Here is a 55650-nt window from a genome sequence, read left to right as displayed (position 1 = left end):
CGCAGGAAGTGAGACGTATTCTGGTCGGCCGTTATGAGATACGTTACCAGGTGCAGCCGGCAACGATTTATGTTCTGCGTATTTGGCATACCCGCGAAGAGCGATAGGCCGAATTCCCCTACCCGATAAATCTGACGGCGGCCCGGCTGACGTCGGGCGTTTGGGCGGCGAGAAACGCCTGTAAGCGTTCGATCAGCGGCCGTTTCGCCGACTCCGCCGGCCAAACCAGATAGTAGCCGTCGCCGGTGCGCACGGCGGCGTCACAAGGCAGCGCCAATAACCCCTCCTCAATGGTTCGCAGGCTCAGCGCCAGATCCCCGATCGAGATGCCGTGCCCGGCGATGGCCGCCGCATTGCCCTGTTCCAGCGAATCAAATACCTGGCCGCGTGCAAGATCGGGCGGGGCCGCGATGCCGCTTTTTTGCAGCCAGCGCCGCCAGTCGCGCCGATCGGGCGAAGGGTGGATCAGCGGGCAGGCGGCGAGATCGCGCTGCCCGTCGGCGAGCAGCGCGGGGGCGCAAATCGGGATTAGCCATTCGTCGAACAGCTTGGCGGCGGCGGTATTGGCGCCGAAATGGCCGTTGCCGAGCAGGATGGCGCAGTCGTAGGGTTCGCTGAAAAAATCCACGCTGTCGATGTCCATCCAGACGCTGGCTGCCTGCACGTCGAACGCCTGCGCCGTTTGCCTGAACCGGCTCAGGCAGTCCAGCAGCCAGCGCAGGGTCAGGGTGGAGGGCGCCTTCAGCCGCAGCAGATCGCGGTGGCTTCTGAACAGCTCGCAGGCTTGCTCGATGCGGCCAAATCCTTGTTGCAGCTCGGCGGCGAAGATTTTCCCCTGCGGTGTGACCTCGATACGCGGGCCGTTGCGCTGGAACAGCCGGCAGCCGAAGTGCTGCTCCAGCGTTTTGATGTGCTTGCTGACCGCGCTCGGGGTGAGATGCAGCTCCTCGGCGGCCAGCGTGAACGAGCCGGTACGGGCGGCGCTTTCGAAGGCGCGCAGGGCGTAAAGCGGCGGAAGGGAACTGGCCATCGCGGCGTCTCTAATAATGAGTCTGATTCACAGTAAACGACAGGATTACTCCTTTTTCAAGGCGGGGGCGACGGCATGATAATGGCGCGACGCCAACTGACTGAATGTGAGTGAAATAAAGATGAACCTGTCGTTACTGGCGGCGTATTTCGCCGCCATTTTGTTGCTGATCGCCACGCCGGGGCCGGTGGTGGCGATGGTGGCCAACACCGCAGCGCGCTTTGGCGCCCGGCGTGCGCTGTTGACCGCGCTGGGCAGCAACGGGGCCTCCTTGTTGCTGATCGGCATCGCCGCGCTGATTATCACCGGGCTGTTCGCCGTGGATATGCGCATGCTGCAGTGGGTAGGCCTGCTGGGTTGCCTGTTTATCGGCCGTATGGCGATCGTCTCGCTGTATGAGGATTTATCCGCGCGAACCCCCGATGCGCAGCCCGTTGCGCCGCTGCAAAAACGCTCGGCGATCCTGAACGGTTTTCTGGTGGGCATCGCCAACCCCAAAGACATTGTCTTCTTCGTCGCCTTTTTCCCGCAGTTCATCGCCGTCACCCCCTCGATCGGCGCCAGCCTGACGCTGCTGACCGCGCTGTGGGTGCTGGCGGACTTCGCCATCTTGCTGGTCTATATCACCCTGCTGTCGGGAATGGCGCTGCAGCACGCGCGGCGGGCGATCTCTGTCCTGTCGGCGTCGCTGCTGTTGGGGGGGGCGGTAGTGGGAGCGGGGTATGCGCTGTGGGGGCTGCTCGGCTGAAGCCGCATAAAAAACGCCGGTCGGGAAACCGGACCGGCGTTTTATCGTGGCATTTAAGCCGCGCCGGTCGGCTGCGGCGTGGGGTCGCCGTTGCGGCGTTTGCCGAGGAACAGCGCCACCAGCGTCAGCCAGCACAGGCCGCTGATGAGGTTGAACAGGTTGAACAGCCCGCTGCCGCCCCAGACGTAGGCGACCTTGGCCAGCTCGATGCCGACGGTGAACACCATCATGCTCAGCATGCCCATGGTGGCTGACACCGTGCCCTTGCTGACGTTGCTGGAGAACAGCGTCAGGCGATACAGCCCGGCGTTGGCGAGGCCAATGCCGAAGGCGTACAGGCTCAGGCCGGCGGTCATCCACAGGTAGGCGTGGCTGGAGAACTGGGTTGCCAGCGCGGCGATCAGCAACCCCAGCAGCATCGGGCCTGCGCCCAGCTTGATCAGGCGCTCCACGCTGTTTTTGCCGGTCAGGCGCGCCAGCGTCAGGTTGCCGAGGATCAGCGCGCCGAACACCGGGATTTGCAGCAGGCCGTAGTCCAGCGTCGACAGCGACTCTCCGCTGATCAGGATCACCGGCGACTGGGCGATCCAGGCCAGCAGCGGCAGGCTGGCGAAACCGATCGCCAGCGCGCCGCACAGGAAGCGGCGGTTGCCCAGCACCTGGCGGTAGTCGCGCCACAGGTTGGCGGCGGAGAACGCCTCGCCCTGCAGCGTGGCGGTTTCCGGCATCGCTTTCCACAGGCCGTAGAAGGCGATGGCCGCCAGCGCGGCGAACAGCACGAACATGCTCTGCCACGGCGCGACGTGGATCAGCGCCGCGCCGGCCAGCGGCCCGAGCAGCGGGGCGATCAGCGCCACGTTGGCCATCAGTGCGGTGATCTTGATGCACACCGATTCTTCAAACGACTCCTGAATGGTGGCGTAGCCGACGGCGCCGATAAAGCACAGGCCGATGCCCTGCAGGAAACGCATGGCGATGAACTGTTCGATGGTGGTGACCAGCAGGATCGCCAGGCAGGCGACGATAAAGAACGCTACCCCGGCCAGCATCACCGGGCGACGGCCGCGGCGATCCGACAGCGGCCCGAGCAGCCACTGCAGGAAGATGCCGCCGGCCAGATAGGCGGTCATCGAGGTGGGCACCCACTCTTCGCCGGCGTTGAAATCCGCCACGACGGCCAGCATGCCCGGCTGAATCATATCGTTGCCGATATAGGTGGCGAACTCGAACAGCACCAGACAAAGAGGGAATAAAAGCGCCTGTCGGCCCAAACGTGCCGCAGGTGGTAATGTCGTTTTCATATTATTGTACTGATAGTAAAAGAGAAAAAGGAACTGCCAGGGCGGGAAGCGCAAACTGAGCGAGTTGTGGCGGCTATTTTGCCGCCAATTGTTCACCTTCGCAATAATAAGGTGCTGTTTAAGTGCATTCTGATATTTCGCTTTTGGGTTGTCGCCGAACGCCGTGCCCGATAACCTCTTCTTAACCTATCAATATGACACAAGATCGGGCGAGCGTTTGAGCGAGAAAATCGGCTGGATAGACAACCTGCGGGCGATGGCGTGCATGATGGTGGTGATGATCCACGCCACCACCTATTACGTCACCAACGGCGCGGCGATAGGGCTGCACAATTGGGATATCGCCAACGTGCTGAACTCGCTGTCGCGCGTGTCGGTGCCGCTGTTTTTCATGATTTCCGGCTACCTGTTTTTCGGCGACAAGAGCGCCGGCCGGCGGCATTTCACCCGTATCGCCTGCTGCATTCTGTTCTACAGCGCCATCGCGCTGATCTATATCGCGGCCTTTACCAAGATCGGCTTCTGGCCGTCGCTGCGCGCCATCCTGCAAAAGCCGGTGTTCTATCATCTGTGGTTTTTCTATGCCATTGCGGTGATTTATCTGCTGTCGCCGCTGATCAGCGTCAAGCCGGTGTCGCGCCGTTACCTGGCCGCCGCGCTGGTGGTGTTGGCGGCGATCGCCAACCCGAATACCGACAAGCTGGCCTTCGGCAACGTGCACCTGCTGCCGGTTAACCTGTATATCTACGGCGACACCTTCTACTACCTGCTGTATGCGCTGGCCGGGCGGGCGATTGGCATGATGGAGGCGCGCGGGCGCGCCGTGGGCTGGCTGGCGGCGCTGGGATTTGCGCTGTGCGTGGCGCTGATCGCGCGCGGCACCAAGCACCAGCTGTTCATCAACGGCAACTTCGCCGATACTTACTACATCTACAGCGGCCCGCTGGTGTTTATGGCGGCGGTGGCGCTGCTGGTGTGGGTGAAACACTGTTTGCCGCAGCCGATCGGCTGGTTGAGCGCGTTCTCCCGCCACTCGCTGGCGATCTACGGTTTTCACGCCCTGATCGTCAACGTGATGCGCAGCCGGCACCTGGATTTCACCGGCCACCCGCTGCTGGATATCTTCTGGGTATTCGGCGTGGCGCTGGGGCTCAGCCTGCTGCTGTCTGTCGGCCTGCAGCGGCTGGATACCCGCCGGCTGGTGTCATAGCGGCGAACGCTGGCGCTGCTGGGCGCGGCGCAGCTGTCGCCCGGAAGAAAAGCCGGCCGCCAGCGCGGCCTTCTCCAACCCATATCCTTGCTGCAGGCGCTGTTGCGCCACCGCCAACCGCAGCTGCTCATGATATTCCCGCACGCTGATGCCGACGTGGCTGCGAAACAGCCGCGCCAGGTGGCGGCTGCTGACGTGCGCTTTTTCCGCCACCTGCGGCACCGACCAGTCGGCCTCCGGCTCGGCGGCCATCACGTCCTGCGCGCGGTGCACCGCCGGGTGCAGGTGGTTGCGGTAGCGCAGCCAGGGCGACAGCTGCGGATCGTCCCCGGCGCGGCGGAAATAGACCACCATATCGCGGGCGACGTCGCGCGCCCGGCCGGCGCCGCAGTGGCGATGGACCAGGTGCAGCGCCAAATCGATGCCGGTGGTGATGCCCGCGCTGGTGTAGACGCCGCGATCTTCGACGAAGATACGGTTCTCTTTCACCTGCGCCGCCGGCGCCTGCCGGCGGATACGCTCGATAACGTCGTGGTGGGTGGTGCACTGATAGCCGTCGAGCAGCCCGGCCTGCGCCGCCAGCAGCGCGCCGGAGCAGATGCACACCAGGGTGATGCGCTGCTGCTGCAGATCGGGCCGCAGCGTCGCCAGCCAGCGACGTGCCTGCTCGGCCTCTTCCCCGGCGAAATAGCGCTGCGAATCGCCGACGCCCGGCAGCACCAGGATGGCGCCGTCTTCCAGGCGTTCGGGCAACGGCTGCAGGCCGCTCAGCGTCATGCCGATGGAGCAGACGATCTGTGGCACCGGGCTGAGATAACGCAGGCTGAACTGCCCCGCGAGGCGCAGGGTTTCCGCCGGGCCGCTGACGTCCAGCGACAGCACATTGGGCAACAGCAGAAAATAGACGGCCTGCGACATGGTTACTCCTGTGCGAGTTGCGCCAGCGTCTCATCCACGCTGGCGATGCGGGCGAAACGATCGACCAGTACGGTTTCAGTATGCCGCTTCAGCTGCGCGGGGGTAAAGACTTCACCGTCGGGATGGCGCATCGGGAAGGTCAGCGTCGCCTCGGTGACGAAAGTCACCCGATAACCGAGATCGGACGCCACCCGGGTGGTGGTTTCGCAGCACTGCTCGGTACGGATGCCGGAGACGATCAGGTGGTTGATATCCCGCTCGCGCAGCCAGGCGTCGAGGCCGGATTCGGTCAGCGCATTGTGCACATGCTTATGCACGGTGATATCCGCCTGGTGGGTGAGGAACGGCAGGCGCTGCACGTGGCCTGATGCCAGCGAGAACGGCCCCTGCGGCGAAACGTGCAGCACATCGACCAGCGCCGCGCCGCGTTGTTGGCAGCCCGCGATCAGGCGGGTCAGCGCCTGCTGAAACGCCGGCAGATCGTCCTCCTGCCAGAATGGACGGTGCTGGAATGATTGCTGGACATCGATGATCAATAACGCGCTCTGTGACATTTTCGGCCCTCCGCCAGTGTGTGTAGCGACTATCTTGCGCCGCGCCTTACTCTGGCAGAAGGCCAAAAACGGCCATCATGATGACAACAGCGGACCGACCTTAGGCTTTGCTCACCTGGCCGGCCACCAGACGCCCCTGATGGAAGGTGGCGCTGCGCGCCGGCAGGCGGGCGACCGCCTCGGCGGAACAGCTGGCGTTGACCAGCACGAACTCGGCGGCGTCGCCGGCTTTCGGCCAGGCGCGCTGGCCCTTATCGTCCAGCGGCAGCACGCCGCCGGTGGAGATGGCCATGGCGCGCGACAGGTGATACTCGTCGGCGCCGCGGTACAGCTGGGCATACAGGTTAGCCTTCTCCAGAATGTCGCCGGTGCCGAACGGCGACCAGTGGTCGATCACGCTGTCGGTGCCGGTCATCACGAACACCCCTTTCTCGCTGAGCTGCGGCAGCGGCATCATCAGGCCGCCGATCGGCACCGTAGAGGCGATGGTGATCTGCTGCGCCGCCAGCCGGGTGGCGGTTTCCGCCAGTTCGCCCGGCGTCAGCGTGGTCAGGGCGAAAGCGTGGCTGATGGTGACCTTGCCGCGCAGCGCCGGGTTTTGCTCCACGGTGGCGATCATGTAGTTAATGGCGGCGACCCCGGCCGGGCTGGTCTCATGCAGGTGGATATCCACGCCTTTGCCGGTATCGAGGGCGATCTGGAACATGGCGTCCAGCGATTTCTCCATCGCGCCGTCGACGTTGGTCGGATCGAGCCCGCCGACGTACTGCACGCCCATCTGCATCGCTTCGCGCATCAGCGCATCGACCCTGGAGTGCAGCAGGCCGTGCTGCGGGAAGGCGACGATTTCACAGCTGAAATCCGCCCGGTGGTTTTCCAGCGCGCGCTGCAGGTGCTCCAGGCTTTTCAGGCCGCTGACCGGATCGATATTGCAGTGGCTGCGCGCCACAGTGCTGCCTTTGGACTGCAGCAGGGCGATCAGGTTTTCCGCCCGCTGCTGCGAGGTGGGCAGCAGTTTCGGGATCAGCGTCTGCTCCAGCGCGATCATGTCCATGATGGTCTTGCCCTGGCGCGGGCGCGGCGCCTGCCATGGGCCGCTGTAGAAGGTTTTGTCCAGGTGGATGTGCATGTCGCGGAACGCCGGCAGCAGCAGCTGGCCCTGCGCCTGATAGCGGGGCACGCCGGCGGGCAGGGAGGCGTTGGCGGCGTGAATGGCGGCGATCTTGCCGTCTTTGATCTCCAGTGTGTACAGCGCGGTGCGGGTGCCGATCACCGTTTCGCCGTCGTTTTCAAAGCCGTCTTCCAGCCGCACCTCACTCAGGCAGTAGTGGCGATCGGTCAGGGTCATCGGTGCCGGTGCGCACTGCCCGTCGCCCGGTGACGCGGCCTGCGCCATGCCGCCCGTCAGGCCGATCACCGCGCAGGCGGTGGTGAGTTTGCCGGTTTGGCTGAGGAAGGCTCTGCGGCCCGGTTGTTGAGGGTTTTCCACGTTCGGTTCCTTAATCCAGAGGTGAGGGGTGAAACATCCCCCAATTTAGGAGAGGAACCGACCGGTTGGCAGCGACATTTGCCACTGGTGACTATTCGATTTGGTAATGATCGGCGTCTGCCTGCGTTTATTTCAACCCGCAAAACGCCGCCAGCCGCTGGGCCAGCGCCAGCGTGGCGGCGGGGGCGCCGTCGCGGTAGTAGAGCGCCAGTTCGAAGCTGTCTATCGGCGGTAATCCTTCGGCCTCGCCCAGCAACCGGTGCGTGGGCAGACGGCAGCCGGCCGGCAGCAGGGTGACGCCCAGCCCGGCGGCGGAAGCGGCGGTCAGCGCCGCCAGGTTGGCGCTGCTGTAGCCGATGCGCCAGCGTTTGCCGAGGTTGTCCAGCGCCTGGCACAGCTCGTCGCGGTACAGGCCGCTGAGCGGAAATACCGCCAGCGGCACCGGCGATTGCTCGATGGCCGGGAAGGCCAGGCTGTCCAGCCATAGCAGCGGTTCCGGCCGCGCGGCGCGCGGCGGTTGCCGGCGGCGCTGCTTCACCAGGATCAGATCCAGCTCTTCGCGCGCGTAGGCGCTGTGCAGATCGGCGCTCAGGCCGCTGGCGACGTCCAGCCGCAGGTGCGGGTGTTCGCGGCTGAAGTCGGCCAGCAGCTCGGTGGTGGGTACGGCGAAATCCTCCGGCATGCCGATCCGCAGCACGCCGTCGCGCCAGATGCCGGTCAGCGCGTCGTGGGCTTCTTCATTCAGCGCGATGATGCGGCGTGCGTAGCTCAACAGCTTCACGCCTTCTTCGGTCAGCAGCACCTGATGCGAGGAGCGCTCAAACAGCGGCTTGCCCAGCATCTCTTCCAGCCGGCGCACCTGCTGGCTAACGGTGGACTGCGACAAAAACACCCGCTCTGCGGCGCGGGTGAAGCTGTTGCTGTCGCATACGGCGACGAAGCTGAGCAGCAGCTGCGGATTGAACATCGGGTAGCGATTCATTTTCCCACTGTTGGCTATTTTATTATTTAATTTCCCAATACTAGCGGCGTTGCCTACAGTAACGCAACGCTGCGGCGATCGCGCTGTGACACCGCACTCTTCATTTTGCAGTACCAGGAATATACCGTGTTAAATCATTCTGTTAATTCATCCTCTTCGCGCCGCTGGTTCAATCCCCTGCTGCTGGCGCTGGTGTTGATCGGCCTGAACATGCGGCCGCTGTTGACCTCGATCGGTCCATTGCTGCCGACGCTGCGCCAGGCCACCGGGCTGAGCTTTGGCGGCGCGGCGCTGCTGACCACGCTGCCGGTGCTGATGATGGGCCTGATGGCGTTGGCGGGTGGCGCCATCAACCGGCTGTTCAGCGAACGCAGCGCCGTGGCGTTAAGTTTATTGGCGATCGGGCTGGGCGCGCTTTGGCGCGAACTGGCCCCCGGCAGCGTGCAGCTGCTGATGAGCGCGGTGCTGGGCGGGCTCGGCATCGGGGTGATCCAGGCGGTCATGCCCGGCATCATCAAGCATCATTTCCTCAAAAGCATGGCGCTGGTGGCCGGGCTGTGGTCGGCGGCGCTGATGGGCGGCGGCGGGCTGGGCGCGGCGATCACCCCGTGGTTGATGAGCGCGGGGCACGACTGGCACAGCGCGCTGGCCTGGTGGGCATTGCCGGCGCTGGTGGCGCTGCTGGCCTGGTGGCCGGTCAGCCGCGGGTTGTCTCGCCTGAGCGCGGCGGGTGAAAACCGCGGGCCAAGCCTGCTGCGCAACCGGCGCGCCTGGCTGCTCGGCGCCTATTTCGGCCTGATCAACGGCGGCTATACCAGCCTGATTGCGTGGCTGCCGCCGTATTACATGCAGCTTGGCTGGCAGCCGCAGGCCAGCGGTTCGCTGCTGGCGCTGATGACCTTCGGCCAGGTCATGGGCGCGCTGCTGTTGCCGGCGCTGGCGCGCAATCATGACCGGCGGCCGCTGCTGCTGCTGGCGCTGATGATGCAACTGATCGGCTTTATCGGCCTGATTTACCTGCCGCAGACGCTGCCGTGGCTGTGGGTGCTGCTTTCCGGGCTGGGGCTGGGCGGCGCATTCCCGCTGTGCCTGGTGCTGGCGCTCGATCACCTGCACCAGCCGGCGGCGGCCGGGCGACTGGTGGCCTTTATGCAGGGCGTCGGCTTCCTGTTGGCGGGGGTGACGCCCTACCTTTCCGGCCTGCTGCGCGACTACAGCGGCGGCTTCGTGCTGGACTGGCAGATCCACGCGCTGCTGGTGGTGGTGCTGATCGCCATCACCTGGCGCTTCCATCCGCACAGCTACCGGCGGGCGTTCGCCGAATAATATTTCTGTCATTGCCGCTCCCTATAGTGACGTTGCTTTTACTTCTGGGCGATAACAACGAAAAGGGACAATGACATGCACAACACCAAAACCCGGCTGGCGCTGCTGGTCGGCTGCATGGCGCTGAGCGCCAACCTGTGGGCCGAGGCGCAGCCGGTGCAGGCGACGCTGGCCGGGCATGCGCTGCTGCCGGTGAAATCCGCCGTTTCCACACCGAAAGACGCGCCGAGCGATCTGCAGCAGAGCGGTAAGTACACCAGCGGCAAACGCGTCACCGAACTGGGCAGCGTGGCGGGCAAATCCGCCGATCGCCTGACCGGCCTCGGCTTGCCGATCGACGGCCAGCCGCTGCAGGGCCACTCCGGCATCAAACACATGCCCGACGGCACCTACTGGGTGCTGACCGACAACGGCTTCGGCAGCAAGGCCAACTCGCCGGACGCCATGCTGTATCTCAATCATTACAAGATCGATTTCAAAGACGGCACGGTCGCGCCGCTGAAGACGATTTTCCTGCACGATCCGGATAAAAAGGTGCCGTTCCACATCATCAACGAGAGCACCGAGCAGCGTTATCTAACCGGCAGCGATTTCGATCCGGAAAGCTTCCAGTTTGCCGACGATGCCTTATGGATCGGTGAAGAATTTGGGCCTTACCTGATCAAGGCCGACCTGAACGGCAAAGTGCTGGCGGTGTTCGACACCCTGGTGGACGGCAAAGTAGTGAAATCGCCGGACAACCCGACGCTGACCCTGCCGGGGGCGCCGGACGGCAAGCAGAACTTCCAGGTGGCGCGCTCCAAAGGCTTTGAAGGCATGGCCGCCTCGCCGGACGGCAGCAAGCTGTACCCGCTGCTGGAAGGGGCGCTGTGGGACGGCGAGCAGTTCGAGAACGTCGGCGGCAAACGCTACCTGCGGGTGCTGGAGTTCGACGTGAAACAGCAGGCCTGGACCGGCCGCAGCTGGCAGTACGTGCTAGAAGACAACCAGAACGCCATCGGCGACTTCAACATGATCGACGCCACCCACGGGCTGGTGATCGAGCGCGACAACGGCGAAGGCACGCCGGATAAAGCCTGCGCCGCCGGTGCGCCGACCGACAACTGCTTCAGCCAGGTAGCCAAGTTCAAACGGGTGTATAAAATCGCCTTCTCGGACGCCAACGTCGGCAAACCGGTCGAGAAACTGGGCTATATCGACCTGATGAACATTCAGGATCCGAACAAGCTGGCGCGCAAGCCGCTGAACGACGGCGTGCTGACCTTCCCGTTCTTCACCATCGAGAACGTGGACGTGGTGGACGCTAACCACATCATCGTCGGCAACGACAACAACTTCCCGTTCTCCTCCAGCCGCCAGCCCAATATGGCGGATGACAACGAGTTCATCCTGCTGGACGTGAAGGATTTCCTGAAGTAGCGCTCCCCGGCCGCCGAATCGCCGGCGGCCGCCATTTCCCGCTTAGCGCAGCGAACAAACTGCGCTATAATCAGCGCCTTGCTTCTTCTCTTCTCCAAGGAAGATCCTCGTCCCCGGTGGGGCGGCCGGACTTCAAATCCGGTTGGGGCCGCCAGCGGTCCTGGGCAGGTTCGACTCCTGTGATCTTCCGCCAATTAGCCTCTACTGAACTCCACTGTCTCAAGTAAATCCCCTATAATACCCGCAATTACTGCTGATTATGTTCTCCCGAGGTCAACTGTCTCTACCGGAATCAAGTGCGTTCTGGGGGCATAATGGGGGGCATGATTTATAGCCCCATTTTGAGATGCCCCCAATGAAGCTAACAGTCAGACAAATCGACACAGCCAAGCCCAAAGAGAAGCCGTACAAGCTATCTGATGGTGGAGGCCTCTACCTTGAAGTAACCACCAACGGCTCACGCTACTGGCGTTTAAAGTATCGTTATGCGGGTAAAGAAAAGCGCCTTGCTTTCGGCGTTTATCCTGAGGTTTCTCTCGCTCAAGCCCGTGAAAAGCGTGATGCTGCGAAAAAGCTGCTGTCTGCTGGAAGCGATCCCGGTGAAGTAAAGAAAGCAGAGAAAATTGCCCAAAAGCTTAACTATGAAAATACCTTCGAAGCTATTGCCCGTGAATGGCATCAGCTGAGAGCGGATCGTTGGTCATTACGTTATCGCGATGAAATTATTGATACCTTTGAAAAGGATATTTTTCCCTACATCGGTAAGCGTCCCATAGCTGAAATTAAGCCCATGGAATTGCTGGAAACCCTTCGTCGTATGGAAAAGCGTGGTGCATTAGAAAAGATGCGCAAAGTCAGACAGCGCTGCGGTGAAGTATTCCGTCATGCAATCGTGACCGGACGCGCTGAATACAACCCTGCACCCGATCTCGCTACAGCCCTCGCTACACCAAAGAAAACGCATTTTCCTTTCCTGACTGCTGAAGAACTCCCCCACTTTCTTAGAGATCTTGCAGGCTATACCGGGAGTGTTATTACCAAGACTGCAACTCAAATCATCATGCTTACAGGAGTTCGAACTCAGGAATTACGTTTTGCTCGTTGGGAGGATATTAATTTTGAAAAGCGGCTCTGGGAGATCCCTGCTGAAGTGATGAAGATGAAACGACCACACATTGTTCCGATGTCGGATCAGGTTGTCGAGCTCTTTGAGTCACTTAAGCCTATTACCGGGCTATACCCCCTAGTATTCGTCGGACGGAATGATCGAACGAAGCCCATCTCAAAGGAAAGTGTCAATCAAGTGATTGAGTTGTTGGGATATAAAGGAAGGCTGACGGGGCACGGTTTCCGCCACACCATGAGTACCATCCTGCATGAAGAAGGTTTTAACTCGGCGTGGATTGAAACGCAGCTTGCGCATGTGGATAAGAATGCGATACGTGGGACTTACAACCATGCTCAGTATTTGGAGGGACGTAGGGAGATGATGCAGTGGTATGCCGACAACATTAGCTCTCTGGCAGAAGTTTCATTTTTACATATTAAAACAGCGGGTTAGACCATAAGGCTGAGCGTTATTGCTCAGCCCTAAATGATTAATTTACCAACCGTAGATGTTGGTTTTGAGCTCCCAAAGCATACAGACGCATAACCTCGGGAAGGAATAAATTGAAGATAGATGCAAGTTCGCTTTGGTCATACCCTAGCTCGTCTTTCGTATGATCAATTATTGCGTTCAGTAATGTTGGTGTTTCCCCGTTTACATCGAGTTTGACAGGCTCATCTATTTTGTAACGTTTAATGGACATTTGCCGCCAAATCCAATCGCTTTGACCTGCCGTAATCGCTTTTAGCGTTTTTGCTCTATAGAACAACGCAGCCATTGAAGTCCGCCAAAATGGTTTAAGGGCAGCGGCTTTTTCGATACTGATATTTCGTAAATCGTTATAAATATCAGAGGCGGGCATAAGCAATTCTGCAGCAAAAGCGTTGGCTTCATCCTCCATCGTTGGAGTGGGAGCCCGATGCATCACTAAATGACCCAGCTCATGGGCTAGAGTAAATCTGTACCTATCAACTGGCTGATTTTTATTTATAAAGATTAATGGTGGCAATCCCGCCACTTTGTAACTTAGCCCTGAAAGTCCAGTATCTTCCATATCGCAATCAATGATAATGATGCCTGCTCTTTCCAGTACCTCAACAAGGTTTTTTATCGGCCCACGTGGGATATGCCACGCAGTACGGACATTACGAGCAATTTGTTCGATATTTTCTTCGTAGTCTTCAGGATCGTAGTAAGGGAGCTCATATTCGGGCTCGAACTCAACGAACTGCAACAGCTTTCTGAGATGAGCAATACGTACATTCACTTCAGCAACAAGTTTATCCAGCACTTTCATGCTGACAGATGCTTTTTTACGGTACATCGGGTTTGCACTGATTGGTCCACCATAAAGCCTTTCTGACATCATGAAAAACTCGACGGGACAGTTAAGCGCTTCCGCAATACTGCGGATTTGGTCTTCAGTTGCAGATTTAAGCCCTTGTTCAATTTTGGACAACGTACCTTGAGACAGGGCTACACGATGAGCCAAATCCTTTTGGCTCATACCCAACATTTTCCGACGCAACTCAATCATCTCTGGGCGTACGGTGGCTGCTGACTTAATCTCCACGACCATTTTCTACCTTCGGTTCTGTCTTTCTAACCCGTTTCGGTTTCACAACACTTTTCGCAGGTGAAACACTTTTTGTAACAGGCTGAGGTTGGGGTATGTTCACTTCAAGCTCGTGTACAGGCAAGTCGTACAGATTTTCATCTGTTATATCAATTGCCCATGCAACAAATTTCCCGTTGCGCTGAGTAAGGACGATTTTATCAATTCCTACACAGTCGTCACTAAGTATGTAAAGTAACTCTAATCGAATCAGACCACCAAACATGTCAACTTCAGGGTTGTGGAAATCCAATGCTCTTTGCGTCGGATAGTTAGAAGAGCGAAGGCTCTTGTCCCCTTTTTTGATTCTCACAAAATAGCGATCTTGAATCAAAAATCCCACTTGATGAGGCATCTTTACGTACTTAATACCTTCAATTTCTGCAGCTTCAATCTGATCCTTCAAAAAAAATAAGGCATCGTTTCGGAGCACTGCCGAGCGCACTCGTTTGTCGACCAGGCGACGGGCAATATCGTTTTGAATCCAGTTTTTCCAAGCATTATCGAAAACAGAAGTTAAGGTGTTGTAGTAAGGACGGCATACTAAATGGGCTTCTTCTTTATTGATTAAAGACATAGAGGATCTCTAAAAATTTGTTGTGAAATGTCACCATGAAGGATAGAACGCAACCACATTTTTTACAACAAATTATTCCAACTTATATTCCAAACAACGACAAGTTATTGTTATTTAATAAAATTTATATTAATACCTAGTATGTGAAAATTTTTATTGCTGGTTTTTTAAACAGGGCTGCCACAGGTACAAGCAGAGATGCGTATGCGAGCTTCATATGGTGGCAAAAGCATCATAGTTTGTGATTAATCACTATCAGACAATATTCCGGAAGAGTGCTTTACTGCTAAGGGAAAGGACAGCGTACTAGTGCAATACACAGCCAAAACGTGTAATGAGCTTAAAGCTGACATGGACTCTTTGCATGAGTGTAAAGGCATGAATACTTAAGAAGACTCAACCTGAACCTCAATGTTCAGGTCGAATTACAACGTATTGTGAATATCGGCGCTTCAAAAAATTATTGCATAATGCCTGTCATGCCGTGATAGCCCATATATATCCCCACAAGAGCTATCAGCACGCTTGAGAAGTACGGAGCACGACGCGCCAGCGTATCAAATCCGCTCCAGCGTTTGGTTGCCTGACGAACGCTAAACGCCGCAGCCGCACCTACCGAAACCAGCGTAATGGCTAAGCCAATACTGAAGCACAGCACCAGGGCAGCACCAAGCGTAAACTCTTTCACCTGAATGCAGAGCAGCAAAACGGTAATGGCTGCCGGGCAAGGGATTAACCCGCCGGTCAGGCCAAACAGGACTATCTGCCCGGTTGTGACCTTACGATTGGCAAAACGCTTTTTGATATCGTTCGCATGCGCCTTTTCGTGCGCATCCTGATATTCCTGAGAATTCACGTCCAGACCTTCCAGAGCCGAGTGGTCATGCTCGTGATCGTGGTCGTGCTCATGAAACGCTACGTCGTAGTCATGCACATGGCCGCGATGACCCAGGGTTAAGCGGACATCGAAGCTGTGCGGTTCGGGGATCGGCTGGGTGGATTCCATAAAACCGTCTTTTTCAACGAAGTCGAATACCTGTGAAAAAGTATCCGGCCCACGGTTGGTCACCAGCGAAATATCCCGCGCTTCCCATTTTTTGCCGCTAAGCATGCGTAAACGCCAGTGAGGCGGCTGGCCTTCCTCAAAGATAGAGAGTTCAACGCTGCCGTGACCGGTGTCGATGACGCGTGTTTCATCGTGATGGTGGCCGTGAGAATGCTCCTGTTCCTGCTCCATCTTCCATAGCTTTTCGCCGCGCCAGGTGCGCCAGAACATCCATGCGGCAGTAGCGAGAATAATGATCGCAGAAATCAACTGGAACCAGGGCTCTGCAGATTCAGCGGTAAACTTGCGGCTGATATACATTCCACCCAGAGCAATTAACCAGACAACTGAAGTGTGGGAAAGGGTGGCAGCGAGCCCCAGCAGAACAGCCTGCTTAACGGTTCCCCGGACAGCCACGATAAAAGCGGCCATCATCGTTTTGGAATGGCCCGGTTCGAGCCCGTGGAGCGCACCCAGCAAAATAGCGCTGGGAATAAACAGCCAGGCGTTAGCCACGCCTTGCTGTAACAGAGCGGAAAAATCAGTCATGTTTCTCTTGCCTTAAAGATATTTGGTGATCTCTTTAAATTCGTTAAGCGTTGTGTCAGACCCGGCATGATCGGCGTGAAGGGCATCCTCCAGACAGTGATCGAGATGGTCATGAATGAGCGTACGCTTGGCGTTTGTTATCGCCTTTTCCACAGCATAAAGTTGCTGGGCGATATCCAGACAGGCTTTTTCATCTTCAAGCATCTGGATGGTGCTTTTCAGGTGCCCGGCGGCACGTTTAAGTCTTTTTATAATGTCGGGGTGTGAAGCGTGAACAGTCATTTTTATCCTCTCCGGGTGGAGGGGATAAGATAATGTGTATCAACGTAAGGGTCACACTGTTTATCGGTTTATCCTCTCCTGATAGTACGAACGTTGGGTAATTATTTTTTTCTCTTCGGCCATGAGGGATGTTCGTCATCAATAACGAAATCATGCTCATGGGTTATTTCCGTTTTCGCGTCAGCATCCTGATGGCTGTGCAACTGCGAATAAACCTCGTGTTCCGGACGCCAGATCAGCACGGCGGTTAACAGAGAGAACGCCGCCACAATGGTAAGCGCAATAAAAGAGGCCTGAGTTCCCCAGGTTGCCCCTACCCATCCGGCCAGCGGATAGGTAAGCAGCCAGCAGGAATGTGACAGGGCAAACTGAGCGGCAAACAGTGCAGGCCGGTCTTCCGGTGTTGATGAGCGGCGTAATAAACGCCCGGATGGCGTCTGGGAAAGCGAGTAGCCAACGCCCAGCAAAGCCCAGAGCACGACCAGCGTAAAATAATCCTTAAGGAAAATACCCAGCCCAAGGCCAACAACCAGTAAACCGGTTCCGACCATCATTGGCATCCGGTCACTTATTTTGTCGAGAAGACGCGGAAGTATCAGCGCCGATATCATCGACCCCACGCCAAAGAACGCCAGCGCAATCGCGGTGGAGCGCTGTGAGAAACCAAAGTCGGCCTGCACCAGAACCACGGTGTTGACGATCACCATCGCGCTGGCCGCTGCAACGGCCATATTCAGCGCCAGCAACCCCCGCAGCCTTGGCGTTTTCAGGAAGATGCGCATCCCGCGCGTGGTTTTATCGTAAATGGTGCGATGAACAGTCAGCGCCTGCATTCTGGGCAAGGTGACTGAGACAACCAGAATGGCGGAAGCGAGAAAACCGACGGCGGTGCCTGCAAAAAGATTGTGGAAACTCATCACCGTCAGCAGTGCGGCTGCCAGCATGGGGCTGATGACGCTTTCAAGATCGTAGGCCAGCCGGGAGAGCGAGAGCGCCCGGGTGTAGTCACGCTCGTCCGGGAGGATATCAGGAATCGTGGCCTGGAACGTTGGCGTAAACGCGGCTGACGCCGATTGCAGAATGAAAATAAGGATATAAATTTCCCAGATTTGGGTCACGAAAGGCAGTGCAAAAGCCACCATAGCCCGCACCAGATCCAACGTAACCAGCATCGTGCGGCGGGGAAATTTATCAGCGAAGGCGGCGGCAACCGGGGCGACCAGAATATAAGCACTCATTTTAATCGCCAGCGCCGTTCCCAGAACGGCCCCGGCCCTGTCGCCCGCCAGATCGTAGGCCAGAAGGCCCAGCGCAACGGTCGCCAGACCGGTACCGATAAGGGCAATTATTTGCGCCATAAACAGGTGGCGGTATGAACGATCAGAAAGAATGCTTAGCATCAGAAACTCTCCTGGCTTTCCATATCCCCCCCGGGGGGATGTGGAAAGAGTAGAGAATAGCGGTGTGCCTGGCAAGCGGTATTACATTTTAGTGGCTCTCTTTTTGGATGGCCCCCCATTGTTATATGCATATAAAAAATTATGCGTAGCAAATTCTACATGATGTATTAATCTCTACATCATGAAACTACATATTCTTATCCTGACGCTGCCCACTCAGCAGGCCACGTTGCGTATGCGTGTCTGGCGGGCATTAAAAAACACCGGTGCCGCCATGCTGCGCGACGGCGTTTATCTGTTGCCTGAAGCGCAACAGGGCCAAGAGATCTTTAACGATATAAGTCGTGAAATCCGCGATGAGGGGGGTGCGGCTTTTGTTTTTAACGCTACAACGCCCGAAGAAGAGGAAATCCGCCCGTTATTTGATCGCTCTCAGCAGTACATGGCCCTGCTGGAAAGGCTACAGGTGTGTAAAAACGACCTGGATGAGGAAACCGCCGTCAGCCAGCTGAAGGTGGTGAGAAAACTTCGGCGCGAGCTGGATCGGATTGTGGCGATTGATTTCTTTCCTGGTGAAGCGCAGGCGCAGGCCGTCTTTAGCCTGACGGAACTGGAAGCAGGCATTAACAGGTTCATCTCTCCCGGCGAGCCCCACGCCGTCAGCGGCGAGCTGACACAACTGATGCCTGAGGATTTCCACAACCGGATCTGGGCAACCCGACGCAGACCCTGGATTGACAGGCTTGCCAGCGCCTGGCTTATACGGCGTTTTATCGATCCTGATGCGCAGTTTCTCTGGCTTGAGGATGGCAATGATTGCCCGACAGCGGCGGTGGGGTTTGATTTTGATGGGGCGACCTTCAGCCACATCGACAATCGGGTGACCTTTGAAGTACTGATGGTCCGCTTCGGGCTGACGGGGGATGCCCTGAATGGTCTGGCAATGCTGGTGCATTACCTTGATGTTGGCGGGGTTCAGCCTCCCGAAGCGGCTGGCGTTGAAAGTGTACTGGCAGGATTGCGTGAAAGCATTACGGATGATGACACATTACTCGCAGCGGCCTGTTCGCTGTTTGATGGTCTGTTAACGACGTTTGAAATGAGGTCCGGCCATGATGAACAAAACGGAGTCGCTGACGCTGGCAGAGGAAAACGTTAAGCCCTCGCCGATCCCCCTGAAGGAGGCGTTCTGGTTCTGGCTCAAGCTGGGGTTTATCAGCTTTGGCGGGCCCGCCGGACAGATAGCTATCATGCACCAGGAGCTGGTCGAGAACCGGCGCTGGATATCCGAGTCGCGTTTCCTTCACGCACTCAACTTCTGTATGGTGCTGCCCGGTCCGGAAGCGCAGCAGCTTGCGACCTACATCGGCTGGCTGATGCACAGAACGTGGGGTGGCGTGATCGCCGGGCTGTTATTTATCCTTCCTTCGCTTTTTATTCTTATCGCGTTGTCGTGGATCTATATCGCCTGGGGAGACGTTGCCATTATTGCCGGTATCTTTTACGGCATTAAACCCGCCGTGGCGGCAATCGTGCTGCAGGCGGCGCATCGCATCGGGTCCCGTGCGCTGAAGCACGGTGCCCACTGGGCTATAGCTGCTGCGGCATTTGTGGCCGTTTTCGCCCTGAACGTACCTTTCCCTGTCATCGTTATTTCAGCAGCGATAACTGGCTATATCGGCGGACGCATCGCGCCGGAAAAATTTCACAGCGGCAGCGGACATAACAAACAGGAGAAAGCCGCTGGTGGAGCTGCGGTTATTGACGATCATACGCCCGTACCGGCGCATGCCCTGTTCAGCTGGGCGAAACTGTTAAGGATTGTGGCGGCGGGCGCACTGCTCTGGCTTATTCCCATGACGGTGCTGACGCTGGGGCTGGGCTGGGCGCATCCGGTGACGCAGATGAGCTGGTTCTTTACCAAGGCTGCGCTCCTTACCTTCGGTGGGGCCTACGCCGTCCTGCCATACGTTTATCAGGGTGCTGTCGCCAATTTTGGCTGGCTGACTGCCGGGCAGATGATGGACGGGCTGGCGCTGGGAGAAACCACGCCCGGCCCGCTGATTATGGTGGTGACCTTTGTCGGATTTGTTGGTGGGTATACCCATGCTGTTTTTGGCGCGGATATGCTGTTTGTCGGCGGAGCCGTTGCCGCCTGCATGGTGACGTGGTTTACCTTTCTCCCGTCCTTCATTTTCGTGCTGGCAGGCGGGCCGTTTATCGAAACGACCCACAACAAGGCCGGTTTCACGGCACCGTTAACCGCCATCACTGCGGCCGTAGTGGGCGTCATTGTTAATCTGGGGCTGTTTTTTATCTGGCATACCGTATGGCCGGAAGGCGCAAAGGGAGGGATCGATATCCCTGCAGCCCTGATTGCCGTCGCCGCTGCGTTTGCGCTTTTCCGATTAAAATGGAAGGTTACGCACGTTATTGCCCTGGCGGCTCTTGCCGGGCTGATACTCCGCCTGACCGGGCTGACGGCAGCGTGAAAAGGGGCAGGATAACCTGCCCCTGATTTATCAGATAACCCGTTTGATGTTCAGGTAGTCGCCGGTTGTATCAAGCTGTATCGTGATGGTCTCAGACCCACGATTTCGCCAGAACCAGCCATGTTTACCCTCGAACGCGGCCTGTAAAACGCCGTCTCCGGATGTGATCTGCCGGGCTTTACCATAGCCATGGTAGAAGCCTTTCGGGGCGTTGACCGGATCGCCGTGTGCATCCACGTTTACCGGCCCGGAACTGGTCCACTGATAGGTCACGCGGGCATCTTTACGCATTTCCAGTTTAACTTCAGCAGCTTCGTTGGGCTTCAGGGTGATGAGCATCTGATGACGTTGCGAGCCAGCCGCTGGTACTTCCGGCGCGCGCGTGGTCGCCGGAACGCTCAGCTCCGGGTAGGTGTTCTGCGTTATTGCCGGAGGATTATCCGGGATCGGTCGCTCATTAACCGGCGCAGCCAGCTGTCCTTGCTGAACAGCGCTGGCCTGATTATCGGCATCAGCCTCTTCGGCAAGCTGCGTTTTGATTTCTCCCATCTGCTTAAGCCCCAGTAAACGACCCACGCCAGTAGGATCAATGCCGTATTCCGAAGGCATGACGACGGTGATCAGCAGCGTCAGCGCCACGATGGCGGCGAGGATAGTGGACTGCATCAGTTTGATGGCAGAAGGTAATTCTGCGCGTGTTGGTAAATCAGTGTTGTACATTGTTTTGTCTCCCTCAGGCTAAAATGTAGCCACAAAGCTGGTAACTCATTAACAGAAATCCCGCGCTCATCATCACCACATTGGCGGTATAAGCGTGTCGGAAAAAGCTCGCCGTTTGCCGCCAGTAACTCATGACGATCAGGATGGCGCTCAGCGCGAGCAACTGGCCGATTTCAACGCCAATGTTGAAGGCAATCAGGTTGACGAACAGGCCATCGGGAGAGATTTCGAATTCCTGGATTTTGGTTGCCAGACCAAAACCGTGGAAGAATCCAAAGATGAGCGTCGCAAGCTTCGTGTTGGGCTGAACGCCAAACCAGCGCTGGAATGCCCCAAGGTTATCAAGCGCCTTATAGACCACGGACAGCCCGATAATGGCGTCGATGAGGTAAGCACTGACGCTGATATCAAAGAAGGTGCCGATGAGCAGCGTCGTCGAGTGCCCGATAGCGAACAGGCTGACGTACAGCCCGATATCGCGCATTTTGTAGAGGAAGAAAATCACCCCGAACAGAAACAGCAGGTGATCGTAACCGGTCACCATGTGCTTCGCGCCAAGGTAGATAAACGGGATGATGTTAATCCCAGTGATCTCCTGGATGTACCCTTTATCGCCTTCCGCCACGCCGTGGGCATATGCGCCCTGGCTGTAGAAAAGCAGTAACAACAGGAAAAACAGACAAGCCGAACGCGCCTGAGCTGAAAGCAGGCGAGCGCTCAACCGGCCCTGTGTATCAAGGCTGGTATACATAAAAATCCTTACATGTTGAATAATAACGAATTAACAGAAGTTATTACGCAGACAGGATTCTCGGAGGGCGTTCGGGGGTGGACTGCGGCATTTGCAGTATTTGTTCTGAACTCAACGCATATATCACCCGCATGCCCGGATTCCAGGCGTGCAGAGTAGGCAGAGTAAAGAGTTTATTCAGATCGTGGGAATGATCGGCATTGAGGTGATGCACGCTACCGTGGGAGTGAAACAACAATGGATCGTGCTCATTCAGTGGTTCATCGCTGTCGTGTTGATGGTCACTGATGGACGTTGTTTCCTGAACGCTGTATGCAGCCTGTGGTTTTGCCATAAACGAACTGCTCAGCACGGCAACAGCCATGATGATAAGCACGATTCTGGAAATGACTTCACGGCGAATAAACACAGTCAACGGCATCCTGATGATACAAAGTAACAACGTGCGTAATGTATCCGCACTGTGGGCCTGATTTCAATAGCTTCTTTCGGATTTGGTCTGGACTGAAAGTACTACCAGTTTTGTAATGCCCATCCTGGCACCTAGCAAAAAACTGCGAGGTGCAATAAGAGACATCGGAGCATAAGGGCATTCTTTTGAGCCACCCCAATAGTGAACACCGCCAGTTTGTACTACAAAGGGATGATAAAGCTAAGGAGAGAAGCAAGATGGAGCTCCGATGTTTTCTAAATTTCTGATTTACTCCTGTGCTCACAGGTTTTCATTTTCATCACATTATGAATACTGCCTGGCAAGTGAATAAAACTCCTAACCCCGGTCAAAGGGTCAATATGAACGCCTAGCTTTAACTTACAACTAAGGCAGAACAGCGAATCGTAATCTGCCTGTTCAATGGTTAGCGGGGTTACCCACTCACCGTGACCTGTGACAGCATTAGGGACAAAAATAACGTTGTGCATAATGGGCTCCTTGAGATTAGAAAAGCCAGCGTGAAATACTGGCTTTATAGGGTTGAAGAGAAGTAAGGAAAAGATGGGCGTTACTACCTACGCCGTTTATTTTTCGTTTTCAGTGCCTTGATTTCACCTCGACCAAATGTTCGGGCATTGCCCGGTAAGACCAGACGGGCACAGGCATCAATCTTGGTCATATAGCTCACCGCTTTAAGCAGACCTTTTTCCATTGATGAGTTCCCTCGTTCAAGCTTACCTAAACCACAGTCTTCATAATCGTCTTTGTGGGCGTTGCAGTTGTAGTAATGCCCTTTACTTTCGGTGATGTGTTTTTTCCAGTACTCACCGAATGCCCGGGCTAGGTTGACATCCTGACGTGCCTTGTGACCATTAACTAAAAACAGCATGTGGTAATGAAACTTACGGGCAGGTGCGTACTCTAGTTTCCAAACGGTTCCTAGTACATTACGGAACAGTGGGTTCTTTTTCATATTGCGGAATAAATGCTGGCGGCACTGGCGGGCTATGTCCGCAGTAACGTCAGACTTATGTTCATCATTCCAGGATAAATCTACTCTCAATATTAACAACCGGGAATAACGAGACTGCATATGACGAAGATAATTCAACACCCCTTTCAAGTTTTTTATCGATGCCCGTTTATATTTAAGATATTCCTTCTTAAATCCGGCCTGACTGATAGCTGTGCGATAATCCAGAATAAGTTTATTCAGGCTTTCCGCAGTCGTTATTTGATCTACTCCGACTATTTTCCCTTCATGTATCCGTGCGCACAAATCAGCATTATTTAATAAACGCTGGAAAGCTGCTATACGCGGATTGACTAACCTAGTCCGTAGATAGTCTTTCTGTAACCTTTCCAGACAGCAAATAGCATCGCGGAGTAATGAAGCGCTTGTATGAGGTTTGTAACCTTTACGGTCATACGAAACAGTAAAGGGTAATGACTTCCCTTTACCCAAAACTTTAAGATATTTATCTAACTGTTCTGCTTTATCTCTGAGCATATTGTCATCAGAAATGATTGAATACGATTGCACACCATCGTCATGATATTCCACATGCGATAATAAATACTCTTCTGGTAAGTTCATGCTTGTATATTCTCGGTTATATCAGCTTGTATGGGTATAAGGCAGTTTGCAGCTAGTCTCTTATCATCGACCATTAATTGCATTTGTATCTTTTAGAGTGTTAGCTAGGGAATAATTAATTTAATAACAATAAAATAAAATTAATAAGTTCAAGATACAATAAAATAAGAAGCGGCGATGAAATAAGCATTAACGCCTTAAGCTGCCTGTAATTAACGTATAAAAGTATGGTGTAAAGTTAGTGACCATTTTTTATAATGGCTACCATCGATTTTTACGCTCTGGATTCTTTAATTCGCTCTTCCAGCCATGCTTTAACCTCACGTTCAATCCAGCGAGAACTACGGCCAAATTTAACAGGTTTCGGAAACTTCCCCTCCTGTGCCATTTTGTAAAACCACTTGTCAGACTGACCGGTCAGTTCCGTAATAAAACGCATATTTACGAATTTATCGCTGTGAATATCAATCATGCTCATGAAAGTCTCCGGAGATGTAACAGGAGGACACCGGGCGGCATCCTTTCATGTGATAGTCCGCATATGTATGGTTTTACATTTTCCTGTCCGTATTTTTCTCTGCATATACGACAATATTTTTAATTGATGCATCTGGTCTATAACCTGCAGTCAAACCAACATTCTGTACACTATCCATTGAGTTCCACTTTGATAGTGCATACTGGTGTGATTTGATGGTGGTTTTCAGCAGTGAAATACCTGGTTAACGCCAGCTGCAGCACTGGTTTTGCGTTGTTTCAACACTACATTTTTATCTATTATTTTTCTACTTTTTTGACTACATTCAACACTGCTCGTACAATAGCCGGAATCTAAAATTTAGTATTTTTACAGGAATGTATTTGTGGGAAACTCACTACACTATGTCAATATAAAGAACAAAAGAGATCTCAGGCTTTTTCTTTGGTATCTCTCAGCTAGGGATATTGCAATTCTTATTAACACGCTGGCATCAGTAAAGAGTACTTATAGTGAAGATGATATATTTGGAAATAATGTTGAAATCGCATCAGGTGCTATTAATCAAGCCCTGTTACTGATAAAGGACAAAGCTGTTAAGGGGATTTACTCCGCATCATTTAACTTCTTTAAATCGCTTCAGTTACCCTCTTCTGAGTTTTCGTGGATAAAGAAATCTCCTGATGCCTGCTATTTCTCATGGCTGTATATAAAAACTATGGTTCATGATTTAAACGGTGAGTTACAACTTATTCCTGAGATTGTAGGAAAGATAAGAAATGCCGATTACATTTATGTCGGGCATGACTTTTTGTATAAAAGGTTACTGATAAATCCCTATCCTGTGGATAATAAAGAAAGAATAGTTGCAATTGAGGATTTTTTTGACCGTGCCCCCACAACTCTGAGACATAAACTCAACCTGATGCATCGTATTCGAAAACAATGGAACGATCTTTATTATTTAAGTGCTAATTTTCCACTCTCTCCAAAAGAGAAGAAGAAATGTGAGTGGGCTTGGGAATACATACAAAAAGACAGGAGCAAAATGCGTGGTAAAAGAAAAAATCCGGATGGCACGTATTCGGATTACTTAAATGCTCCATCTGCAACTGACAGTATCATACTTTCTGCATTAAGACCCTCAGGTGCTTATGAGAAATACATGGCTGTAAAATTTTCATATATTTTTAAATTTGTAAAAGATGATTTATTTATTCAGCGGTTCAAAAAAGCATGGGAACTGCATAAGTATAGGCTTTCAGCTGCTTCTAAAAAGAATAAATCATCAAGACGCTGTGGAACTGACAACAAAGAAGTTGTAGCAACACCTATGCCTACGGTCTCAAAGCCGGAAAGTTATAAGGATTTCTCGTCTGAGAGAAGTACTCGTGAATTCAATACTGGTTTATCGCAGCCTCTGCACATTGCGCATAATACAGAGGTCGTTTTGGAACCAAGAGAAGCATATCAAAATAATAAAGATGAGAATATTGAAGTTATGAAGCCAACTCATTCAGGAAGCAACCAAAAAGGTATAAATCCCCCTGGGACAGTAATTAAATATTTGCAATCCTCATCCCTGAAAAGTACTTTACCGTACCAGCTTATAAGCATGGCGAGTGACGGACTTGATGCAATTGCTAAAACAGCGAGTAAAATAAAAGAGAAGAAAAACATCAAGTAAGAATATTTTATTTGTCAGCATTCTATTATTTTTCAAACCTATATAACCTTAATGAGGCACAGCAGCTAAGTATGCTGATGTGACTCAACACACTGATCTGTAGTGCCGATCGATATAAAATTAACGATAGGCTAAAACTATTGATAAGCATATATCGATCGTTTTAATCATAGAAAATAACGATCAATTTCTTAAAACCGATCTGTATTAACGATTATCACATCCCCTCTCAAATGCATACGATCAGATGGCCTTTTGTACAGCAAAAGGCCATTTTTCATTTATAAAACACACAGTAAGGAGCAACTATGCTGAAGTCTCCCTCAGCCTTGCTTTTCAGTGCAGCATTGTTCTCAACCTCTGCACATGCAGTCATTCAGGAACAGCAATGGCACCACTGGTTTGGCAATATCAGTGTTATGGAGTTTGAAATTAACTCTCAGAATTCTGCAGGCGAAGTGCTCACTTTGACCTGTACAGGCGGAACGTTAGCTCTAGCTTATAGCGTACCTGCAGAGGACTACCGCGTTTCTTCCCTCACAGGCCTTGCTGAGCCTGGTATCAGTATTAACGGTACAAACTATTCTCTAGATGAAACGGCTTTTACAGCACTCAAATCTGCAGGAAATAACGGTGTAATAAAAATCACCTCTTCGAATACAGCAATTTCTAAAAAATTCAGTACTAAAGGGCTGAATGAAGCGCTGGGTGATTTTACCTGGCAGGACTGTATTCATCACTAATAATCAAAAAGGAAATATGATGCATAAATTAATAGCTTTATCGTTCAGCTCAGCAGTTCTGCTTATCCCATCTATCTCTTCTGCATTGACAGTTCACGGAGATATACATCCCGAACGCTATACCTTTTTCCTGACCCAAGAAGGAAGCAACCAATTAAAACAGGCGAATGAGCGACTAGCCAAGAATCCACAGGCCTACACGCTTGATGTGAACCATACGGGCATTCAGCCCTTTGAGGCAGTCCGCTGGGATGGTAAGCCTGTAAAGGCCGTCACCTGTGTGTTGGTAGATGGCGTTATGATGGGTAAAAAAGCTACTTGGTCACAATGCAAAGATGAAAGTGGTGCAGAATATTTTGGCAATGCCGGGTGGCCGGTACGTGATTACGTGGCAAAGGCGTGTGAAGTAGGTAAATCAGATTGTCCAGTTTACCTCGTCTTTCAGACAGACCCACCGACTATGCGGAACGATATGGCTAAATTTACACCTGCGCCTAAGAACTTCAATGCTTCAACAAACCTGACGGATGAAATTAAAAACGACGGATGTCAGATGGCTAACAATTCCTTTGAATATGCAAAAAGCAGTATTCGTTGTTCTGCAATTAACGCCGTACGTTTTATTCGTAAACAAAATACCGAAGCCACATATGAAGCTGATCTCATCACTACTTCAGGCGAAAAGATGACAATGACTATCGGGTACACCTATGGGAATGCATCCAGTAAAGAACCGGGCTGGCGCACCATTTCTGTCAAGCAGGGGGGCATTATTACTGATATCCGCAAACAGGGCCAATGGCTCCCTAATGGCTATAAGTAGAGGTATTTTCCATGCACAGCCAAAGCGAATTGATTACAAACCAGCCAGATCATGAATCCCCATGGCCCGACTGTACGTGGCAACTTGTCCTGTGCGTAACAGGGATAACGTTGATGCGAAGCCATTCGATCACGGTAAAAGCTCTGGGTGCAGGTTTGACCACCTTTAGCCTGATAAAGGCAATAAAAAAACTCGCTGCACTTGCCTGATGGCAGGAGGCGGAAGTTCAAAGGATAAAAAGACTATGGTCGAAAATGGAACAGGGAAACTCCGTAGCCTTAAAGAAAGGCTGAGTTTTTCACGCGAGAAAACACCTGCAGAAAATCTGGATGCATCATTAAGTGAGCTCCTACCGGAAAACACGGTCAAATCTTCGATAAATGGATCTGATAAATACAGGCTATTACTGGAGAATATTGTAATTAATGGTTTGTTAAATATCGCTGAAGATAAGCTTAATGATGATGCTTTTGTTGAAGTTGTTTTCAGCAAAGCATATGAGCTTTTGCCTGCCCCAGTCAGGATTGTACTGAAGCGGGAATGGTGTTTGAGCTACCTGCAGTCACAAAAAGCTCCAATTCTGAAGAAATTACAACTTTACCGTGCAGATAAGCTCAGTCCTGCCGAACTATCTGCGTTGCCCCAGTCAGATTCAGAAAAGGCTGCATCGCAGGTTTCACCTTAAATAATCCCCACTTTCAATCCAGGCCATCCTCAGGGATGGCCTTTTTTATACCCATTTTAAAGGAGCCAGCCATGACCCGTTTAGCCAGCCGCTTTGGTGCAGTCAACCTTGTTCGTCGTGACCGCCCGTTAACTCGCGACGAACTGGCCCATTATGTGCCCAGTGTCTTCAGCGAAGAAAAGCATGAATCCCGGAGTGATCGCTATACCTACATCCCGACAATTACCCTTCTCGATAACTTGCAACGCGAAGGCTTCCAGCCATTCTTCGCCTGCCAGACCAGAGTCCGCGACCAGAGCAAACGAGAGCATACGAAGCACATGCTGCGCCTGCGTCGTGAAGGCCAGATTACTGGCAAACAGGTTCCCGAAATTATTCTACTGAATAGCCACGACGGCTCCAGCTCATATCAGATGCTACCGGGGTTATTCAGAGCAGTTTGCCAAAATGGGCTGATTTGCGGTGAGAGTTTTGGCGAAGTGCGCGTGCCGCATAAAGGCAATGTAGTAGAGAAAGTCATCGAAGGGGCCTACGAAGTATTGGGAATATTTGACCGCGTAGAAGAGAAACGCGATGCCATGCAGTCGCTTTTGTTACCGCCGCCCGCTCAGCAGGTGATGGCGAAAGCGGCGCTGACATATCGCTTCGGTGAGGAGCACCAACCGGTGACAGAGTCGCAGATACTTTCCCCACGCCGCTGGCAGGATGAGAGTAACGACCTGTGGACCACTTATCAGCGCATTCAGGAAAATCTGATTAAAGGCGGGCTATCGGGGAGAACAACCAAAGGAAAGCGCGCCCATACCCGAGCAGTGAAAGGTATTGACGGTGATGTGAAGCTCAACCGTGCCCTCTGGGTGATGGCTGAGAATATGCTGCAGCTTGCTTCATGACCATTCCACCATTTTCCCTTAACGCCTTTCCGAAGATTCGGAAGGGCTTTTTCTTCTGAGGAGTTGTCATGCCTACGATCAATTTGTCCCCGATATTTCCTGCAAACGAGCAGCGAGTCATCCAGCGAGCATTACGTCTGCTGGAGAAATACCAGCGTCAACCGAGTGAGTCATTTACCTCAACCAGCCTCACAAAAACCTGGCTGCAACTGCAAATGGCTCACCTGGAGCGGGAAGTTTTCATCGTAATGTATCTCGACAATCAACATTGCCTGCTGGAGCGAGAAACACTGTTTACCGGCACGCTCAGCCATACCGAAGTGCATCCCCGCGAAGTGGTTAAATCAGCCCTGAAACATAACGCCGCTGCGGTCATTTTGGCGCATAACCACCCGTCCGGCACGACAGAAATCAGCCAGCAGGATAAACATGTCACTCTGCGAATTGCTAAAGCCTTGGCTCTGGTGGAAGTGCGTGTGTTGGATCATCTTGTGGTCGGGAACGAAGTGGTGTCTTTTGCTGAATGTGGCTTGTTATGAGGTGCAGAATGAAAATCATCAGTAAGCGTCAGGCGATGCATATTTATCGTCAGCATCCCGAATCCAGGCTATCTGCCTTCTGTACAGGTCACTACCAGTGGCATGGCAGTGTCTGCCATTACTACGGACGTGAAGTTCAGGATATCAGCGGCGTACTCGCTGTTTTTATTGAACGTCGTCAGGACCGGGCAGGCCCGTACGCCATTCTTCGCAGCGTGACAGTGAACTAATCAACCCACTCAGTCATTAAGGAATATATTAATGCAGTCGACCACCTTATCCGGCACATCGGCGGAGAACGCATCCTGCTTTCAGTGGGGATTAAAACGTAATATCACGCCATGCTTCGGCGCTCGCCTGGTACAGGAAGGCAACCGCTTATACTTTCTGGCTGACCGGGCAGGATTTAATGGCTCATTCAGTGACGAAGAAGCTTTGCGTCTGGACCAGGCATTTCCACTGATGATGAAACAGCTTGAGCAGATGCTGACCACTGGCGAGCTTGATCCCAGCAGCCAGCACTGCGTCACACGGCATCACAACGGACTTACTTGTGAAGCTGACACTCTCGGCTCTCATGGCTACGTTTACATCGCCATATATCCCTGGTCAGCTCTAACCAGGTAATACCTTCCTCTTCTTTTATCAGGGACTCAACTCATGCATATTCCAACTGTACCGGCAACGGTGACGGTTTCGTCACGCCTATCTCCTGTCCAGATTTGGCAAAAACTATTAACGTATCTTTTAGAGCATCATTACGGCCTCACGATCAACGACACACCGTTCAGTAACGATACGGCGATTCTGGAACATATAGAGGCGGGAGTGAATCTTACTGATGCTGTTAATTTCCTTGTAGAACGATTCGAGCTTGTGCGCATTGACCAGAAGGGTTTCTCCTGGCAGGATCAAGAACCCTGGCTAACACCTTTGGATGTTCATCGGGCACAGTTCACCCTTGGCTTGAAACGCTCATAAATCAGCCAGCTGATCATTAAGGAAAAACATGTGGGGGCATAATTGGGGGCATGTCAGAAAATCGAATAGAAAAATAATCAATAAATTCAATATAATTATCTATCAAATGCGATTCCTGTGATCTCCGCCAAATTATTGTTTCCCACACTTTCTTGAATTCAAAAAAATCCTATCCAAGCGAATCACCTCGCAGACATTTTTTTGAGAAAATAACCGTTGTTCGAGTAATGAGCTTCGATGAGCTTCTCTGGCATACTAAGCGAATTACAGCGTTGTAAGTCAGATTAAAGCGGAGGCGACATGGCAGACAAACACTTAACCCAATCACCGGCAGGTGAGTTTGTTATGTTTGCCAGCGATGATGGCGAAGTGCGCGTTGAATGTCGCTTTGAGCAAGAAACGCTGTGGCTGCCCCATGCGACCATCGCGAATCTTTATCAAGTGACTCCCCAGGCGATTACACAGCACATCAAAGCGATCTACGAAGAAGCGGAACTTGAACAAAACGCAACCTGTAAGTCTTACTTACAGGTTCAGCAGGAAGAAGCTCGCCTAGTGGGCTACAATTAATCTGATCGCGATTATTAAGCTCCTTAATTAAATAGCTAGTACCACCTCTATAGAATAGAAGATGCGCTGGGTTTGGTTTAGTGAACTAAAAAATAAAATTTTCAAATAGTTAATTAATGTCGGGTTTAATTAGTTTGTATTTCAATTATATCGTTGATACTAATGAAAAAATCTGAATCTGCGCGTACGTAAATTCCAAAAATAGCACCATCGAACTCATTCAACTCATCCAAAGTTTCCAAAATTTGCGAGTCAGAAACTGATAGTAGTTTGCGATGGAGTATAGATATCGCCTCGCAACGCTCAGTCATTTCAGTTACTCTAAATACATTGCCATTTATTATCACCTTTTTAATATCTTTCTCGTTAGGACATGGGAATTCAGAAACGATTATGTTTGGACGAAAAATAGCATGATCTATCTCATCTAAACCACAGGTTTTTTTTAATTTCTCGAGAGAATTCTGCGAAATAATATGTATCGGACCTGTATCCATGAAACAATGGGAGAAATCATTAATGTGCTTAATTTTCGCAAGTATCACATTGATTTTCAAATAGGTGCTTATAAATTCTGAAATGTTTCCTCGAAAAACTGTCACATCAACCTCCCTTGACCATATTTTTATGACTCCATCAAGAGGTGGTGGGGTGTCAAACTCACTGATTTTTCCCTCAATAGATACTGATAGCCTACCGTCAATTTCAGTGATTAAAATATCCGTTAGTAGAGGGGTGTCTCTTAATGTGATGAATTTATTGTTTTCAGAATCAAAAAGACAATAAATACGATCGCCAGTGATACCATTCATGCTCCCAGTACAAAAACCTGACGAGATTCCAGAACCGGACTTTAGTGGGTAATGTATTATTTTTGAAATGATACTCATGAATTTTTTCTCGTTGAATAGTAATACTCTTCGATAACTAAGTGGCCTGCATCAATATCGTATGATGCGTCTATTATGTTTCTTCGGATACGCAAACTAACGGCATAGAGCTCTGCAGGCTTAACAAGTTCATGACCGAGAATGACAAAAAGACAATCGGTCGTGATTTCTGATATTTTGAAGCAATCAGAATCAACATCTTTTGAGCCAACCCAAGCCATTACTTTATCATTTGCGGTGTAGATCAATTCACCGTAATTCACTTTTTTCTCACTGTTTTGGAAAAGAGGAATGATGCATTCATCATCTGAAGCTAACGTCACCTCTACCTTTGCTAAAGGATCTACTGAGAATAAGTCATGTCCGCCAATGCCAATACCGTAATGGAACGCCGCTTCGTTATATGCATCAATAACGTTATTGATAGAACGAAATCCACGTGAGGAAAAATTCTCCCTGAGTTTTTCTCCTGCTGTTTTTAAATTACATTTACCTGTGGTGTTTGCTATTATTTTTTTAAAGCCATCGTTAAAGCGTTGCAGGTCACCTGAAATATCTGTTGAGACGAGATCGTTGCAACGAGAAATGAACTCTATTTTGCTTGGAGAGCAGATGACTCCTCGCATAACAAGAAATAGGGCATGCGTAACGCCAGCTATTGAGGCCTCGTCGCTTATAGAGAAATACATATCACCCCCCCATAAAATTCTTATACAGCAACAAAATTCCTATAAGCAAAAGTGCTGCTCCAGATATATAATTCAGAATTACAGTCACACGTTGGTTTTTTTGTGACATTTTTGCTAGCATTCCTCCCGTCAATCCAGCGGTCAAATCGATAGGCAACGCTGTTGCCGGAACAATCAGGGAGATCAGTAAGGCTTCTAGAGGAGTATATCCACCTGATAAGATTAATCCTGGTAGGATAGAAAGATAGAAAAGAATAGTTTTTGGATTCAAGAACTCGACTGAAACAGCCTGAAAGTACAATTTGGATAATTTATTCCTTTTCCTATCCACACTAAGAGATTGGGGGCCTCCAGTATTCCTTGCCTCCTTTAATGCATCCCAGCCAAGATATAAAATATAGACGCCACCAATTAGTGCGACAGCATTGGCCACATGTGCGTTCTGAGCAACGATAGCTGTCACCCCTAGTCCGGCTAGAAGCGCATGGATTGAACTCCCAGAAGCAAGCCCCAGAGCAGATACAGCCCCTGCAGCCTTTCCTTCGCTGATACCTCTGGCACTGACAAACAGCAACGAGGGACCTGGACTTAAATTAAGTAAAAGTGCGGCTAATGCGAATGCGAGAATACTAGTATGTTCCATAATTATCCTATCACAAGTGATGTTAATGCTTTATAGTTGCAGGTCAGTACGTGTTGAGACTTAACCATATTATTTTCTTCATTTGAAGAAATAGCCATGCAGGCTCCTGACTGAATTTTTTTTCTGCATTTCATGCAAATGCCAGCTTTGCACATATGTTTCAGTTCAATATTATTCTCCAGAGCTGAATCCAGGATGGTATCCTCAGGTATAATCCCGAAAACGTCATCATTATGCTTTACTATGATATCTCGTGGTAAGTAGTTGATATAATAAGAGCTATTTTTATTGTATTCGGACTCTTTCAGCACAATTTCTGGGTAAATACTGTTCTTACTGAAAATACGCGTAATAGTTTCGAAAAGGTAGTTACCAATAATAATGAACCTCTCAAACTTGGTCAAATGGAATGACACTGATATGGCCATCAAGAGTCCATTATCACTCCATTCTTTTTCGATGTAATTTATGTCTCTGAGATAGCATGTCTCATAAAGGTTGACAAACTCTAAAGACAGGGTTTTAGTCCCTTTATCATCTTGAAAGTTAACTTCAAATATGGAGCATTCCTCACTATATCCATAAGGGTCATATCTCGAAACTTTCAGTGTCAATACTTCTGCAACATCGTCATCATGTCGAATAGCTCCCTTGATGAGCAGTGTTCTATTACTCATTATCTACTCCTCCGGGAGCATGAAATCATTATTTAGAAATAATTTTCAGCACTTCCCTGCCGACGAATATCCAGTGAGCAACAATGGAAACCACCTCCCACAGTCCTGCCATGGCGGAATGATGCGGGTATTACCTCTAATCCACAGCGGTCAAGGATCTCGGCTAATTTATGCTGGCTCCTCTCTACAATAATCGTCTTTTCATCGATAGAAAGAACGTTCATTGCGATCCAGACGGAGGCCCTAGCCCAGTCAAAAGAATAACCGATATCTTCGGGATCATTAAAGAGAATGAGTTCCCAATTTTTAAATTGGGCCGGGATATCTGCTGGAGTCATTCTCCCTGCATTAATTAATGCTAATCCAGGGCGTAGTAATTGCATAGTTGTTCCAACATGATCACTGCAAATTGACATTTGATGGAAGTTAAATTTATCGCCAAAGGTTCTTTCCAGCCACTCAAATCCGGCACGATTGCCGCTATTGCTGATGTTATAGAAAATATCTTTTCCGCAACGCATTATGTTGGCTGCATCGAACAGGGGATCATTCTCTGCCAGGTAAGGCGTTGCACCATCCCAAAGATAAGTATCATCAGTTAAAATTGGTTTTGGGGCTGAGAGCCATTTTTCACCTTTTGAAAAATACTCCCGAGTGATATTGCGGAAAGACTGGCTCTCGAAGTATCGATTCCGTGACGGCATAGGCACTTCGATCAATGTATCGCCAAGTACCAGCATGCAATCTCGAGGCATTAGAGCATGGGATTGTTGAGATGCCCAATGCGGAGTCTGGCAGACAACATCCAGGTTGATAGCTTCAGGTCGTCTTACTTTTACCCCATAACCTTCCAAAATGGACGTCAACTCCTGAAAGTCTTCTTCCATTTCGCTTTTTACGCGTTCGATAATTGGTGTTGGATTTTTTTGCTGAACAAAATCCTCCTGCAGATCAAAGAAATTTCTGGAGGAAATATCTAAATCTGGCAAGGTGAGATTTTTAGGGCTGCCCAGAATGATTTCTTCTAACCTGCCCCAATCGCTGTAGCTGTTAATGATATTCATTTTCCATCCTGTTTTTTTGTGAAACCCAAAGCGAAAGACTGACCTGTCGGCATGACTTCCAGAACGTTGATGTTGACATTGGCTGGTAATGAGAATGTCCAGAAAACGGTTTCAGCAATATTATCTGCGGTGAGATATGTTTTTTTTTCATACAGTGAATCCGCTTTTTCCACATCCCCTTTGAATCGAACGATGGCAAATTCAGTTTTAGATAAGCCCGGAGCGATGCAGGATGCTCTGATGTTAGTGCCTTCCAGATCGGTTTTTAGGTTGAGGGTAAAATTATGAACAAACGATTTAGTTGCACCGTATACATTGCTTCCGATATAAGGGTAATAAGCGGCTACTGAACCGATATTGATAATATGACCTTGGTTTTTTATCTTGAAAATCTCCAGCATACGTCTGGTGATATGTAAAAGGGCCAATATATTTGTGTTAACCATAGTCTCCCAGTCACTGATATCGTTATCTTGGGCTGGGCCAAATCCCAATGATAATCCTGCATTGTTTATCAGTGCTATAATGTTCTCGAACTCTTCCGGTATGTTATCAAGACATTCATCAACTGAATATTTATCGGTGATATCCATTGCTAGTGCGTGAACTTTTCTAGGAAAATCCATTGATAACTCCATCAATTTTTCCTTACGCCTCGCTATTGCAATGACATTATATCCTTCGGCAAGAAAGCGACGAGCAATGGCTTCGCCGAAGCCTGAGGATGCTCCAGTGACAATTATCGTTTCCATTTAAATCTCTTTTTAGAGGTTAATTTTCTTGCTAAAAGGACAGGACCAAACTTGCTGAGTCGCGTTCCCCGCATACTGCCTAGCTTCGCTTTGTTCACCAAAGTCACTTAAATTTGGATTTAGTGTCCCTTGAATTTTCATCTCTCGCCGTCGTATTTCCTTCTGCATCTTCTGGAATGCGCCGTCAACCTTAAGGTGTCTGAATTGACGATGGGCGTTGAACACGAGAGCTGGAAAGGGGGCTTGCCGGCTGATTCTGGAGGAGTAAGGGTGTAAGCCCACGATAAAGAAAGGTTCCCCGACCAGAGAAAAACCAAAATCTGGAGAGTATGGATCAGCGGAAGACTCCTTACTCCATTCATATCCAGCCTGAATATCAAGTTCATGCAGTCGAGTAAGGGTTGTCCAGACAAAGTCTTCAAATTCAGCTTCGGACTGTATGTCCCGATCGCTGAAGGTTAGAACAAAAGTGGCGTTAGTTTTGCTCAGCGTTTCACGAATACCGGCGAATTGTTGTAGAAAGCCATATGCATCTTCAAGGGTCACTTTATTGTCGAAGCAACAATCCCGATGAAGCAATGTTTTCAGGTAAGACGCGGTTTTCGCACCTATGCAACTAAACGAGTCGGATTCAACAAAAGCCATGAATTTTTCAAAAATTTTTGGACTATTTGTGACTGAAACATCATCCCTAGACATAACTCAATTCCGCATAATTTTTCAGAATATATGCATAAAATTAATTTCCATGATAGGGGGGTGTCAACAAGTTTTTATGTAAATATTTTGATTCCAAGACAGTGCTTTGGTTTATTGTGTTTTATTTCATGATGTTGTGTGATTATAAAATTTTTTATAGTGTTCATTTTTTGAGTAATTACATTAATTTAATAGTTAAATTATTAGCTAAGTCACTTTTATATATGCTTGGAGTGAATATGTATGCCATCTAAAGTGCGATGTTTGATACCGCCTTTCAGGGAGGAGAACACTCCATTCGGGAAACTATCAACGATTTGGTGGAAGAACACTGTCTGGTCCGCATCGATCGTAATCTTCGGCCTTGGATGGAGCATAGTGCTTACCTGTCTGCTGGTGACATTCTGCGAGCTTACAGGGCTATAGGATTGTCCCTACAAAAATCTTAAAGATAGGAGGGGAGAAAGGATACAGTTTGAGCAAATATACTCGTGTATAATTGGGTGTCCTGTACCGATAAGGTTGGGTTGTTTTTTGTACTTTCCACGTGAAGAAAAAGCATTTGGGGGTGCTTATGGGGGTTAATTAATTATCCATTTCAAATAACTCCTTTTATATCATATTAATAAGTCTCTTATGCGACTCCTGTGATCGCCAATCCCTGATCATTTTCCTATGCTGAACGATACGGCTATCTTTAATGCAATGAGCCGGCTCGGCCGTGCGCGCATCATTCGGAGGTCAACATGCGAAGTCTGGAAGATCAACTTGCCGCTTATGCCGCCTATCACCGCGATGCGCGCAATATCGCCACGCATTTTATCGGCATCCCGCTGATCGTCGTCAGCCTGCTGGCGCTGCTCTCCCGGCCGGCGTGGGGCGCTGGATGGCTGCCGTTTTCGCCGGCCGCCGCGGTGGTTATCGTCGCGGCCCTCTATTACCTGCGGCTGAGCCTGCGCCTTGGCGGCATGATGCTGGCGTTGCTGCTGCTGTGCCTCGTGTTCGGCGCCTGGGTGGCGTCGCTGTCGACGGCGGCGTGGCTGAGCGTCGGCATCGGCGGCTTCGTCATCGGCTGGCTGTTTCAGTTTGTCGGGCATTTCTGGGAGGGGAGAAAACCAGCGTTTATGGACGACGTGACGGGCCTTACCATCGGCCCGCTGTTCGTGCTGGCGGAAGCCTGCTTCCTGGCCGGCGGGCTGCGCGAACTGCAGCGGAACATCGAAATGCGCTCGGGCAAAGTGCGCAGTGGAAGGGCATGAGGTGGGCTTGATTCCTACGGTGACGGCGTTTCCGCTGCAGCAGGCTTTTATCCCGCTGCTGGAGGCGCTGACGTCGGGGCTACCGTGCCAATTCCCGGCGCTCATCCACAGCATATACCTCTACGGCAGCGTCGCGCGCGGCGAAGCCATTCCCGGCGTGTCCGATCTGGACATCACGCTGTTGCTCACCAAGCCGGCCGATAGCGAGGCGTTGCAGCGCCTTGAGGCGTGGCGGCAGGCTTTTCAGCTGGAGCAGCGGATCGTGAGCAAGGTCGACTTTGACATCGGCAGCGTCGAGGAGGCGTTGAACCCTGAGCATTGCCATTCCTGGGGATTTTGGCTGAAGCATCACTGCCGCTGCCTGTGGGGCGAAGACGTTTCCGCCGCTTTTCCGCTGTTTCGGCCCGATCGGCGCATCGCGCTGGCGGTCAATGCCGATTTACGGCCCGTGTTGGTGCGATATCGGGAGCAGCTACTGCTGCAGGCAAGCCCGGTGCCGGATGAGAAGCGCTTAAAGCGCGAAGCGGCCAGAAAGCTGATCCGCGCCACCAACATGCTGCGCGCCGAGGGCAGCGCATTCTGGCCGACAACGTTAACCGACTATGCCGAACAGCTGCTGGCGCGCTATCCGGCACAGCAGGCTGACATGACGTACTTGCTGGCTCATGCGGTTGGCGAGGCGAACGACGCTGCCTTTGCCGACCGGATGATGGATTTTCTTGCGTGGATGGAAGGGCAGCGGTAGGGCGGCTGCCACGCGTGATCACACCGGATTACGGATGCCCCCTCCCACCGCACTTTTAACAAATTTGCAAAAGTCTTTTAGCCTCCCGCCTGCTTATCTTTGTTGTGATCAATGTCATACTTTCGGCATCTTAACTGTTCCCGCGCTTCGGCAGCGGTAAACCGGAGTTGTTGCATGAAAGTGAATTATCCCTTGTTAGCGCTGGCGGTGGGGGCGTTCGGCATCGGCACCACCGAATTCTCTCCTATGGGCTTGCTGCCGACCATCGCCAAAGGGGTGGACGTCTCCATTCCGATGGCCGGCATGTTGATCAGCGCCTACGCCGTCGGCGTGATGGTCGGCGCGCCGCTGATGACGCTGCTGCTGTCGCACCGGGCGCGCAGAAGCGCGCTGATTTTCCTGATGGCGATCTTTACCCTGGGCAACGTGCTGTCGGCCATCGCGCCGGATTACACCACCCTGATGCTGTCGCGCATCATCACCAGCCTGAACCACGGCGCCTTCTTTGGCCTCGGATCGGTGGTGGCCGCCAGCGTGGTGCCGAAAGAGAAACAGGCCAGCGCCGTGGCGACCATGTTTATGGGGCTGACCATCGCCAATATCGGCGGGGTGCCCGCCGCAACCTGGCTGGGTGAAACCATCGGCTGGCGCATGTCGTTCCTGGCGACGGCCGGGCTGGGCGTGATCGCCATGCTGGGGCTGTGGTTCTCGTTGCCGAAAGGCAGCGCCGGCGCGCGCCCTGACGTGAAACGCGAGCTGTCGGTGCTGGTGCGGCCGCAGGTGCTGACCGCGCTGCTGACGACCGTGCTGGGGGCGGGCGCGATGTTCACGCTCTATACCTACATCTCGCCGGTATTGCAGCACATCACCGAGGCGACGCCGCTGTTCGTGACGGTGATGCTGGTGCTGATCGGCGTCGGTTTCTCCATCGGCAACTACCTCGGCGGCAAGTTCGCCGACCGTTCCGAGAGCGCGACGCTGAAGGGCTTCTTGCTGCTGTTGGTGGCCATCATGCTGCTGATCCCGCTGCTGGCGCGCAGTGACATCGGCGCAGCGGTGAGCATGGTGATTTGGGGCGCGGCGACCTTTGCCGTGGTGCCGCCGCTGCAGATGCGCGTGATGCGCGTGGCCAGCGAAGCACCGGGGCTGTCGTCTTCGGTCAACATCGGCGCTTTCAACCTGGGCAACGCGCTGGGCGCCGCCGCCGGTGGCGCGGTGGTCTCCGCCGGTCTGGGTTACAGCTTCGTGCCGGTGATGGGGGCGATTATCGCCGGGCTGGCGCTGCTGTTGGTGTTGTTCACCAGCCGCACCGCCGCAAAAGTCGTTTACGCCAACGGCTAAGCGACAGCGTGCGGCGGTTTTTTATCCGCCGCACGCCGTTAGCCGCATAAAACATAAACGCTTATCCTCTCCCGCCCCCATTTATCTGTTCGGCATCAACTCTTAGCCGCTATCATTATCTTTGTGTATAAGTGGCCGCCGCTCGGTGCGGCGCCTCTGGGATAATGAAAGACCTGCCTAAGGAAAGATCCACATGAGAAATATCTTCTTCTTCGACGCGATGCTGACGCCAAAAATCATCACCGCCGTTTACTGGCTGGCGCTGTTGGGCGTGTTGATCAGCGGCATCGGCATGATGTTCTACGGCGAGTTCTTCCGTGGCCTGTTCGGCATCATCGTCGGCGGTGTGTTCGTGCGCGTGGCGTTCGAGATGATCATCATTGCGTTTAAAAATAACGAATATCTGCGCAAGATCGCCGAAAAACCGTAATGCTGTCCCAACGCCGGGTGCCTCCCGGCGTTGTTTCCCTTTCCGCCCAAGCTATTCGAAGCCGAGCAGGCTGAACGCATCGTCCTGTGGGGCGTAACCCAGCAGGCGACGGGTCTCTTCCAGCGATAAACGCGTGTAGCGGTTATTGGAAACCCCGTGCACCACCGCATATTGCACCCCTTCGACACGAATGCAGCGCTCCAGCAGATCGGCGGCGTCGCGATGGCTGAGAAACGCGCTCATGTCGCGGGCGCTGAGCCGATCTCCCGGGCTCAGGCTGGTGAAGTTGGCGATGCGCACCGACAGGGCAGAAAGCCCTTCCTGATGGGCGAAGTAGGCGGCGATGCCTTCGCCGAAGGCTTTACTGGCGCCGTACAGGTTCTTCGGTTTCGGCGCGTCGTCCGGGCGGATTTGATAGTCGAGCGGGTAGCCTTCCACCGCCTGCGCGCTGCTGGCGAACACCACCCGGCGGCAGCCGGCGTCTTTCGCCGCGCGGAAGATATTGAAGGTGCCGAGAATGTTGTTGTCCATCAACGAGCCGCAGAAGTCGGCGTCGGGGGAGGGATCGGCCGCCAGATGCAACACGGTGTCGATATTGGCGCAGGCCGCGCGGCAGGCGTCGAGATCGGCGATGTTGAAGCTGATGACTTCGTCGCCGGGTTGCAGATCGTTCAGCAGACTGATGTCGCGTTCCGCCAGGCGCAGCGCGTAGCGATCGCCCATTGCCTGACGAAACGCCGTGGCTACCCGGCCGCCGGCGCCGGTGATCAGAATCCGTCCTACATCAGTACGCAACACCATGATGACTGCCATCCCTACTCTCGATTAAGTGTTGACCAGTAATAATCCCCCGCGTGACTTTTGTCCAGTATTTATATTAGTCATTCTGATGCTTTATGCCGGTAATGGGCACGTTTTGCCGAGCGTTTCGACCAGGAAATTCATCACCGCGCGCACGGCAGCGGTGCGCGCCAAATCGGGATACGTCACCAGCCAAAGCTCGCGCGTTGGCGCGGCATTGGCCGTGGGCAACGGGACCAGATCCGGATCGCCATCGGCGACGAAAGTCGGCAAAACGGCGGCACCCAGCCCTGAACGCGCCGCTTGTTGCAGTGAAAACAGATCGCTGGCCTGAAAGACCACCGGACGCCCCTGCAACAGCTGTTGCAGCCATTGCTGATGCGGCTGCTGTTGGTAGTGATGGTCATAGGCGAGAAAGCGGCGCGCCGCGTCGGGTAGTGCGGCGTGCTCCGGTGCGGCATACAGCGCGTAGCGCATCATGCCTATGCGCTGCGTCAGCAGCTCTGGCTGCTGCGGGCGCACCATGCGCACGGCGATGTCGGCTTCGCCGCGATCCAGCTCGGCGAGCGCCGATTCACCCGACAGCGTGACGACGATCTGTGGAAAAGCCTGGTTAAATGCGGCAATGCGCGGCGCGAGAATATGCGCGGCGATCGACGGCGGCGCACTGATGCGCACGCCGGCCTGGGGCGCTGCGCCGGCGCTGCGCGCATGGCGGGCAATAGCCTGGCTTTGCGCCTCGATCTCCGCCGCCAGCCCGGCAATCGCCTGTCCGTCCTGGGTCAACGGTGTGCTGCGCGGCAGTCGTACGATCAAACGCAGGCCGAGCGCCTGTTCCAGCGCCGCTACGCGTCGCCCGACGGTGGCGTGATCGCAACCCAGCTCCCGCGCTGCCGCCGACAACGAACCGGTGCGCGCCAGCGCCACGAAGTGTTTTAAATCCTGCCAGTCAAACATCGGTGAATTCCTGCACATTAATGATGCGATTTTCGGGAATATTCACACGAATAACGGCGTGATTCAATGTATGAACGTTTCCTCTTAAATTGAATTATTAAATTAATTTTTCTTATGAATTTGCAATTACAGCAACGCACGGCATTGGTCACGGGCGCCAGCGAAGGGATCGGTGCCGGCATGGTCAGGGTATTGGCCGCTCAAGGTGTCAAGGTAGTGGCCACCGCACGACGCGGTGACCGGCTGCAGGCCTTGGCGGATGAGGTGGAACGGCAAGGGGCGGCGCGTCCACAGGTGATCGTTGCCGATGTGACCGAGCCTGAGGCTCTCGCCCGTTTGGCGGCGCAGGCGCTGTGCCAGGTGGGGACAGTCGATATTCTGATCAACGCGGTCGGCGCGTTTCACCCCACGACGTTGAACGACAGCGATCGCAGCTGGGATGACGCTTTCGCTTTGAACTTCACGCCGGCCCGCAGATTGACTCAGGCGCTGTTGCCGGCCATGCAGGCGCAAGGCTGGGGCCGGATTATCAACATCAGCGGCTCGATGGAGCCGCGCAGCCTGAGCGCCGCCAGCGCCGCCAAGGGCGCATTGCATCTGTGGGCCAAAGGACTGGCCGGCGATGTGGCTGCGCAGGGGATTACCGTCAATACGTTACAGCCGGGGCGCATCAACAGTGAACAGATCCGCGAGCGCTTATACGCTTGCGATGAAGCACGCCAGGCGTTTATTGCGCAACATATCCCGATCGGCTACTTCGGCGAACCGGAAGACATGGCCTATCTGGCGGCGTTTCTTTGCTCCCCGCTCGCGCGATATATCACCGGCGCGGTGATCCCGGTAGATGGCGGCATGCATTATTTCGCGCATTGAGGTCGTTTTGCCCCCGCGATCACAGTTCGGCAATTTGCCGGCGCAAAGGCTTGCCCCGGCAAAATCCGCGGTGTTAACGTCATAACTCAACCGATTTAGGGTTGTTACTGCTACGGCAGGCAAAACCTAAACCTCGCGTTTCTGTTCCCCGATGGGGCAGAGGCCGCGAGGTTTAGTTTTTTTTTTCGCCGAATTCCGCCTCAGCGCCAGGCCAGTGCGGGGAGGGGAGAGGCAGAACGCGAAGTCTAAGGATAACCGTATGAAATATGACACATTAGCCAGTGAGATTTTGGCCGGCGTCGGTGGCCGCGACAATGTGAAAAGCCTGGTGCACTGCGCCACCCGCCTGCGTTTCAAGCTGCGTGACGACACTCGCGCCAACGCGGCAGCGCTGAAGAAAAACCCCGGCGTCATCATGGTGGTGGAGAGCGGCGGCCAGTTCCAGGTGGTGGTGGGCAACCACGTGGCGGAGGTGTTCGACGCGGTTAACCGCGTTGGCGGGTTGGCCGAGGGCGCGCCGAGCGACGACGCGGGCGGCAAAAAAGACAACCTGCTCAGCCGCTTTATCGATCTGGTGTCCGGCATTTTTACCCCGCTGCTCGGGGTGATGGCCGCTTCGGGGATCCTGAAAGGCTTCCTGGCGCTGAGCCTGGCCTGCGGCTGGCTGCTGGAGAGCGGCGGCGCCTTCAAAATGCTGTTCGCCGCCAGCGACTCGCTGTTCTACTTCTTCCCGATCATGCTCGGCTACACCGCCGGGAAAAAATTTGGCGGCAACCCCTTCGTCACCATGGCGATCGGCGGCGCGTTGACGCATCCGCTGATGATGGCGGCGTTCGACGCGGCGCAGCAGCCGGGGGCGGTGCGCGAATACTTCTTCGGCATTCCGCTGACCTTCATCAACTACAGTTCGTCGGTGATCCCGATCATCTTCGCGGCCTGGGTGTCCTGCCGCCTGGAGCCGCTGTTTAACCGGGTGATCCACAGCGCGCTGCGCAATTTCATCACGCCGCTGCTGTGCCTGGCGATCACCGTGCCGTTGACCTTCCTGCTGATCGGCCCGGCGGCGACCTGGCTCAGCCACCTGCTGGCCAACGGCTATCAGAGCATTTACGCCTTTAACCCGATCATCGCCGGCGCCTTTATGGGGGCGATGTGGCAGGTGTGCGTGATCTTCGGTCTGCATTGGGGATTGGTGCCGTTGATGATCAATAACCTGAGCGTGCTGGGGCGCGACACCATGGTGCCGCTGCTGCTGCCGGCGGTGATGGGGCAGGTCGGCGCCACGCTGGGCGTGATGCTGCGCACCCGCGATGCCAAGCTGCGGGCGCTGTCCGCTTCGGCCATCGGCGCCGGGATTTTCGGCATCACCGAACCGGCGGTATACGGCGTTACGCTGCCGAACAAACGCCCGTTCATCTTCGGCTGCATTGGCGGCGCGCTGGGCGGTGCGGTGATCGGCTACTTCCATACCTCGGTCTACTCGTTCGGCCTGGTGAGCGTATTCACCTTCGCGCAGATCATCCCCGGCGGCGGCATCGACGCCACGGTATGGGGCGCGATCGGCGGCACCCTGCTGTCGTTCGTGTTCGCCGCGCTGGCCAGCTACCTGTTCGGCGTCGCACCGGCGGAAGAGACGGCGCAGCCTGAAGCCGCCGCGCCGCTTAACCGCAAACAGGCCATCCTCAGCCCGATCGCCGGCGACATCGTGCCGCTGGATCAGGTGAACGACGCGACCTTTGCCAGCGGCCTGCTGGGGAAAGGGGTGGCGATTGCGCCGCAGCAGGGGCGCGTGGTGGCACCGGTGAGCGGCAGCGTGGCCTCACTGTTCAAAACCAAACACGCCATCGGCATCGAATCGGACGACGGCGCGGAGATTCTCATCCACGTCGGCATCGATACCGTGAAGCTGGACGGGGCGCATTTCACCGCCCACGTGCGGGAAGGCGAGCGGGTCGCCCCGGGCGATCTGCTGATCGAGTTCGACCAGGCGGCGATCCAGGCCGCCGGCTATGACACCACCACGCCGATCATCATCAGCAACAGCGATGACTACGTGGACGTGTTGACCAGCGGCCTGTCTCCGGTGCAGGAACAGGCGCCGCTGCTGACTTTATTACGCTAATTGAGGAGCAAGCGATGAACGGCAAGTTTCCGCAACATTTTCTGTGGGGCGGCGCGGTAGCGGCGAACCAGGTAGAAGGCGCGTATCAGGCCGACGGCAAGGGGCTGTCGACCTCCGATCTGCAGCCGCAGGGCATCTTCGGCGCCATTACGCCGCGCACGGCGGGCGACAGCGGCATCAAGGACGTGGCGATCGATTTCTATCACCGCTATCCGGAGGACATCGCGCTGTTCGCCGAAATGGGCTTCAAGTGTCTGCGCACCTCGATCGCCTGGACGCGCATTTTCCCGCAGGGCGACGAAGAGACGCCGAACGAAGCCGGGCTGGCGTTTTACGATCGGCTGTTCGATGAGATGGCGAAGTACGGCATTCAGCCGCTGATCACGTTGTCGCACTATGAGATGCCTTACGGCCTGGTGAAGCACTACGGCGGCTGGGGCGATCGGCGCACCATCGATTTCTTCGAGCGCTATGCGCGCACCGTGTTCGAACGCTACAAGCACAAGGTCAAACACTGGCTGACCTTCAACGAAATCAACATGTCGCTGCACGCGCCCTTCACCGGCGTCGGCCTGCCGCAGGAGAGCGACAAGAGCGCCATCTATCAGGCGATCCACCATCAGCTGGTGGCCAGCGCCAGAGCGGTGAAGGCCTGTCACGAGATCGTGCCGGAGGGCAAAATCGGCAACATGCTGCTGGGCGGCATTCTGTATCCGCTGAGCTGCAAGCCGGAAGATCTGCTGGAAACCCAGCGGCAAAACCGCGACTGGCTGTTTTTCGGCGACGTGCAGGCGCGCGGCTATTACCCGGCCTACATGCAGCGCTTCTTCCGTGAAAACGGCATTCAGGTGGCGATCACCGAGGAAGATCGGCAAACGCTGCGCGAAACCATCGATTTCATCTCGTTCAGCTATTACATGAGTGGCTGCGTCACTGCCGACCCGGCGCAGTACGAGACGGCGCGCGGCAACATTCTCGATATGGTGCCGAATCCGCATCTGGCCAGCTCGGAGTGGGGATGGCAAATCGACCCGATCGGGCTGCGCTACCTGCTCAACGTGCTGTACGACCGCTATCAGAAGCCGCTGTTCATCGTCGAGAACGGGCTGGGTGCCAAAGACCGCGTCGAGGCTGACGGCAGCATCCACGACGACTACCGCATCAACTACCTCAATGACCACCTGGTGCAGGTGGCGGAAGCGATCGACGACGGCGTCGAGGTGATGGGCTACACCAGCTGGGGGCCGATCGATCTGGTCAGCGCCTCGAAGGCCGAAATGTCGAAGCGCTACGGCTTCATTCACGTCGACAGGGACGATGCCGGCAACGGCAGCCTCGAGCGCCGCCGCAAGAAGAGTTTCTACTGGTATCGCGATGTGATCCACAGCAACGGCGCCAGCCTGAAAGACCGGCGCTAGCCTCTAAGCCCGGCGGCAAGCGCCGGGCGTTAACCTAACGTTATTCGCTGCTGTTCATGATGGGAAATTCTCTCCCAGGGAATGCTGTTGCCCGCAGTCAGCCGTTATGCGGAGAAATATAATAATGATGAAAAGCTTATTACCTCGTTCCATGACCCTGGCGGCGCTGGCGCTGCTTTGTAGCCAGGCGCAGGCGGAAACGCTGCAAACCGGCAAGGACGTCGAAGCCCCCACCGCCAAATGGGAAGGGGTGGCGCTCGGCTTTGAGCCGCCGCAGCCCGGGCTGTTGGGGGATATGCTGGGGATCAGGCCGATCCTGGAGGATCACGGCTTCCACTATAACCTCGGCTACCTCAGCCAGCTGTCGTATAACGCCGGCGGCGGTTACAACCACGATAAACAGGCGTCGTACATCGACCAATTCTCGTTGACCTTCAGCCAGGATTTGCAGGCGCTGACCGGCATTCCGGACGCGGCGATCGAAGGCAATATCGTCAACCGCAACCATGACAATAACCTGACCCGCGATCGCTTGCAGGATCCGCGCGTCGGCCTGACCGATCTGTCGCAGGAGAGCTTTGGCGGGCAGTCGATTACCCGCCTGGGCTGGCTGACCTTCAGCCGTTCCTTCCTCGACCGCCGGCTGCAGTGGCGCATCGGCATGATGAACAAGGTGCAGGATTTCGATCAGATCATCCCCTGCGATTTTCAGACGCTGACGCTGTGCGGCGGCAAGTCCGCCAACTCGTTGACCTGGTACAACTGGAACGTGCATTACTGGGGCACCACGCTGCAATACAAGCTGACTGACGGCCTGACGCTCAAGGGCGGCGTGATGGAGCAGAATCCGAGCGCCCCCAGCCGCAGCCACGCCTGGAGCTGGTCCACCAAGGGCAGCAAAGGCTTCCTGTTGCCGATGGAGCTGGAGCTGAAAACCCACGCCGTCAACCAGCTGCCGGGAGTGTATAACCTGGGCGTGCTGTTCACCAACGCGCGCCAGAGCGATCTCTATGAAGGGGTGTCCGGCGGGCCGGGCGCCAGCGATCCGCAGGGCTATCGCAGCCACGATCGCACCTGGTTCCTGTATACCGGTTTCAACCAGCAGGTGACGCGCCATGCGGATGACGTCAACCGTGGCCTGAGCGTGTTTTACAGCCTGGGGCTGGGAGATCAGCGCAGCAACTACCTGCACTGGTCTACCTCGACCGGCATCCGTTACCGCGGGCTGTTCGATGCCCGGCCGGACGACTGGCTGGGGCTCGGTGTCTCGGTGGTGAAGCTGAGCGACCGCTACAAAGACAATCAGCGTTATCTCAACCAGATGAGCGGCATCAGCGATTATCACGATCCGAACTACCGGCCGGTGCCGGGCCACTCGGTGACGGCGGAGCTGTATTACCGTGTTAACGTCACGCCGTGGCTGCAGCTGCAGCCGGGCCTGCAGTACTGGCATCACCCGGCGGGCGTCAGCGAGACGCAGGACGCCTGGGTGACGGCGTTGAAAACGGTGGTGACCTTCTGATCAGGCCGCGTCGCTCTCGCGGTAGCGCCGGCGGGCGTGTTCGAACCAGCTGGCGGGCACGTTGTGCGGTGGCTGCTGCAACCTGTGTAGCCCCTGTTCAACGATATGGCTGGCCTGGCGCCACAGCGTCGGGTCGCCTTCGGTCAGCACCTCCAGCAGGCGCTGTTTCTCGATCAGGTAGGTCTGGGCGAAGTGGCTATCGTGGTCCAGCAGCGAGCGGGTGTTGTCGATAAGATCCGCCAGCTTAATGGTTTTGGCCTGCGGCGACGCGGCGGCGCTGTGGCGTCGATCGCGGTTTTTGCGCTCGAAGCGGTTGCCGTCCTCGGCGTGGCTGACGTTGGTTAGCATCCGCACCAGCTCTGCCACCTTCGGCCCGAAATGGCTGTCGATATCGCCGAGGGTGGTGGGCGTGTCTTCCACCGTATCATGCAGCCAGGCGGCCGCCAGCATCTCTTCGGTGTGCGGTACGCTGCGCACCAACTCCATCACCGCCTGCGGGTGGACGATGTACGGATTGGTAGGCCGCGTCCCACCATTGACCGTGACGCCGTCGCAGACCAAAAAGCCCGTAATCAAGGCGGAGGGTGCAGGACATAGCGGGCCTACGTACAAGCCCGACAACGCGGAGTACGGGCTTTTGGGGCGCGACCCGAAGGGCTGGGGCCATTTGGACGCGCATCGGTGTTGCAAGTCGCTTATTTGGCCTGCCAAACCTCACGACTCGCGCCTTGCTGCGCGCCCAAATGACCGCCAGCGGCGTTCACGTGCAATGGTGGGGCACGGCCTTGAGTATTTGCGGCGCTGATCGATGGCCGCATGCGCCTTGGTGGCGTAGCGGCGCGCGCGTTCTGCAAGCGTGTTCGTCATTTCCTTTCCCTCCGAGCATCCTCTGCATGAAAAAAAGGTAGCATACCTCACAAGAAATAGCTTGCGATTACATCGTGCGCTATTTATATTCACACACATGAAAAGCACCGAGACCGAACAATCCAAGGCGAAGAACCTGCTGCAGCTCGATCAGCAGCTCTGTTTCGCGCTGTACTCCGCCAATCTGGCGTTGCACAAAGTTTATCGCAAGCTGTTGAGTCAGCTCGAACTCACCTACCCGCAATACCTGGTGATGATGGTGCTGTGGGAGCGCGATCGGGTGACGGTATCGGATATCGGCGAGCGGCTGTTCCTCGATTCCGCCACGCTGACGCCGCTGCTGAAGCGGCTGGAAACCGCCGGTTTGCTGGTGCGTTATCGCGCCACCACCGACGAGCGGCAGGTGATCATCGCCCTGACCGAAGCCGGCCGCGCGCTGCGCGAGCGGGCGCAATCGGTGCCCGAGGCGGTGATGTGCGCCACTGACTGCAGCCTGGACGAGATCGTCTCGCTCAAACAGCAGCTGGAAAAGCTGCGCGGCAGCCTGATCGATCAGATTTGACCCGCCGCCGCCGAACGCAAGAACGGCGCGGGTGGTCTACACTGGTTACTAAGTGTCAAAAATAAATAGTGCACGATTTAATCGCAAAAGATAAATATGTGACCGGCTTTATCTCGTGGAAGCCGTAGTCATCTCGCCAACCAGCAAGAAGGAATGAACGATGTCTATTGAGAAAGTGGTTTACCGCGCGCACGCCACCGCAACCGGCGGCCGCGACGGCCGTGCGACCTCCTCCGACGGCGTGTTGGACGTGAAACTGGGCGTGCCGAAAGAGATGGGCGGCGCCGGCGGCGAAGTCACCAACCCTGAGCAGCTGTTCGCCGCCGGTTACTCGGCCTGCTTCCTCGGCGCGTTGAAGTTTGTCGCGGCGAAGGAAAAGGTCAAAATCCCGGCCGAAGCCAAGATCGACGGCACCGTCGGCATCGGTGAGATCCCGAACGGCTTCGGCATCGAAGTGCAGCTGGATATCTCGCTGCCGGGCATCGAGCGCAGCGTGGCGGAAGATCTGGTGAAAAAGGCGCACGTGGTGTGCCCATACTCCAACGCTACCCGTGGAAATATCGATGTGACTCTGAACGTTAAGTAAGATTTTTGCCGAAATCTGGAAAAAATGGAGGGTTTATCCCTCCATTTTCTTGCGTACCCTGCCTGAAAATCGTTCAAAAAAACGGTAAATTTTGTCCGTTTTGTGAGAATTCTCTTGCTTATTACCCGCAAAATAACGCTTATTGCCGGTTGGCTGAACCAGAAGCCGCAATCAGTGTCTGACTGAGTCAGAACCGCTACACCGTCCCCGGAGCCACCGCGTTACATGAACAAAGTTAAATCGCTATCACAGCAGAATTTATCGTTATTGTTAGCGATCTATATCGGCATATTTCTAAACCTGTCCGTTTTCTATCGCCGTTTTGATTCGCTGGCGCACGGCCTTCAGGGAATTAAGCTTATTTCGGCGGTGACGGAAGTCATCGCTATCGTCCTGTTTACGTTTTTCATCATGCGGCTGGTATCGCTCGGCGGCCGGCTGTTTTATCGCATCGTCGCCTCGCTGCTGGTGTTGATTTCGGTGGCCGCCAGCTACTACATGACGTTTTTCAACGTGGTGATCGGCTACGGCATCGTGGTGTCGGTGATGACCACCGACACCGATCTGTCGAAAGAGGTGGTTGGTCTGCACTTCGTGCTGTGGATGGTGGCGCTCAGCGCCTTGCCGCTGCTGCTGATCTGGAAAAACAGCCTGCGTTACACCCTGATCGAACAGCTGAAAACCCCCGGTCATCGCATCAAACCGCTGCTGGTCTTGCTGGCGGTGGTGGCGCTGGTCTGGCTGCCGCTGCGTATGCTGGACGACGAGCAAAGCGTGCAAGAGAAGCTCGCCAACATCGATCTGCCGAGCTACGGCGGCGTGGTGGCGCACTCGTACCTGCCGTCTAACTGGCTGTCGGCGCTGGGGCTGTTCGCCTATACCCGCTATGACGAAAGTCAGGATCAGAGCACGCTGTTCGATCCGGGCAAACACTTCACCTATGTGCCGCCGGCGGACATCGACGATACCTACGTGGTGTTCATCATCGGCGAGACCACGCGCTGGGATCACATGGGCATGCTGGGCTACGAGCGCGATACTACGCCGCGCCTGTCGAAAGAGAAGAATCTGGTGGCGTTCCGCGGCGAGTCTTGCGACACCGCCACCAAGCTGTCGCTGCGCTGCATGTTCGTGCGCGAAGACGGCACCGAGGACAACCCGCAGCGCACGCTGAAAGAGCAAAACGTGTTCGCGGTGATGAAGGAACTGGGCTTCTCTTCCGAGCTGTTCGCCATGCAGAGTGAGGTGTGGTTCTACAACAACACCGAAGTGGACAACTATGCGTTCCGCGAGATGATCGCGTCCGAGAAGCGCAACGACGGCAAGGCGGTCGACGATATGCTGCTGGTGGACGAAATGAAGGAGTCGCTGGCGCGTTATCCGAAGGGTAAACACCTGGTGATCCTGCATACCAAAGGCTCGCACTACCTGTACTCGCAGCGTTATCCGCGCAGCTATGCGCGCTATCAGCCGGAGTGCATGGGGGTGGATGACTCCTGCACCAAGGCGCAGCTGATCAACGCCTTCGACAATACGGTGCTGTATACCGACAGCTTTATCAGTAACGTGATCGACCAGGTGCGGGACAAGAAGGCCATCGTGTTCTATGCCGCCGATCACGGCGAGTCGATCGGCGAGAATACGCACCTGCACGGCACGCCGCGCGAAATGGCGCCGCCGGAGCAATTCCGCGTGCCGATGATGGTGTGGGCGTCGGACAAGTTCCTCGAGAACCCGCAGCACCTCAGCGCCTTTGAGCAACTGCAGGCGCAGCAACGCATCGGCAGAACGCACCGTCACGTCGAGCTGTTCGACACCGTCCTCGGTTGCCTCGGTTACACCTCGCCGAACGGTGGCATCGTGGATAAAAACAACTGGTGCCATCTCCCGCAGAATAAAACGGCGCCTGCCAGCCTGTAATCCCTCCCGCCGGGAGCCTTGCGCACCCGGTAATTTCCGCCAATACATTCTCTTCATCAATTATTCCGGTGTGTGCATACGGTATACTTGCGCACTTCCCCTTCTAACCGGAGATTTCCATGACCCTGCGCGTGGCGTTTATCGACGATCATGACATTGTGCGTTCGGGCTTTGTGCAGCTGCTGTCGCTGGAGGCCGATATTCAGGTGGTGGGCGAGTTCAGCAGCGCGGCGCAGGCGCGCGCCGGCCTGCCGGGGCTGGAGGCGGAAATCTGCATTTGTGACATTTCGATGCCCGACGGCAGCGGGTTGGATCTGCTGGCGGACATTCCCTCCGGCATCCGCGTGGTGATGCTGTCGATGCACGACAACCCGGCGCTGGTGGAAATGGCGCTGGATCGCGGCGCCAGCGGCTTCCTCTCCAAGCGCTGCAAGCCGGAAGATCTGATCACCGCGGTGCGCACCGTCGCCGGCGGCGGCGTCTACCTGATGCCGGAAATCGCCCAGCAGCTGGCGCGGGTGAGGGTCGATCCGTTGACCCGCCGCGAGCGCGAAATCGCGCTATTGCTGGCGCAGGGCCAGGAGGTGCGCGAGATCGCCGCCGCCTTGGGGCTGTCGCCGAAGACGGTGCATGTGCATCGCGCCAATCTGTTCGCCAAGCTGGGTATCAACAATAACGTCGAGCTGGCCAGACGGATGCTGAACCTGTGACGCAGCGCCTGATCACCCAGCTGGCGCTGTTTTTCATCTACGCCGCCAGCGCGTTTTGCCTGTGGGGGATCGGCACCGCGCTGATCGACCCGCCCTGGCAGGCGCTGCTGCTGTTCCCGTTCGGCCTGCGCATGGGCATTTTGCTGCAGAGCCCGTACCGTTTCTGGCCGGGGATCCTGCTGGCTGATCTGCTGCTGATGGCGCTGCTGGCGGACCAGTTCGGTTACGGCCCGGCGCTGTGGGCGTCGGTGGCGGTGCTGGTGTTGACGGTGCTGCTCAGCCTGCTGGCCTCGCCGTGGCTGTTGCGCCATCAGCAGAGCGACAGCGAATGGCGGTGGCCGCTGTTGCAGGGCGCGGTGGTGGCCGCCGCCGCCTTGCTGCAGGCGCTGGTATGGCAGCTGGTGAGTGGCGAAGGCGCCCGCGCGCTGCTGCTCGGCCTGACCGGCGGTTTCACCATCGCGCCGACCTGCCTGCTGTTGTGGCACTATTTGGCGCGCCAAATCTGGGTGCCGCTGGAGCCGGGGCTGATCCACAAGCCGGTGGAGCTGCGCCTCGGCCACCTGGCCAGCTATCTGCTGCTGTTTGCGTTCAGCATCTGGCTGCAGCAGCAGGTGAACGCCGCCGAGCTGCGCCGTTTCGCGCCGTTCTGCCTGGCCATTCCTATCGTATTCATGTCTTACCGCTACGGCTGGCAGGGTGCGCTGTTGGCGACGCTGCTCAACGGCGTGGCGCTGATGGTCAACGAGCCGCCGCAGCCGGAGTCGCACCGCGATCTGCTGCTGTCGCTGCTGGCCCAAAGCCTGACCGGGTTGCTGTTGGGGGCCGGCATTCAGCGCCAGCGCGAGCTGAATCAGCAGCTGCGGCTGCGGCTGTCGGAGAACCGCCAGCTGGCGCGGGCGCTGGTGACGGCGGAGGAGCAAACCCGGCGCGAGGTGGCGCGCGAGCTGCACGATGAAGTGGGGCAGACCATCACCGTGATCCGCACCCAGGCCAGCATCGTCAAGCGCCTGGCGCCGGAACCGGCGGTGATCGGCTGCGCCGACACCATCGATGCGTTGGCGCTGCGGGTCTACGACGGGGTGCACGACGTGCTGACCCAGCTGTGGCCGGCGGCGCTGAACAACCTGCCGCTGTCGGCGGCGGTGGCGGCGATGCTGCGGGAGTCGCTGCCGCAGGACGCGTCGCTGGTGAGCAGCCTGCAGTGGCAGGTGCCGGACGAGCTGCTGGATGAAACGCTGAAAATCACGCTGTACCGGGTATGTCAGGAAGGGGTGACCAATGTGTGCCGCCACGCCGGTGCCAGCCGCCTGGAGCTGGACGCGCGCCTGCAGCCGCGCAAAGGCGCCGCGCCGCTGATCGCCCTGACCATCCGCGACAACGGCGTGGGTTTCGATGCGGAAAACCACCAGCCGGGGTATGGCCTGCGCGGCATGCAGGAGCGCATCAGCGCTCTCGGCGGCAGCCTGCGGTTCACCGCTGAACGGGGCGCCTGTTTGAGTGTGATCTTACCCACAGTTTCACCGGCGCAAGCGCAAAACTAGGAAAAACTCCTAGCCGCGTCGGGAATCCGGCGTAATCCTCCCGCGCGCGCGAGGAGCATCATAGCGGCACTTTATTCAATCCTCTGAGGTTCCACATGTGGTCTTTCCTTAAAAGCCGCTCGGACGCGCCGCAGGTCACCGATCAACGGCAGATCGATGCCAGCTACAAATACTGGCGCATCCAGCTGATGTGCACCATGTACATCGGCTACGCCGCGTTTTACTTCACGCGCAAAAGCTTCAACTTCATCATGCCGGCGATGCTGAGCGATCTGGGCCTGACGATGTCCGATGTCGGCATCCTCGGCACGCTGTTCTATATCACCTACGGCTGCTCGAAATTCATTTCCGGCATGATCAGCGATCGCTCCAACCCGCGTTACTTTATGGGGCTGGGCCTGATCATGACCGGGGTGCTGAATATCTTCTTCGGCCTCAGTTCGTCGCTGCTGATGCTGGGCACGCTGTGGATCCTCAACGCCTTCTTCCAGGGCTGGGGCTGGCCGCCGTGCTCCAAAATCCTCACCAGCTGGTATTCGCGCTCCGAGCGCGGCAGCTGGTGGGCGATCTGGAACACCTCGCACAACGTCGGCGGCGCGCTGATCCCGCTGCTGGTGGGCTTTATCTCGCTGCACTTCAGTTGGCGTTACGGCATGATCATTCCCGGCATCATCGGCGTGGTGCTCGGCCTGCTGATGTGCTGGCGCCTGCGCGACAAGCCATCCACCCTGGGGCTGCCGAGCGTCGGCAAATGGCGTAACGACGCCATGGAGCTGGTGCAGGAATCGGAAGGCCAGGGGCTGAGCAACCGCGAGATCATCAAACGCTACGTGCTGACCAACAAGTACATCTGGCTGTTGGCGGTCTCTTACGTGCTGGTGTACATCGTGCGCACCGCGATCAACGACTGGGGCAACCTCTACCTGACGCAGGAAAAGGGCTATTCGCTGATGACCGCCAACTCGGCCATTTCGCTGTTTGAAGTGGGCGGCTTTATCGGTTCGCTGGTGGCCGGTTGGGGCTCCGACAAGTTGTTCCGCGGCAACCGCGGCCCGATGAACCTGATCTTCGCCATCGGTATCTTCCTGTCGGTGGCGGCGCTGTGGCTGATGCCAGGCGTGACCTACCTGCTGCAGGCCTGCTGCTTCTTCGCCATCGGCTTCTTCATCTTCGGCCCGCAGATGCTGATCGGCATGGCGGCGGCGGAGTGCTCGCACAAGGATGCGGCGGGCGCGGCGACCGGTTTCGTCGGCCTGTTCGCCTACCTGGGCGCGGCGCTGTCCGGCTACCCGATTGCGCGGGTGATGGAGATCTGGCACTGGAACGGCTTCTTCGTGGTGATTTCCATCGCCGCCTGCCTGTCGGCGCTGTTCCTGCTGCCGTTCCTGCGTGCGCAGACGCCGGCGCTGAAAACCGCTAACGCCTGAGTGAAATACGCTGCGCAACCCCCGGCGCAGCGCATTATGGCGCTTTTATCACCACTTGAAATGCAGGGGCAAAAAAGTGATTGACGCCTATAACCGCCAGCAGTAAGATGCGCCCCGCATCGGCGAGTAGCGCAGCTTGGTAGCGCAACTGGTTTGGGACCAGTGGGTCGGAGGTTCGAATCCTCTCTCGCCGACCACATTCGAAAAACC

General features: G+C 54.7%; 59 protein-coding genes, 2 tRNA genes and 1 pseudogene (1 of these 62 only partly in view). 35 read left to right on the top strand and 27 right to left on the bottom strand.

Annotation, left to right across the window (positions count from 1 at the left end; all coding sequences use genetic code 11):
• Positions 1-107: the 3' portion of a type II toxin-antitoxin system RelE/ParE family toxin gene (locus HMPREF3138_RS04235; RefSeq protein ID WP_038875945.1), read on the top strand. 169 nt of this gene lie to the left of the window's left edge; the window shows 107 of its 276 coding nt (coding positions 170-276); the start codon falls outside the window, past its left edge; it ends in the stop codon at positions 105-107.
• An 11-nt stretch (positions 108-118) separates the two neighbouring features.
• On the opposite strand, the gene HMPREF3138_RS04230 is transcribed toward HMPREF3138_RS04235, so the two are convergent.
• Positions 119-1030 (bottom strand): LysR family transcriptional regulator, encoded by a 912-nt coding sequence (locus tag HMPREF3138_RS04230; protein ID WP_038875943.1) that lies wholly within the window; start codon positions 1028-1030, stop codon positions 119-121.
• A gap of 121 nt (positions 1031-1151) precedes the next feature.
• Here HMPREF3138_RS04230 and HMPREF3138_RS04225 point away from each other — a divergent pair, with 121 nt between their 5' ends.
• Complete coding sequence (locus HMPREF3138_RS04225) at positions 1152-1778, top strand: LysE family translocator (RefSeq protein ID WP_038875941.1); 627 nt, start codon at positions 1152-1154, stop codon at positions 1776-1778.
• A 53-nt stretch (positions 1779-1831) separates the two neighbouring features.
• Here the strand turns inward: HMPREF3138_RS04225 and HMPREF3138_RS04220 are convergent, their stop codons facing one another.
• Positions 1832-3079 carry an MFS transporter gene (locus HMPREF3138_RS04220; protein ID WP_038875940.1) on the bottom strand — a complete coding sequence of 416 codons (1248 nt, stop codon included), beginning with the start codon at positions 3077-3079 and terminating at the stop codon, positions 1832-1834.
• Positions 3080-3296: 217 nt separating this feature from the next.
• Between HMPREF3138_RS04220 and HMPREF3138_RS04215 the strand changes: the two genes are divergently transcribed.
• Complete coding sequence (locus HMPREF3138_RS04215) at positions 3297-4289, top strand: acyltransferase (RefSeq protein WP_038875938.1); 993 nt, start codon at positions 3297-3299, stop codon at positions 4287-4289.
• On the opposite strand, the gene HMPREF3138_RS04210 is transcribed toward HMPREF3138_RS04215, so the two are convergent.
• The 4 genes from HMPREF3138_RS04210 to HMPREF3138_RS04195 all read right to left on the bottom strand — a co-directional run bounded on the left by HMPREF3138_RS04210 (position 4284) and on the right by HMPREF3138_RS04195 (position 8232).
• Positions 4284-5207: a GlxA family transcriptional regulator gene (locus HMPREF3138_RS04210; RefSeq protein ID WP_038875936.1), complete on the bottom strand. Its 924-nt coding sequence runs from the start codon at positions 5205-5207 to the stop codon at positions 4284-4286. The genes HMPREF3138_RS04215 and HMPREF3138_RS04210 overlap by 6 nt on opposite strands.
• A 2-nt stretch (positions 5208-5209) precedes the next feature.
• Positions 5210-5761 carry an isochorismatase family protein gene (locus tag HMPREF3138_RS04205; RefSeq protein WP_038875934.1) on the bottom strand — a complete coding sequence of 184 codons (552 nt, stop codon included), beginning with the start codon at positions 5759-5761 and terminating at the stop codon, positions 5210-5212.
• Positions 5762-5861: 100 nt separating this feature from the next.
• Complete coding sequence (locus tag HMPREF3138_RS04200; RefSeq protein WP_038875932.1) at positions 5862-7250, bottom strand: amidohydrolase family protein; 1389 nt, start codon at positions 7248-7250, stop codon at positions 5862-5864.
• Positions 7251-7377: 127 nt separating this feature from the next.
• Positions 7378-8232 carry a LysR family transcriptional regulator gene (locus HMPREF3138_RS04195; RefSeq protein WP_038875930.1) on the bottom strand — a complete coding sequence of 285 codons (855 nt, stop codon included), beginning with the start codon at positions 8230-8232 and terminating at the stop codon, positions 7378-7380.
• Between the two features lie 126 nt (positions 8233-8358).
• Between HMPREF3138_RS04195 and HMPREF3138_RS04190 the strand changes: the two genes are divergently transcribed.
• The 4 genes from HMPREF3138_RS04190 to HMPREF3138_RS04180 all read left to right on the top strand — a co-directional run bounded on the left by HMPREF3138_RS04190 (position 8359) and on the right by HMPREF3138_RS04180 (position 12538).
• Entirely contained in the window at positions 8359-9558 is a 1200-nt protein-coding gene (locus HMPREF3138_RS04190) for a cyanate transporter (RefSeq protein WP_071605344.1), read from the top strand.
• Between the two features lie 75 nt (positions 9559-9633).
• On the top strand, positions 9634-10977 hold the full coding sequence (locus tag HMPREF3138_RS04185) for an esterase-like activity of phytase family protein (RefSeq protein WP_038875928.1): 1344 nt from the start codon (positions 9634-9636) through the stop codon (positions 10975-10977).
• A 98-nt stretch (positions 10978-11075) separates the two neighbouring features.
• Positions 11076-11170 (top strand) — tRNA-Sec (locus HMPREF3138_RS26630).
• A gap of 162 nt (positions 11171-11332) precedes the next feature.
• Positions 11333-12538 (top strand): tyrosine-type recombinase/integrase, encoded by a 1206-nt coding sequence (locus tag HMPREF3138_RS04180; RefSeq protein ID WP_023336541.1) that lies wholly within the window; start codon positions 11333-11335, stop codon positions 12536-12538.
• A gap of 37 nt (positions 12539-12575) precedes the next feature.
• On the opposite strand, the gene HMPREF3138_RS04175 is transcribed toward HMPREF3138_RS04180, so the two are convergent.
• The 5 genes from HMPREF3138_RS04175 to HMPREF3138_RS04155 form a co-directional block, all read right to left on the bottom strand.
• On the bottom strand, positions 12576-13664 hold the full coding sequence (locus HMPREF3138_RS04175) for a helix-turn-helix domain-containing protein (protein ID WP_023336540.1): 1089 nt from the start codon (positions 13662-13664) through the stop codon (positions 12576-12578).
• Complete coding sequence (locus HMPREF3138_RS04170) at positions 13648-14277, bottom strand: hypothetical protein (protein ID WP_023336539.1); 630 nt, start codon at positions 14275-14277, stop codon at positions 13648-13650. The genes HMPREF3138_RS04175 and HMPREF3138_RS04170 overlap by 17 nt, the downstream gene beginning before the upstream one ends.
• A 460-nt stretch (positions 14278-14737) precedes the next feature.
• Positions 14738-15871 carry a nickel/cobalt efflux protein RcnA gene (locus HMPREF3138_RS04165; RefSeq protein ID WP_023336538.1) on the bottom strand — a complete coding sequence of 378 codons (1134 nt, stop codon included), beginning with the start codon at positions 15869-15871 and terminating at the stop codon, positions 14738-14740.
• A 12-nt stretch (positions 15872-15883) separates the two neighbouring features.
• Complete coding sequence (locus tag HMPREF3138_RS04160; RefSeq protein ID WP_023336537.1) at positions 15884-16153, bottom strand: metal-sensing transcriptional repressor; 270 nt, start codon at positions 16151-16153, stop codon at positions 15884-15886.
• A gap of 101 nt (positions 16154-16254) precedes the next feature.
• Positions 16255-17553 carry an MFS transporter gene (locus HMPREF3138_RS04155; RefSeq protein WP_023336536.1) on the bottom strand — a complete coding sequence of 433 codons (1299 nt, stop codon included), beginning with the start codon at positions 17551-17553 and terminating at the stop codon, positions 16255-16257.
• A gap of 181 nt (positions 17554-17734) precedes the next feature.
• On the opposite strand from HMPREF3138_RS04155, the gene HMPREF3138_RS04150 reads away from it, so the two are divergent.
• Positions 17735-18712, top strand: coding sequence for a chromate resistance protein ChrB domain-containing protein (locus tag HMPREF3138_RS04150; protein ID WP_174334997.1), 978 nt, complete (start codon positions 17735-17737; stop codon positions 18710-18712).
• Entirely contained in the window at positions 18669-20045 is a 1377-nt protein-coding gene (chrA, locus tag HMPREF3138_RS04145; protein WP_369798191.1) for a chromate efflux transporter, read from the top strand. The genes HMPREF3138_RS04150 and chrA overlap by 44 nt, the downstream gene beginning before the upstream one ends.
• A gap of 30 nt (positions 20046-20075) precedes the next feature.
• Here chrA and HMPREF3138_RS04140 read toward each other — a convergent pair whose 3' ends face one another.
• The 6 genes from HMPREF3138_RS04140 to HMPREF3138_RS04115 form a co-directional block, all read right to left on the bottom strand.
• Entirely contained in the window at positions 20076-20765 is a 690-nt protein-coding gene (locus HMPREF3138_RS04140; RefSeq protein ID WP_023336533.1) for a hypothetical protein, read from the bottom strand.
• A 13-nt stretch (positions 20766-20778) separates the two neighbouring features.
• The gene (locus HMPREF3138_RS04135; RefSeq protein ID WP_038859448.1) at positions 20779-21516 is read right to left on the bottom strand and encodes a HupE/UreJ family protein; all 738 of its coding nucleotides are present in this window, start codon (positions 21514-21516) and stop codon (positions 20779-20781) included.
• Positions 21517-21559: 43 nt separating this feature from the next.
• Positions 21560-21925, bottom strand: a complete 366-nt coding sequence (locus tag HMPREF3138_RS25115; RefSeq protein WP_074398708.1) for a hypothetical protein — start codon at positions 21923-21925, stop codon at positions 21560-21562.
• A gap of 278 nt (positions 21926-22203) precedes the next feature.
• Positions 22204-22437, bottom strand: a complete 234-nt coding sequence (locus tag HMPREF3138_RS04125; RefSeq protein WP_023336531.1) for a hypothetical protein — start codon at positions 22435-22437, stop codon at positions 22204-22206.
• A gap of 83 nt (positions 22438-22520) precedes the next feature.
• Positions 22521-23546 carry a YagK/YfjJ domain-containing protein gene (locus tag HMPREF3138_RS04120; RefSeq protein ID WP_070558810.1) on the bottom strand — a complete coding sequence of 342 codons (1026 nt, stop codon included), beginning with the start codon at positions 23544-23546 and terminating at the stop codon, positions 22521-22523.
• A gap of 274 nt (positions 23547-23820) precedes the next feature.
• Positions 23821-24024: a helix-turn-helix transcriptional regulator gene (locus HMPREF3138_RS04115; RefSeq protein ID WP_023336529.1), complete on the bottom strand. Its 204-nt coding sequence runs from the start codon at positions 24022-24024 to the stop codon at positions 23821-23823.
• Positions 24025-24409: 385 nt separating this feature from the next.
• Between HMPREF3138_RS04115 and HMPREF3138_RS26120 the strand changes: the two genes are divergently transcribed.
• The 10 genes and pseudogenes from HMPREF3138_RS26120 to HMPREF3138_RS04085 all read left to right on the top strand — a co-directional run.
• A complete protein-coding gene (locus HMPREF3138_RS26120) occupies positions 24410-25711 on the top strand; it encodes a hypothetical protein (protein WP_038859443.1) in 1302 nt (433 codons plus the stop codon).
• Between the two features lie 308 nt (positions 25712-26019).
• Complete coding sequence (locus HMPREF3138_RS25110; RefSeq protein WP_023336527.1) at positions 26020-26454, top strand: hypothetical protein; 435 nt, start codon at positions 26020-26022, stop codon at positions 26452-26454.
• Positions 26408-27277, top strand: a complete 870-nt coding sequence (locus HMPREF3138_RS04110) for a hypothetical protein (RefSeq protein WP_225385418.1) — start codon at positions 26408-26410, stop codon at positions 27275-27277. The genes HMPREF3138_RS25110 and HMPREF3138_RS04110 overlap by 47 nt, the downstream gene beginning before the upstream one ends.
• Before the next feature lie 244 nt (positions 27278-27521).
• Entirely contained in the window at positions 27522-27962 is a 441-nt protein-coding gene (locus tag HMPREF3138_RS04105; protein ID WP_032645121.1) for a hypothetical protein, read from the top strand.
• Between the two features lie 71 nt (positions 27963-28033).
• Positions 28034-28855, top strand: coding sequence for a DUF932 domain-containing protein (locus tag HMPREF3138_RS04100; protein ID WP_038859440.1), 822 nt, complete (start codon positions 28034-28036; stop codon positions 28853-28855).
• A gap of 68 nt (positions 28856-28923) precedes the next feature.
• Complete coding sequence (radC, locus tag HMPREF3138_RS04095; RefSeq protein WP_023336522.1) at positions 28924-29394, top strand: RadC family protein; 471 nt, start codon at positions 28924-28926, stop codon at positions 29392-29394.
• 8 nt (positions 29395-29402) lie between these two features.
• Complete coding sequence (locus tag HMPREF3138_RS25100; RefSeq protein ID WP_023336521.1) at positions 29403-29624, top strand: DUF987 domain-containing protein; 222 nt, start codon at positions 29403-29405, stop codon at positions 29622-29624.
• A gap of 31 nt (positions 29625-29655) precedes the next feature.
• A complete protein-coding gene (locus HMPREF3138_RS04090) occupies positions 29656-30021 on the top strand; it encodes a type IV toxin-antitoxin system YeeU family antitoxin (protein WP_023336520.1) in 366 nt (121 codons plus the stop codon).
• Between the two features lie 33 nt (positions 30022-30054).
• A complete protein-coding gene (locus tag HMPREF3138_RS25095) occupies positions 30055-30375 on the top strand; it encodes a TA system toxin CbtA family protein (RefSeq protein ID WP_023336519.1) in 321 nt (106 codons plus the stop codon).
• Positions 30376-30675: 300 nt separating this feature from the next.
• Positions 30676-30942: pseudogene (locus HMPREF3138_RS04085) on the top strand (hydroxyacid dehydrogenase); the annotation flags it as partial.
• A 128-nt stretch (positions 30943-31070) separates the two neighbouring features.
• Here HMPREF3138_RS04085 and HMPREF3138_RS04080 read toward each other — a convergent pair.
• Genes HMPREF3138_RS04080 through gntA form a run of 7 tightly spaced genes read right to left on the bottom strand, consistent with a single transcriptional unit; the run spans position 31071 to position 36359 of the window.
• Complete coding sequence (locus tag HMPREF3138_RS04080) at positions 31071-31835, bottom strand: MOSC domain-containing protein (RefSeq protein ID WP_071605343.1); 765 nt, start codon at positions 31833-31835, stop codon at positions 31071-31073.
• Positions 31832-32524: a phenylalanine--tRNA ligase beta subunit-related protein gene (locus HMPREF3138_RS25090; RefSeq protein ID WP_071605342.1), complete on the bottom strand. Its 693-nt coding sequence runs from the start codon at positions 32522-32524 to the stop codon at positions 31832-31834. Before HMPREF3138_RS25090 ends, HMPREF3138_RS04080 begins: the two co-directional genes overlap by 4 nt.
• A 1-nt stretch (position 32525) precedes the next feature.
• A complete protein-coding gene (locus HMPREF3138_RS25085) occupies positions 32526-33167 on the bottom strand; it encodes a LysE family translocator (RefSeq protein WP_075204037.1) in 642 nt (213 codons plus the stop codon).
• Between the two features lie 2 nt (positions 33168-33169).
• On the bottom strand, positions 33170-33844 hold the full coding sequence (locus HMPREF3138_RS04075; protein ID WP_038875922.1) for a 2Fe-2S iron-sulfur cluster-binding protein: 675 nt from the start codon (positions 33842-33844) through the stop codon (positions 33170-33172).
• A gap of 32 nt (positions 33845-33876) precedes the next feature.
• Positions 33877-34908, bottom strand: a complete 1032-nt coding sequence (locus tag HMPREF3138_RS04070) for a hypothetical protein (RefSeq protein WP_038875920.1) — start codon at positions 34906-34908, stop codon at positions 33877-33879.
• Positions 34905-35660: an SDR family NAD(P)-dependent oxidoreductase gene (locus HMPREF3138_RS04065; protein ID WP_038875918.1), complete on the bottom strand. Its 756-nt coding sequence runs from the start codon at positions 35658-35660 to the stop codon at positions 34905-34907. Before HMPREF3138_RS04065 ends, HMPREF3138_RS04070 begins: the two co-directional genes overlap by 4 nt.
• A gap of 12 nt (positions 35661-35672) precedes the next feature.
• The gene (gene gntA / locus HMPREF3138_RS04060) at positions 35673-36359 is read right to left on the bottom strand and encodes a guanitoxin biosynthesis heme-dependent pre-guanitoxin N-hydroxylase GntA (protein WP_038875916.1); all 687 of its coding nucleotides are present in this window, start codon (positions 36357-36359) and stop codon (positions 35673-35675) included.
• 260 nt (positions 36360-36619) lie between these two features.
• Here gntA and HMPREF3138_RS27445 point away from each other — a divergent pair, with 260 nt between their 5' ends.
• The 5 genes from HMPREF3138_RS27445 to HMPREF3138_RS04040 all read left to right on the top strand — a co-directional run bounded on the left by HMPREF3138_RS27445 (position 36620) and on the right by HMPREF3138_RS04040 (position 40134).
• Positions 36620-36808, top strand: a complete 189-nt coding sequence (locus HMPREF3138_RS27445) for a TA system toxin CbtA family protein (protein WP_071605340.1) — start codon at positions 36620-36622, stop codon at positions 36806-36808.
• 297 nt (positions 36809-37105) lie between these two features.
• Positions 37106-37618, top strand: a complete 513-nt coding sequence (locus tag HMPREF3138_RS04055; RefSeq protein WP_038875914.1) for an Mpo1 family 2-hydroxy fatty acid dioxygenase — start codon at positions 37106-37108, stop codon at positions 37616-37618.
• A 1-nt stretch (position 37619) separates the two neighbouring features.
• A complete protein-coding gene (locus tag HMPREF3138_RS04050; RefSeq protein ID WP_223294925.1) occupies positions 37620-38363 on the top strand; it encodes a nucleotidyltransferase domain-containing protein in 744 nt (247 codons plus the stop codon).
• A 174-nt stretch (positions 38364-38537) separates the two neighbouring features.
• Entirely contained in the window at positions 38538-39704 is a 1167-nt protein-coding gene (locus HMPREF3138_RS04045; RefSeq protein WP_039568202.1) for an MFS transporter, read from the top strand.
• Between the two features lie 193 nt (positions 39705-39897).
• Positions 39898-40134 (top strand): DUF4282 domain-containing protein, encoded by a 237-nt coding sequence (locus HMPREF3138_RS04040; protein WP_019452598.1) that lies wholly within the window; start codon positions 39898-39900, stop codon positions 40132-40134.
• A gap of 51 nt (positions 40135-40185) precedes the next feature.
• Here HMPREF3138_RS04040 and HMPREF3138_RS04035 read toward each other — a convergent pair whose 3' ends face one another.
• Positions 40186-40935, bottom strand: a complete 750-nt coding sequence (locus HMPREF3138_RS04035) for an NAD-dependent epimerase/dehydratase family protein (protein ID WP_038875909.1) — start codon at positions 40933-40935, stop codon at positions 40186-40188.
• A gap of 93 nt (positions 40936-41028) precedes the next feature.
• Positions 41029-41892 carry a LysR family transcriptional regulator gene (locus HMPREF3138_RS04030; protein WP_038875907.1) on the bottom strand — a complete coding sequence of 288 codons (864 nt, stop codon included), beginning with the start codon at positions 41890-41892 and terminating at the stop codon, positions 41029-41031.
• A gap of 114 nt (positions 41893-42006) precedes the next feature.
• Between HMPREF3138_RS04030 and HMPREF3138_RS04025 the strand changes: the two genes are divergently transcribed.
• The 4 genes from HMPREF3138_RS04025 (at position 42007) to HMPREF3138_RS04010 (ending at position 47827) form a co-directional block, all read left to right on the top strand.
• A complete protein-coding gene (locus tag HMPREF3138_RS04025; protein ID WP_038875906.1) occupies positions 42007-42765 on the top strand; it encodes an SDR family NAD(P)-dependent oxidoreductase in 759 nt (252 codons plus the stop codon).
• Positions 42766-43024: 259 nt separating this feature from the next.
• On the top strand, positions 43025-44887 hold the full coding sequence (bglF, locus tag HMPREF3138_RS04020) for a PTS beta-glucoside transporter subunit IIABC (protein WP_038875904.1): 1863 nt from the start codon (positions 43025-43027) through the stop codon (positions 44885-44887).
• 14 nt (positions 44888-44901) lie between these two features.
• Complete coding sequence (locus HMPREF3138_RS04015; protein WP_038875902.1) at positions 44902-46305, top strand: glycoside hydrolase family 1 protein; 1404 nt, start codon at positions 44902-44904, stop codon at positions 46303-46305.
• Positions 46306-46456: 151 nt separating this feature from the next.
• A complete protein-coding gene (locus HMPREF3138_RS04010) occupies positions 46457-47827 on the top strand; it encodes a carbohydrate porin (protein WP_369803993.1) in 1371 nt (456 codons plus the stop codon).
• On the opposite strand, the gene HMPREF3138_RS04005 is transcribed toward HMPREF3138_RS04010, so the two are convergent.
• Positions 47828-48400, bottom strand: a complete 573-nt coding sequence (locus HMPREF3138_RS04005) for an HD domain-containing protein (protein WP_038876057.1) — start codon at positions 48398-48400, stop codon at positions 47828-47830.
• A gap of 391 nt (positions 48401-48791) precedes the next feature.
• On the opposite strand from HMPREF3138_RS04005, the gene HMPREF3138_RS04000 reads away from it, so the two are divergent.
• The 7 genes from HMPREF3138_RS04000 (at position 48792) to HMPREF3138_RS03970 (ending at position 55637) form a co-directional block, all read left to right on the top strand.
• The gene (locus tag HMPREF3138_RS04000; protein WP_038875900.1) at positions 48792-49256 is read left to right on the top strand and encodes a MarR family winged helix-turn-helix transcriptional regulator; all 465 of its coding nucleotides are present in this window, start codon (positions 48792-48794) and stop codon (positions 49254-49256) included.
• Between the two features lie 160 nt (positions 49257-49416).
• Positions 49417-49842: an organic hydroperoxide resistance protein gene (locus HMPREF3138_RS03995; protein ID WP_004934114.1), complete on the top strand. Its 426-nt coding sequence runs from the start codon at positions 49417-49419 to the stop codon at positions 49840-49842.
• Positions 49843-50067: 225 nt separating this feature from the next.
• Positions 50068-51762 carry a kdo(2)-lipid A phosphoethanolamine 7''-transferase gene (eptB, locus tag HMPREF3138_RS03990; RefSeq protein WP_038875898.1) on the top strand — a complete coding sequence of 565 codons (1695 nt, stop codon included), beginning with the start codon at positions 50068-50070 and terminating at the stop codon, positions 51760-51762.
• Positions 51763-51881: 119 nt separating this feature from the next.
• A complete protein-coding gene (uhpA, locus tag HMPREF3138_RS03985) occupies positions 51882-52472 on the top strand; it encodes a response regulator transcription factor UhpA (protein WP_038875895.1) in 591 nt (196 codons plus the stop codon).
• A complete protein-coding gene (uhpB, locus tag HMPREF3138_RS03980; protein ID WP_038875893.1) occupies positions 52469-54013 on the top strand; it encodes a signal transduction histidine-protein kinase/phosphatase UhpB in 1545 nt (514 codons plus the stop codon). Before uhpA ends, uhpB begins: the two co-directional genes overlap by 4 nt.
• A gap of 95 nt (positions 54014-54108) precedes the next feature.
• On the top strand, positions 54109-55440 hold the full coding sequence (locus HMPREF3138_RS03975) for an MFS transporter (protein ID WP_038875891.1): 1332 nt from the start codon (positions 54109-54111) through the stop codon (positions 55438-55440).
• A gap of 120 nt (positions 55441-55560) precedes the next feature.
• A tRNA-Pro gene (locus HMPREF3138_RS03970) sits at positions 55561-55637 on the top strand.
• Positions 55638-55650: the final 13 nt, after the last annotated feature.

This window comes from Serratia sp. HMSC15F11 (assembly GCF_001808215.1).
In the GTDB taxonomy this organism is placed as follows: domain Bacteria; phylum Pseudomonadota; class Gammaproteobacteria; order Enterobacterales; family Enterobacteriaceae; genus Serratia; species Serratia nevei.
This window is presented reverse-complemented; position numbering and strand designations above follow the sequence as displayed.

Bases quoted from the DNA above. Each gene is read 5' to 3' on its own strand.
- eptB (WP_038875898.1), top strand. From the start codon at position 50,068: ATGAACAAAGTTAAATCGCTATCACAGCAGAATTTATCGTTATTGTTA.
- HMPREF3138_RS04010 (WP_369803993.1), top strand. From the start codon at position 46,457: ATGACCCTGGCGGCGCTGGCGCTGCTTTGTAGCCAGGCGCAGGCGGAA.
- gntA (WP_038875916.1), bottom strand. From the start codon at position 36,359: ATGTCTAGGGATGATGTTTCAGTCACAAATAGTCCAAAAATTTTTGAA.
- HMPREF3138_RS04025 (WP_038875906.1), top strand. From the start codon at position 42,007: ATGAATTTGCAATTACAGCAACGCACGGCATTGGTCACGGGCGCCAGC.
- HMPREF3138_RS04000 (WP_038875900.1), top strand. From the start codon at position 48,792: ATGAAAAGCACCGAGACCGAACAATCCAAGGCGAAGAACCTGCTGCAG.
- uhpA (WP_038875895.1), top strand. From the start codon at position 51,882: ATGACCCTGCGCGTGGCGTTTATCGACGATCATGACATTGTGCGTTCG.
- bglF (WP_038875904.1), top strand. From the start codon at position 43,025: ATGAAATATGACACATTAGCCAGTGAGATTTTGGCCGGCGTCGGTGGC.
- HMPREF3138_RS04055 (WP_038875914.1), top strand. From the start codon at position 37,106: ATGCGAAGTCTGGAAGATCAACTTGCCGCTTATGCCGCCTATCACCGC.
- HMPREF3138_RS04140 (WP_023336533.1), bottom strand. From the start codon at position 20,765: ATGTACAACACTGATTTACCAACACGCGCAGAATTACCTTCTGCCATC.
- HMPREF3138_RS04155 (WP_023336536.1), bottom strand. From the start codon at position 17,553: ATGCTAAGCATTCTTTCTGATCGTTCATACCGCCACCTGTTTATGGCG.
- HMPREF3138_RS04070 (WP_038875920.1), bottom strand. From the start codon at position 34,908: ATGAATATCATTAACAGCTACAGCGATTGGGGCAGGTTAGAAGAAATC.
- HMPREF3138_RS04120 (WP_070558810.1), bottom strand. From the start codon at position 23,546: ATGAACTTACCAGAAGAGTATTTATTATCGCATGTGGAATATCATGAC.
- HMPREF3138_RS04185 (WP_038875928.1), top strand. From the start codon at position 9,634: ATGCACAACACCAAAACCCGGCTGGCGCTGCTGGTCGGCTGCATGGCG.
- HMPREF3138_RS04195 (WP_038875930.1), bottom strand. From the start codon at position 8,232: ATGAATCGCTACCCGATGTTCAATCCGCAGCTGCTGCTCAGCTTCGTC.
- HMPREF3138_RS04045 (WP_039568202.1), top strand. From the start codon at position 38,538: ATGAAAGTGAATTATCCCTTGTTAGCGCTGGCGGTGGGGGCGTTCGGC.
- HMPREF3138_RS04220 (WP_038875940.1), bottom strand. From the start codon at position 3,079: ATGAAAACGACATTACCACCTGCGGCACGTTTGGGCCGACAGGCGCTT.
- HMPREF3138_RS04110 (WP_225385418.1), top strand. From the start codon at position 26,408: ATGAAGCGCTGGGTGATTTTACCTGGCAGGACTGTATTCATCACTAAT.
- HMPREF3138_RS04180 (WP_023336541.1), top strand. From the start codon at position 11,333: ATGAAGCTAACAGTCAGACAAATCGACACAGCCAAGCCCAAAGAGAAG.
- HMPREF3138_RS04015 (WP_038875902.1), top strand. From the start codon at position 44,902: ATGAACGGCAAGTTTCCGCAACATTTTCTGTGGGGCGGCGCGGTAGCG.
- radC (WP_023336522.1), top strand. From the start codon at position 28,924: ATGCCTACGATCAATTTGTCCCCGATATTTCCTGCAAACGAGCAGCGA.
- HMPREF3138_RS04165 (WP_023336538.1), bottom strand. From the start codon at position 15,871: ATGACTGATTTTTCCGCTCTGTTACAGCAAGGCGTGGCTAACGCCTGG.
- HMPREF3138_RS25095 (WP_023336519.1), top strand. From the start codon at position 30,055: ATGCATATTCCAACTGTACCGGCAACGGTGACGGTTTCGTCACGCCTA.
- HMPREF3138_RS04080 (WP_071605343.1), bottom strand. From the start codon at position 31,835: ATGAGTATCATTTCAAAAATAATACATTACCCACTAAAGTCCGGTTCT.
- HMPREF3138_RS04075 (WP_038875922.1), bottom strand. From the start codon at position 33,844: ATGAGTAATAGAACACTGCTCATCAAGGGAGCTATTCGACATGATGAC.
- HMPREF3138_RS25100 (WP_023336521.1), top strand. From the start codon at position 29,403: ATGAAAATCATCAGTAAGCGTCAGGCGATGCATATTTATCGTCAGCAT.
- HMPREF3138_RS04170 (WP_023336539.1), bottom strand. From the start codon at position 14,277: ATGTCTTTAATCAATAAAGAAGAAGCCCATTTAGTATGCCGTCCTTAC.
- HMPREF3138_RS03995 (WP_004934114.1), top strand. From the start codon at position 49,417: ATGTCTATTGAGAAAGTGGTTTACCGCGCGCACGCCACCGCAACCGGC.
- HMPREF3138_RS25085 (WP_075204037.1), bottom strand. From the start codon at position 33,167: ATGGAACATACTAGTATTCTCGCATTCGCATTAGCCGCACTTTTACTT.
- HMPREF3138_RS04175 (WP_023336540.1), bottom strand. From the start codon at position 13,664: ATGGTCGTGGAGATTAAGTCAGCAGCCACCGTACGCCCAGAGATGATT.
- HMPREF3138_RS25090 (WP_071605342.1), bottom strand. From the start codon at position 32,524: ATGTATTTCTCTATAAGCGACGAGGCCTCAATAGCTGGCGTTACGCAT.
- HMPREF3138_RS04125 (WP_023336531.1), bottom strand. From the start codon at position 22,437: ATGCACAACGTTATTTTTGTCCCTAATGCTGTCACAGGTCACGGTGAG.
- HMPREF3138_RS04030 (WP_038875907.1), bottom strand. From the start codon at position 41,892: ATGTTTGACTGGCAGGATTTAAAACACTTCGTGGCGCTGGCGCGCACC.
- HMPREF3138_RS04150 (WP_174334997.1), top strand. From the start codon at position 17,735: ATGAAACTACATATTCTTATCCTGACGCTGCCCACTCAGCAGGCCACG.
- HMPREF3138_RS27445 (WP_071605340.1), top strand. From the start codon at position 36,620: ATGTTTGATACCGCCTTTCAGGGAGGAGAACACTCCATTCGGGAAACT.
- HMPREF3138_RS04035 (WP_038875909.1), bottom strand. From the start codon at position 40,935: ATGGTGTTGCGTACTGATGTAGGACGGATTCTGATCACCGGCGCCGGC.
- HMPREF3138_RS04100 (WP_038859440.1), top strand. From the start codon at position 28,034: ATGACCCGTTTAGCCAGCCGCTTTGGTGCAGTCAACCTTGTTCGTCGT.
- HMPREF3138_RS04115 (WP_023336529.1), bottom strand. From the start codon at position 24,024: ATGAGCATGATTGATATTCACAGCGATAAATTCGTAAATATGCGTTTT.
- HMPREF3138_RS04160 (WP_023336537.1), bottom strand. From the start codon at position 16,153: ATGACTGTTCACGCTTCACACCCCGACATTATAAAAAGACTTAAACGT.
- HMPREF3138_RS25110 (WP_023336527.1), top strand. From the start codon at position 26,020: ATGCTGAAGTCTCCCTCAGCCTTGCTTTTCAGTGCAGCATTGTTCTCA.
- HMPREF3138_RS04205 (WP_038875934.1), bottom strand. From the start codon at position 5,761: ATGTCACAGAGCGCGTTATTGATCATCGATGTCCAGCAATCATTCCAG.
- chrA (WP_369798191.1), top strand. From the start codon at position 18,669: ATGAACAAAACGGAGTCGCTGACGCTGGCAGAGGAAAACGTTAAGCCC.
- HMPREF3138_RS04065 (WP_038875918.1), bottom strand. From the start codon at position 35,660: ATGGAAACGATAATTGTCACTGGAGCATCCTCAGGCTTCGGCGAAGCC.
- HMPREF3138_RS04225 (WP_038875941.1), top strand. From the start codon at position 1,152: ATGAACCTGTCGTTACTGGCGGCGTATTTCGCCGCCATTTTGTTGCTG.
- HMPREF3138_RS04105 (WP_032645121.1), top strand. From the start codon at position 27,522: ATGGTCGAAAATGGAACAGGGAAACTCCGTAGCCTTAAAGAAAGGCTG.
- HMPREF3138_RS04135 (WP_038859448.1), bottom strand. From the start codon at position 21,516: ATGTATACCAGCCTTGATACACAGGGCCGGTTGAGCGCTCGCCTGCTT.
- HMPREF3138_RS04090 (WP_023336520.1), top strand. From the start codon at position 29,656: ATGCAGTCGACCACCTTATCCGGCACATCGGCGGAGAACGCATCCTGC.
- HMPREF3138_RS04210 (WP_038875936.1), bottom strand. From the start codon at position 5,207: ATGTCGCAGGCCGTCTATTTTCTGCTGTTGCCCAATGTGCTGTCGCTG.
- HMPREF3138_RS04040 (WP_019452598.1), top strand. From the start codon at position 39,898: ATGAGAAATATCTTCTTCTTCGACGCGATGCTGACGCCAAAAATCATC.
- HMPREF3138_RS04230 (WP_038875943.1), bottom strand. From the start codon at position 1,030: ATGGCCAGTTCCCTTCCGCCGCTTTACGCCCTGCGCGCCTTCGAAAGC.
- HMPREF3138_RS03975 (WP_038875891.1), top strand. From the start codon at position 54,109: ATGTGGTCTTTCCTTAAAAGCCGCTCGGACGCGCCGCAGGTCACCGAT.